The 57,671-nt window shown below is 48.1% G+C and carries 45 protein-coding genes and 1 pseudogene (2 of these 46 only partly in view); 18 read left to right on the top strand and 28 right to left on the bottom strand.

Annotated features, from left to right (window positions below; all coding sequences use genetic code 11):
* Positions 1–295: the end of a glycoside hydrolase family 88 protein gene (locus QFZ51_RS20630; protein WP_429048466.1), read on the top strand. 941 nt of this gene lie to the left of the window's left edge; the window shows 295 of its 1,236 coding nt (coding positions 942–1,236); its start codon lies off the left edge, out of view; the stop codon is at positions 293–295.
* A gap of 52 nt (positions 296–347) precedes the next feature.
* On the opposite strand, the gene QFZ51_RS20625 is transcribed toward QFZ51_RS20630, so the two are convergent.
* From QFZ51_RS20625 to QFZ51_RS20600, 6 genes are all read right to left on the bottom strand, one after another.
* Positions 348–650: a hypothetical protein gene (locus tag QFZ51_RS20625; protein WP_429048464.1), complete on the bottom strand. Its 303-nt coding sequence runs from the start codon at positions 648–650 to the stop codon at positions 348–350.
* Positions 651–968: 318 nt separating this feature from the next.
* The gene (locus tag QFZ51_RS20620) at positions 969–2,105 is read right to left on the bottom strand and encodes a redoxin domain-containing protein (RefSeq protein WP_429048463.1); all 1,137 of its coding nucleotides are present in this window, start codon (positions 2,103–2,105) and stop codon (positions 969–971) included.
* Between the two features lie 65 nt (positions 2,106–2,170).
* Positions 2,171–3,631: a RagB/SusD family nutrient uptake outer membrane protein gene (locus QFZ51_RS20615; RefSeq protein ID WP_429048462.1), complete on the bottom strand. Its 1,461-nt coding sequence runs from the start codon at positions 3,629–3,631 to the stop codon at positions 2,171–2,173.
* A gap of 10 nt (positions 3,632–3,641) precedes the next feature.
* Positions 3,642–7,025 carry a SusC/RagA family TonB-linked outer membrane protein gene (locus tag QFZ51_RS20610; RefSeq protein ID WP_429048461.1) on the bottom strand — a complete coding sequence of 1,128 codons (3,384 nt, stop codon included), beginning with the start codon at positions 7,023–7,025 and terminating at the stop codon, positions 3,642–3,644.
* A gap of 230 nt (positions 7,026–7,255) precedes the next feature.
* Positions 7,256–8,434, bottom strand: a complete 1,179-nt coding sequence (locus QFZ51_RS20605; RefSeq protein ID WP_429048460.1) for a FecR domain-containing protein — start codon at positions 8,432–8,434, stop codon at positions 7,256–7,258.
* Between the two features lie 40 nt (positions 8,435–8,474).
* Positions 8,475–9,029 (bottom strand): RNA polymerase sigma factor, encoded by a 555-nt coding sequence (locus tag QFZ51_RS20600; RefSeq protein WP_370910661.1) that lies wholly within the window; start codon positions 9,027–9,029, stop codon positions 8,475–8,477.
* Positions 9,030–9,249: 220 nt separating this feature from the next.
* Here QFZ51_RS20600 and QFZ51_RS20595 point away from each other — a divergent pair, with 220 nt between their 5' ends.
* Both QFZ51_RS20595 and QFZ51_RS20590 read left to right on the top strand, forming a co-directional pair.
* Positions 9,250–9,849, top strand: a complete 600-nt coding sequence (locus tag QFZ51_RS20595) for a sigma-70 family RNA polymerase sigma factor (RefSeq protein WP_429048459.1) — start codon at positions 9,250–9,252, stop codon at positions 9,847–9,849.
* A gap of 9 nt (positions 9,850–9,858) precedes the next feature.
* Positions 9,859–10,128: a hypothetical protein gene (locus QFZ51_RS20590; protein ID WP_429048457.1), complete on the top strand. Its 270-nt coding sequence runs from the start codon at positions 9,859–9,861 to the stop codon at positions 10,126–10,128.
* A 3-nt stretch (positions 10,129–10,131) separates the two neighbouring features.
* Here QFZ51_RS20590 and QFZ51_RS20585 read toward each other — a convergent pair whose 3' ends face one another.
* Positions 10,132–10,830, bottom strand: a complete 699-nt coding sequence (locus QFZ51_RS20585) for a peroxiredoxin-like family protein (RefSeq protein WP_429048456.1) — start codon at positions 10,828–10,830, stop codon at positions 10,132–10,134.
* Between the two features lie 129 nt (positions 10,831–10,959).
* Here QFZ51_RS20585 and QFZ51_RS20580 point away from each other — a divergent pair, with 129 nt between their 5' ends.
* The 9 genes from QFZ51_RS20580 to QFZ51_RS20540 all read left to right on the top strand — a co-directional run bounded on the left by QFZ51_RS20580 (position 10,960) and on the right by QFZ51_RS20540 (position 26,710).
* On the top strand, positions 10,960–12,267 hold the full coding sequence (locus QFZ51_RS20580; RefSeq protein WP_429048455.1) for a spondin domain-containing protein: 1,308 nt from the start codon (positions 10,960–10,962) through the stop codon (positions 12,265–12,267).
* 107 nt (positions 12,268–12,374) lie between these two features.
* Positions 12,375–13,172, top strand: a complete 798-nt coding sequence (locus QFZ51_RS20575; RefSeq protein WP_429048453.1) for an SDR family oxidoreductase — start codon at positions 12,375–12,377, stop codon at positions 13,170–13,172.
* A gap of 16 nt (positions 13,173–13,188) precedes the next feature.
* The gene (locus tag QFZ51_RS20570) at positions 13,189–14,109 is read left to right on the top strand and encodes a helix-turn-helix domain-containing protein (protein WP_429048451.1); all 921 of its coding nucleotides are present in this window, start codon (positions 13,189–13,191) and stop codon (positions 14,107–14,109) included.
* A gap of 122 nt (positions 14,110–14,231) precedes the next feature.
* Complete coding sequence (locus QFZ51_RS20565; RefSeq protein ID WP_429048450.1) at positions 14,232–14,825, top strand: RNA polymerase sigma factor; 594 nt, start codon at positions 14,232–14,234, stop codon at positions 14,823–14,825.
* A gap of 76 nt (positions 14,826–14,901) precedes the next feature.
* A complete protein-coding gene (locus tag QFZ51_RS20560) occupies positions 14,902–16,095 on the top strand; it encodes a FecR family protein (RefSeq protein ID WP_429048448.1) in 1,194 nt (397 codons plus the stop codon).
* A 173-nt stretch (positions 16,096–16,268) separates the two neighbouring features.
* Positions 16,269–19,601, top strand: a complete 3,333-nt coding sequence (locus tag QFZ51_RS20555; RefSeq protein WP_429048446.1) for a SusC/RagA family TonB-linked outer membrane protein — start codon at positions 16,269–16,271, stop codon at positions 19,599–19,601.
* Positions 19,602–19,612: 11 nt separating this feature from the next.
* Positions 19,613–21,001, top strand: a complete 1,389-nt coding sequence (locus tag QFZ51_RS20550; RefSeq protein ID WP_429048444.1) for a RagB/SusD family nutrient uptake outer membrane protein — start codon at positions 19,613–19,615, stop codon at positions 20,999–21,001.
* 18 nt (positions 21,002–21,019) lie between these two features.
* Entirely contained in the window at positions 21,020–23,173 is a 2,154-nt protein-coding gene (locus QFZ51_RS20545; protein WP_429048442.1) for a T9SS type A sorting domain-containing protein, read from the top strand.
* A 3-nt stretch (positions 23,174–23,176) separates the two neighbouring features.
* A complete protein-coding gene (locus QFZ51_RS20540; RefSeq protein ID WP_429048440.1) occupies positions 23,177–26,710 on the top strand; it encodes a hypothetical protein in 3,534 nt (1,177 codons plus the stop codon).
* Between the two features lie 20 nt (positions 26,711–26,730).
* Here the strand turns inward: QFZ51_RS20540 and QFZ51_RS20535 are convergent, their stop codons facing one another.
* The 5 genes from QFZ51_RS20535 to QFZ51_RS20515 all read right to left on the bottom strand — a co-directional run bounded on the left by QFZ51_RS20535 (position 26,731) and on the right by QFZ51_RS20515 (position 31,084).
* Positions 26,731–27,648 carry an AraC family transcriptional regulator gene (locus QFZ51_RS20535; protein WP_429048438.1) on the bottom strand — a complete coding sequence of 306 codons (918 nt, stop codon included), beginning with the start codon at positions 27,646–27,648 and terminating at the stop codon, positions 26,731–26,733.
* A gap of 82 nt (positions 27,649–27,730) precedes the next feature.
* Positions 27,731–28,633, bottom strand: coding sequence for an NAD(P)H-binding protein (locus tag QFZ51_RS20530; RefSeq protein WP_429048436.1), 903 nt, complete (start codon positions 28,631–28,633; stop codon positions 27,731–27,733).
* A 102-nt stretch (positions 28,634–28,735) separates the two neighbouring features.
* On the bottom strand, positions 28,736–29,290 hold the full coding sequence (locus QFZ51_RS20525) for a cysteine hydrolase family protein (RefSeq protein ID WP_429048434.1): 555 nt from the start codon (positions 29,288–29,290) through the stop codon (positions 28,736–28,738).
* Between the two features lie 70 nt (positions 29,291–29,360).
* Complete coding sequence (locus QFZ51_RS20520; RefSeq protein ID WP_429048432.1) at positions 29,361–29,945, bottom strand: Crp/Fnr family transcriptional regulator; 585 nt, start codon at positions 29,943–29,945, stop codon at positions 29,361–29,363.
* 17 nt (positions 29,946–29,962) lie between these two features.
* Entirely contained in the window at positions 29,963–31,084 is a 1,122-nt protein-coding gene (locus tag QFZ51_RS20515) for an acyltransferase family protein (RefSeq protein ID WP_429048430.1), read from the bottom strand.
* Positions 31,085–31,228: 144 nt separating this feature from the next.
* On the opposite strand from QFZ51_RS20515, the gene QFZ51_RS20510 reads away from it, so the two are divergent.
* Entirely contained in the window at positions 31,229–31,450 is a 222-nt protein-coding gene (locus QFZ51_RS20510; RefSeq protein ID WP_429048428.1) for a hypothetical protein, read from the top strand.
* Positions 31,451–31,535: 85 nt separating this feature from the next.
* Here QFZ51_RS20510 and QFZ51_RS20505 read toward each other — a convergent pair whose 3' ends face one another.
* From QFZ51_RS20505 to QFZ51_RS20480, 6 genes are all read right to left on the bottom strand, one after another.
* Positions 31,536–32,969, bottom strand: a complete 1,434-nt coding sequence (locus QFZ51_RS20505; RefSeq protein ID WP_429048426.1) for a TolC family protein — start codon at positions 32,967–32,969, stop codon at positions 31,536–31,538.
* Positions 32,962–33,819: an efflux RND transporter permease subunit gene (locus QFZ51_RS20500; RefSeq protein WP_429048425.1), complete on the bottom strand. Its 858-nt coding sequence runs from the start codon at positions 33,817–33,819 to the stop codon at positions 32,962–32,964. Before QFZ51_RS20500 ends, QFZ51_RS20505 begins: the two co-directional genes overlap by 8 nt.
* A gap of 40 nt (positions 33,820–33,859) precedes the next feature.
* Positions 33,860–36,130: an efflux RND transporter permease subunit gene (locus QFZ51_RS20495; protein WP_429048424.1), complete on the bottom strand. Its 2,271-nt coding sequence runs from the start codon at positions 36,128–36,130 to the stop codon at positions 33,860–33,862.
* Between the two features lie 22 nt (positions 36,131–36,152).
* Complete coding sequence (locus tag QFZ51_RS20490) at positions 36,153–37,235, bottom strand: efflux RND transporter periplasmic adaptor subunit (protein ID WP_429048423.1); 1,083 nt, start codon at positions 37,233–37,235, stop codon at positions 36,153–36,155.
* Positions 37,236–37,394: 159 nt separating this feature from the next.
* Complete coding sequence (locus QFZ51_RS20485) at positions 37,395–37,784, bottom strand: hypothetical protein (protein ID WP_429048421.1); 390 nt, start codon at positions 37,782–37,784, stop codon at positions 37,395–37,397.
* Positions 37,785–38,147: 363 nt separating this feature from the next.
* The gene (locus QFZ51_RS20480; RefSeq protein WP_429048419.1) at positions 38,148–38,516 is read right to left on the bottom strand and encodes a winged helix-turn-helix transcriptional regulator; all 369 of its coding nucleotides are present in this window, start codon (positions 38,514–38,516) and stop codon (positions 38,148–38,150) included.
* 137 nt (positions 38,517–38,653) lie between these two features.
* On the opposite strand from QFZ51_RS20480, the gene QFZ51_RS20475 reads away from it, so the two are divergent.
* Positions 38,654–39,406 carry an SDR family NAD(P)-dependent oxidoreductase gene (locus QFZ51_RS20475; protein WP_429048417.1) on the top strand — a complete coding sequence of 251 codons (753 nt, stop codon included), beginning with the start codon at positions 38,654–38,656 and terminating at the stop codon, positions 39,404–39,406.
* Between the two features lie 9 nt (positions 39,407–39,415).
* Here QFZ51_RS20475 and QFZ51_RS20470 read toward each other — a convergent pair whose 3' ends face one another.
* The gene (locus QFZ51_RS20470; protein WP_429048415.1) at positions 39,416–39,721 is read right to left on the bottom strand and encodes a hypothetical protein; all 306 of its coding nucleotides are present in this window, start codon (positions 39,719–39,721) and stop codon (positions 39,416–39,418) included.
* A gap of 155 nt (positions 39,722–39,876) precedes the next feature.
* Between QFZ51_RS20470 and QFZ51_RS20465 the strand changes: the two genes are divergently transcribed.
* The 4 genes and pseudogenes from QFZ51_RS20465 (at position 39,877) to QFZ51_RS20450 (ending at position 41,835) form a co-directional block, all read left to right on the top strand.
* Positions 39,877–40,308 (top strand): SRPBCC family protein, encoded by a 432-nt coding sequence (locus tag QFZ51_RS20465; protein ID WP_429048413.1) that lies wholly within the window; start codon positions 39,877–39,879, stop codon positions 40,306–40,308.
* A 254-nt stretch (positions 40,309–40,562) separates the two neighbouring features.
* Positions 40,563–40,880: pseudogene (locus QFZ51_RS20460) on the top strand (ArsR/SmtB family transcription factor); the annotation flags it as partial.
* Positions 40,881–41,384 (top strand): SRPBCC family protein, encoded by a 504-nt coding sequence (locus tag QFZ51_RS20455; protein ID WP_370910688.1) that lies wholly within the window; start codon positions 40,881–40,883, stop codon positions 41,382–41,384. It begins immediately after the preceding pseudogene.
* 73 nt (positions 41,385–41,457) lie between these two features.
* Positions 41,458–41,835 (top strand): DoxX family membrane protein, encoded by a 378-nt coding sequence (locus QFZ51_RS20450; RefSeq protein ID WP_370910689.1) that lies wholly within the window; start codon positions 41,458–41,460, stop codon positions 41,833–41,835.
* Positions 41,836–41,946: 111 nt separating this feature from the next.
* Here QFZ51_RS20450 and QFZ51_RS20445 read toward each other — a convergent pair whose 3' ends face one another.
* From QFZ51_RS20445 to QFZ51_RS20405, 9 genes are all read right to left on the bottom strand, one after another.
* Complete coding sequence (locus QFZ51_RS20445; protein WP_429048412.1) at positions 41,947–46,047, bottom strand: glycoside hydrolase family 2 TIM barrel-domain containing protein; 4,101 nt, start codon at positions 46,045–46,047, stop codon at positions 41,947–41,949.
* A 57-nt stretch (positions 46,048–46,104) separates the two neighbouring features.
* The gene (locus QFZ51_RS20440) at positions 46,105–47,235 is read right to left on the bottom strand and encodes a FecR family protein (protein ID WP_429048410.1); all 1,131 of its coding nucleotides are present in this window, start codon (positions 47,233–47,235) and stop codon (positions 46,105–46,107) included.
* Between the two features lie 41 nt (positions 47,236–47,276).
* The gene (locus QFZ51_RS20435) at positions 47,277–47,816 is read right to left on the bottom strand and encodes a sigma-70 family RNA polymerase sigma factor (protein ID WP_370910692.1); all 540 of its coding nucleotides are present in this window, start codon (positions 47,814–47,816) and stop codon (positions 47,277–47,279) included.
* Positions 47,817–47,928: 112 nt separating this feature from the next.
* Positions 47,929–49,191 carry an SGNH/GDSL hydrolase family protein gene (locus QFZ51_RS20430; protein WP_429048408.1) on the bottom strand — a complete coding sequence of 421 codons (1,263 nt, stop codon included), beginning with the start codon at positions 49,189–49,191 and terminating at the stop codon, positions 47,929–47,931.
* A gap of 10 nt (positions 49,192–49,201) precedes the next feature.
* Entirely contained in the window at positions 49,202–50,599 is a 1,398-nt protein-coding gene (locus QFZ51_RS20425) for an alpha-L-fucosidase (RefSeq protein ID WP_429048406.1), read from the bottom strand.
* A 153-nt stretch (positions 50,600–50,752) separates the two neighbouring features.
* Positions 50,753–52,987, bottom strand: a complete 2,235-nt coding sequence (locus QFZ51_RS20420; protein WP_429048405.1) for a glycosyl hydrolase family 28-related protein — start codon at positions 52,985–52,987, stop codon at positions 50,753–50,755.
* 20 nt (positions 52,988–53,007) lie between these two features.
* Positions 53,008–54,924: a beta-L-arabinofuranosidase domain-containing protein gene (locus QFZ51_RS20415; RefSeq protein WP_429048404.1), complete on the bottom strand. Its 1,917-nt coding sequence runs from the start codon at positions 54,922–54,924 to the stop codon at positions 53,008–53,010.
* A complete protein-coding gene (locus QFZ51_RS20410) occupies positions 54,921–56,795 on the bottom strand; it encodes a hypothetical protein (RefSeq protein WP_429048402.1) in 1,875 nt (624 codons plus the stop codon). Before QFZ51_RS20410 ends, QFZ51_RS20415 begins: the two co-directional genes overlap by 4 nt.
* A gap of 4 nt (positions 56,796–56,799) precedes the next feature.
* Positions 56,800–57,671: the end of a glycoside hydrolase family 2 protein gene (locus QFZ51_RS20405; RefSeq protein WP_429048400.1), read on the bottom strand. It continues 1,765 nt past the right edge of the window; the window shows 872 of its 2,637 coding nt (coding positions 1,766–2,637); the start codon falls outside the window, past its right edge — the gene reads right to left on this strand; the stop codon is at positions 56,800–56,802.

The raw sequence follows: 57,671 nt of genomic DNA, 5'->3' as shown, positions 1-57,671 counted from the left end.
GGTGAAAACAAAATACCGCGATGTGTCTGCCGCCGCTATTGTGGCATCAGCACTATTTGAGCTGAGTGGTTATGCCGGCAAGGGTAAGGGGGAGCAATACCGCCAGGCAGCGATCACCATACTGCATTCACTCGCAGGTACTGCGTACCGGGCACCGGAGGAAAAGAACGGCAATTTTATATTGATGCACAGCGTGGGAAGTATCCCGCATAATGCAGAAATTGATGTGCCGCTGGTGTACGCGGATTATTATTTTTTAGAAGCATTGCAACGGTATAATGCTTTACTGGATTAGTGCATAAAAAACGACAGGCACCTGGTTATCCGGATGCCTGTCGTTTTTAGTGTTATTGATTGCCCTCTTCTTTTTTACGGGGACCCTGGCTTTTTCTATATGCCTTCAGTTCATCTTTATCAAGGAAAGAATCTTTATTGGTGTCTATGGCGGCGAAATTTTCGCTTAACCTGGAAAGCCGCTTGTTGTCCTTTGCTGCTGAATCGACCTCAGCTTTGCTGAGTTTACCATCCCCATCGGTATCGATCTTTTTAAAGAATCCTTCACGATCCTGTTGCTGCGGTTGTTGTGCATAGGTTTTTACAGATGCCAGTGTTGCCATTAACAAACCTGCTACAAAAAAATGCTTCATCATAATTGTGCGTTTTTGAGTTTTTTAAAAGATTTAATTTTCTGGTGCATACTGAAAACATCCAGTAACCACAGTACGGGGTGGAAAGGAATTAGTTCAGCATATATCTAAGATAGCCGTGGAGTTGCGAAGTTTAAAGTACCCGGATGGTTACGCCGGGAATGGTTCAGTATGCCGGTAAGCTGTATAGCTTTACAGTATTGTATTTGGCGGTTTTTGCCCGAGATGGGGGCTTAACACTGTTTAACAGTGGTTAGTATTAATTAACGGTTATACCCGCGTGATCAGCCGTAAACTGGCCGATCACGCAGTATAAAAGTGTTACGGCATCAGTTCCTGTAGCTTTTCTATCAGGGCCTCGCCGCGCAGGTTTTTGGCGATGATACGTCCCTGCGGATCAAGGAGGAAGTTTTGCGGAATGGCGCTTACTTCATACAGTTTACCTGCTTCGTTTTTCCATCCTTTCAGATCGGATAACTGTTGCCAGGGCAGGTCGTCTTTCTTCACTGCACCAAGCCATGCGTCTTTGTTGGTATCCAGTGATACGCCAACGATCGTAAAGTTTTTCTGCTTGAATGCCAGGTATGCTTTCAGTACGTTGGGATTTTCTGCCCTGCAGGGCCCGCACCAGGATGCCCAGAAGTCGACCAGCGTATATTTTCCTTTGAAATCAGAAAGCTTAACCGGTTTACCGTTCACATCGTTCTGTGTGAAATCCGGCGCCAATACACCAATTGAAAGTCGTCCCAGATTATACAGCTTTTTCGCAAATTGTTTACCGGTTCCGGTGTTGCGCAATGCCGGGGAAAGTCTTTTGAAAAAAGGCGCAATACGCGGTACATCCACATCCTTGCCTGCTACCTCAATCAAGGTAGCGAGGCAGATGTATGATGCAGGATTTTGACGGATGAAAACATATTTCAAAGAGTCTGTTTCTTTTGAAACGATCTGGTATTGTTTCATCACCGTATCTATAAAGTGGGGATCTTTTTTTTGCTGTTGTGTTGCAGTGCGAAACATGGAGTCCACGGCTTTGCCCAGCTGTTCCCTGCGGAACAGCACCGTGTGTTTGTACCGCTTGTAATCATTGTTCACAGGACCTCCTGTAATTGCTGCATGGATTACAGAATCGGTGCCGGTAATTTGAATAGCCCCTTTTTCCAGGTAGCAATCATTAACATCAGCAGTCTTCTTCCATTTTGCGAAATCTTTTCCGGTATGATCAATGAGTACATGCACCATCGCAGGATCTTTCACCTGCCCGCTAAACCGGAAAGCACCTTTATTCAGCATCGCTGAGTCGAGGACCTGCTGGTTGCTCCAGCCGTAGTTTGTTATCAGGTAAGCCTTTGCAGAGGTGGTAAGCGCAGGTAGTTTGATGGTTAGCGTGTATTTGCCGGACTGGGCTGATACCCATCCCGGCGCCAGCATAGCTGCCAGTATAAAAATTTTCTTCATGAAAATTGATGTGTTGAGAACGGACAGGATGATTTGTTTCACCACCATCTTGTCCGTTAATCAGGTTATTGAAGATATCCCGGGTTGGGCGTTAAATTCGGATTTTGGAGGAGGTCAGCGGGCGGTATCGGCCAGTAAGACATATAGCTCATCCAGGTAGTGGGTTTGGTTGGCGCTACGGTGGCCATTACGGCATCGATGGCGCCGGTGCGTTTCAGATCGAAAAAACGATGGCCACATTCTGTAAACAGTTCGGTTTGCCTTTCTTTGGCAATAGCCTTGAGCAAACTGGCCTGTGTACCTGCCGGCAGCGCTCCGAGGCCCGCGCGTAAACGCACTACATTCAAATCTTCCATGGCATTACTTTTATTTTGCATGGCCCTGGCTTCCGCCCGGATCAGGTATTGCTCTGAAAGCCGCAGCAGTACCTGGTACTCCGCATTGGTGGACGCGGATTTATATTTGGCCGGGAAATAGTACACCGTTGTCGGGGCGGTAGAAGAGGCCGCCACTGTGGAGGTACGCACCCAGTTGGTGAAGCGTGCATCGCCGGGTTCAAAAGTGTCCTTCAAGAGGTTGCTCAGCTTAACGAATACACTGGAGGAAGCAGGACTTTGCGGCGGCACAATCGTTTCCGGCATACCATTGTTGTAGAAGGCATATTCATTGGTGAATTTCGGGCTGTTGGTCGCCAGTGCCCAGATGGTTTCCCTGCTGTTGGCAAGAAATACCTGGTTGATTGGCAGCATCGCATAATTGGTGTTGCTGATCAGTTCACCCGCCTGCGCTTCGGCATTGGCCCAGTCTTTTGCATAGAGGTACACCCTGGCCAGCATAGCGGTAGCCACGGCTTTGTTGGGGCGGAAACGGTTAGTGGTAGTAACCCCGTAACCATTTTTATACTCATTGTCTAAAAGGGATTGAGCCATTTTGAGATCGGCAATAATTTGCTGGTACACATCAGCTTCCGGGACGCGGAACAACCGGTTGTTTACCGTGTAATCGTTCGTCAGCGCCAGCGGTACCGGGCCATAAATATTGACCAGGTAATAATAAAAATAGGCGCGCAGGAAATAGCATTCACCCAGCCATTGATTTTTATAAACGAGGTTACCCTTGCTGGCGTTGATGCCCTGGATAGCCGTGTTAACGGTGAAAAGTTTTTTATACAGGTCGGTCCAGTTGCCGCTTTGCCCGCTTTGTATCGCGTTCTTGTAGAACACATCTGCAAAGTTACCGGTCAGCAAACTGCTGAGTTCATCGGTATACAAACCCATGGTATAGCCAATGTTGGCATTCGCGGAACCGGTAAAAGGACCGGTATTGTTCATGGTGAGGTAAATGCCGGTAACCACTGTTGATGCCATGTTATCGGTGGAATATACATCCACCGCAGCAATGGTATTGGCCGGCAGCTGGGTACCATCCAAATATTTTTCGCAGCTGGTTAGCGCGATGCTTAGCGAAGCGGTGATGGCCAGCAGGTGTTTCGAAAAACTATAATTGACAGGAAAGATCATCTTCATTTTCATTGCATTAAAGTGTAACATTAATTCCGGTTGTAAATACGCGCAGTGGCGGGATTACGCCTGCATTCAGGTTTTCCGGATCGAGGCCATCGAATTTGGAAATGGTAAGGAGGTTTTGTCCCTGCAGGTACACCGACAGATTTTTGAGATGCAGCATTTTGTTTACTTCCGGGCTGAAACTATAGCGAATGCTTACATTCTGTAGCCGTGCGTAAGTGGCGTCGCTGTAGCCGCCGGTACTGCTTTGCAGGAGGCCTTGCCGGAAGATGCTGGTGAACTGGGAGCTTAACTTTGGAATATCGGTTATGTCGCCAGGTTGTTGCCAGCGGCGCAACCAGATAGTAGAACCATTTAAGCCATAGAGCCCGAAAGGAAAGGCGGTTTGACCAAGAAAGTTTTGTCCTGTGCGGCTGGTGAAATTGAAGGTGAAGTCGAGTGTCAGCCCTTTATAGGTAAAGGAATTCTGCAGTCCGCCAAAGTATTTCGGCGCCAGGTCAACAAACTCGGTTTTATCGGCCTGTGTTAATCCTCCCGAGTAGTCAGCCACATTTCCTTTCGCATCGGTAAAACTGTAGTTACCGGTTTCCGGGTTTACCCCGTTGTATTTATAGAGTAGTTTACCGGTAACGGGTTTGTTCAGCACATAGTTGGCATTTTGAGTACTCGATGGTAATCTCAGCAGTTTGCTTTTGGGTATGGACATATTGAACCTTGTTGACCAGGTAAAATGCCTGTTCTTGATATTGGTGGAACTCAGGCTGATTTCCATACCACTGGTACGTATCAGCGCATCGGAGTTTAAGGTATAGCTGGGATAGCCGGTAACAGTTGATAAGGGCTGCCCCAGCAGCTGATTGCCGGCACGATTGGAGTAATAGCTAAAGTCGGTCATAATCCGGTCGTGAAAAAATCCCAGCTCCAGACCGGCTTCCGAGTTAAAATTACGTTCCCAGTTCAGCAGGGGATTGGGAAGCGAGTTGGGTGTTAATCCAACTTTTCCATCATACGATCCGCCGATGACGCTATATGTTTCCAGGTACCGGAAATCACCAATGGCATCGCCGCCTACCACGCCGCTGCTGATCCTTATCTTACCAAAGCTGAGCCACGGCAGGTGATCAGTGATCAGCTTTTCCTGGCTGAAAATCCAGGCCAGCGCTGCAGAACCAAAGTTCCCGATACGGCGGCCAGGGCCAAACTTGGTAGAACCATCGCGCCGTGTATTGATATCGATAATATATTTATCGTCCCATACAAATTTTATAATTCCATACATACCAATGGACCGGTACTCCGTAAGATTGTAATTAGTAGTTACCGTAGATCCCGCAGAAGGGTTATTCAGCAAGGCATCAGAAGGAAATCCGGTTCCGGTGATGTCGTCAAAATACGTTACCTGGTTGTTGACCTCGCCGCCCAGTTTAATGCTTAAATCACCTTTCTTACTGATTAAAGTATTGTATTCGCCATATGGTGAAATAGTGATGGAGCGCGTATTATACTGATGAAGTATGCCTACCGTTTGCGTAGGGGCCTGGGTGTTAGTGGGATTAAATACTGTTGTGGGATAGCCGATCAGTTCCTTTCCGTTAATGGTATTGTAGCCAAAAATACTGCGGAGGGTCACTTTTTTGACCGGCCGGTAAGTGAGCGTTGCATTGGCCAGGAGATTATTCGTTACGTTTTTATACAGCCTGTTAGCGTTGCTGGCGGTGCCGCTGCTGTTTAGGTCGCTTCCGATCGACGCCCAGTTGATACTCCCGTCTTCGTTATAAGCTGGTGGTGCATTGGGAGGAGTCAGCGCGCTGACTGAAAAATCGTAGGGCACCATATCATTTTTTGAAGAGAGATAAGTACCGCCTAGGGCTAAACTGAATTTATTGTTGGTACTGCCGGTGTTTAACGCAAACCGGAGAGAGCCATCCCTGTTTGATCCGCGGTGGCGTTGTATGTTACCCATATCACGGAGACTTCCGCTGATCAGGTACGTGGTGTTTTGTGCACCTCCGCTGTAAGAAAGATTCACATTAGAAGTTGCAGCCGATTTTCCCATGAATTCTTTCCGCCAGTTGGTGTATCGGTCGGCAGGCCAGACACCATTCAGATCATTATCGCCGGCCGGTATTTCCAGTTTATCATTTGCCAGCGCTTCGCGGCGGAGCATCAGGTATTGATCGGTATTGAGCAATGTGGGTGTTTGCCCGTTCACTGATACGCCGGTGTAGATATTGGCATTGAACGACTGTTGGGTAGACCTGGATTTCTTTGTGGTAATCAGGATCACACCATAGGCGCCGGAGGAACCGTAAATAGCAGTGGCGTCCACATCTTTGAGCACATCAATGCTTTCAATATCGTTTGGATTGATGTAATTCAGGCCACTGCCTCCCTGCAGAAAAGTTTGCGTGCCGTAGGAGGTATTATTGGAAAGAGGTAATGTGCCGCCCGGGTAACGTACACCGTCCACGATGATCATCGGTTGTGTGGCCCCGGTGGTGAGGTTGGCGGAGCCGCGCATCCTCACGGTAAATGCGCCCCCTGGCTGACCGGTTACCTGCTGGATAAATAATCCGGGCACCTTTCCCTGCAACGCTTCCAGCACATTATTTACGGGATTTTTTTCTATCTCTTTTGATGTAACCGTAGTAATGTTACCGGCATTAAATCTTTTGGTGGTTGTACCATAGGCCGTTATCTGCACTTCATCTATGGGTGAAGTGCTTAATGCCAGCTGGATAAGGAGCGCAGAAGGATTGCCCGAAACCAGTTTTGAAGCGCCGGCAGAAGTTCCTTCAACTCCGGAAGACTTGTGTTTGGCAGGCAGTTCAGATGACACTACCTGGAAATTACTACCGGTGAAACGCAGGAGGAGCGGAGCGAAGCCGACAGCAGATACTTTAATAACATCTCCCGTATTCGCATCAAAAGAAAAAGAGCCGTTGGCAACAGAAGTAGTTCCCTTATTGGTTCCTGTAATCACAATATTCACTCCCGCTAAAGGTTGTCCGTCGACGGAACGGATAAAACCTTTAACAGGAATGAATGTGGCAGCAGGGGGGGCGGAAGAAGAAGCCAGCTGGCCCGAAGGCGCAGCCGGAAGTTTTCGGGAAACAAGAATGGTCTTGCCTTCGATCACATATTCTAAAGGTTGGTTTTTAAAGACATCATTCAGCAGCTCCCGCAATGGCAGGTTATCAGCAGAAAGTGACACCGGTTTGGCATCGGCCAGCACGCCTTTCTGATTTAGCAGTACATAGCCCGTTTGCTTTTTAATAGCGGTGAACACCTGCTTCAACGTCAGGTTCCGGCCGGAGATGGTGACATGCTGCGCCATGCTGGCGGCGTGGGCATGAATAAAAGCAGCAGTTAATAAGAAGGTCGTTAATTTCATAGCCCTCAGGATTTTGGTTCTTTTTCTAAAGGGCTTGCTGAATCCTTCATTGACGGATTGCGCAATGCCCGGGTGCTGCCCCGCACGAACAGGAGGGCAATAGCATTTTTTTTGCATAGATTTGCAGCAGATTTGGTTGTTAATAAAAGTGGTTGGTAGACCGTTTTTTTGACTAATTAAATTCATCCACCGTCACAGTTAGCGCTGTGACGGTTTTTATAATAAAGGTATTATTGCACAATCAGCTTCCTGCCTTCCAGGCGGAAATGTATACCAGCTCTGCCAAGCATCACCAGCAGGCCGTTTAACGAAACGTCTTTGGTCATTTCCCCTTCAAACTCAATATCCGGAATGCCTTTTTCATACACGACTTCGATATCATACCATCGCTCCATCTGGCGCATGATTTCCGCGAAGCTCACCCCATCAAAATAGAAGATGCCATTTTTCCAGGCCATCACTTTATCGGTGTTGGCATTTTCAATCACCCGAATGCCCGTTTTCGCGGCGTTTCCGATTTGCGCCTGCTGGCCTGGCCGGAGCACTGCGTTGCCCGGTTGGCGCCCGTTGGCGAAGCCCGCCACACGTACCGATCCTTCCAGCAGGGTAGTGGCAATCGTTTGTTCATTTTCGTAAGCATTCACGTTAAAATGTGTGCCCAGCACTTCTATTTCCACTTTATTGTTCACGCTCACCCGGAAGGGCATGTCCGCATTTTTCGCTACTTCAAAATAGGCTTCGCCGGTAATTGCTACTTTTCTTTCTTCACCTGAAAACAGCGTAGGGTAGCGTATTGAACTGGCTGCATTCAGCCACACCTGCGTGCCATCCGGTAAAGTGACCCGGAATTGCCGGCCTTTTGGAGTAGACATCGTATTGAATACGATTTCCCCGTTGGACGCTCCTGCTGGATCGTAGGCCAGTTGCCCGTTTGCCAGTACCACCTGCGTGCCGTTCTGTTTCGCGATCACGCCGTTGTGGAGACTATCCAGCGTTACCCGGGAGCCATCGGCCAGGGTAAGGATGGCGCCCTCCCTGCCGGGGGCAATGTCTGTGGGCTTAGCAGCCATAGCAGCTGGCGGCGTATTTTTTTTATGGGCAAGCCAGAAATAGGCGCCTGCGGCCAGGACCAGCAGGATGATGGAAGCCGCTGCCCGACTCCGGCGAGGCAGGAAGTGAATGCGGCGCGCGGGCTTGTCGCTGTTTAAGGCCCGCTGCAATAAAGGCAACAGTGCCTCGTCCTGCGTGGCGTTCATATCCAGCTCGCCTGCCAGCTCATCAAAGGCTGCCTGTAATGCCTCCTGGTGATCAGGGGCCTGTAACAGCTGCTGAAACTCCACCTGCTCGGCGTCGCTCAGGCTTTTATCCAGGTATTGACCTGCCAGGTAATATATGCGTGTATTTTCCATGCGCTATATATAAGATGCGGGAAAGAAAGACTTGTCACTATCACTTTCTGAAAAAAAGTAAAAAAATAATAATGGCGGGCAAGCGGGCGGAGTCTGGCAGAAAACTGCGGATGGTTTGAAGGGCAGCGCTGATGGCATTGCGTACATATCCGTCTGAAAGGCCGAGATGAGCGGCGATTTCTTTTGTGCTCAGCCCTTTTTCCCGGCTCAGCTCATAAATGGTTCTGCGCTGTGGGGACATTACCTGGAGCGCGCGTTTCACCGCATATTGTATTTCTTTCACCGAAATGCTACTCAATGCGTGGTTGAAGCTGGCGTCTTCCTGGTGAAGGTCGCCCAGCTTGGTATTATACAAGGATGTTTTGCGGAGGTATTGCAAACATTCATGGATGGTGATTTTTCTCAGCCAGGGCCCCGGGAGCTGTACGTCTCTTAGCCGGTCCCTGTTCAGCCATATCTTAATAAAAACTTCCTGTAACACCTCCTGTTTGGCCGGCTCACTGTGGAGCATGCGTAAAGCGAGTAAAGCCAATGGTGTGGAGTAAAGGTTAAATAAAGCTGCAAAAGCAGTTTCGTCCCCCTCAGCAATGCGCAAAAGCAGCTCCTTTTCAGTATATGTTTGGTTAGACGACAATTATTTTTTAAGGCTGGATTATTTCGCAAACTAGGGCAAAAAATGATAAGAAAGTAATGGTTAGTGTAATTTATAGAGGAGGTTCTAAAATAAAAGAAAAAATCCTGTAAGGTTTTTCCGTCTTCTCCGACTAATACCCGCTACCGGGAAACCGGAAAAAAATATATTCGTAAATTCATATATGCAAAGAGATCAGAACAAAGGTATCATTGCCGGCGGCAACACACTCGATCCGCATTCGTGGGTGAATAAGTATGCGGATTACCTGTATACGTATGCCGTTACACGCATTAATGATGAAGAGCAAGCGAGAGACCTGGTACAGGAAACCTTCCTTGCTGCCCTGGAAAAGGTTGATACATTTGAAGGCAGAAGCACAGAGCGGACCTGGCTTACCGCCATTTTAAAATTCAAGGTGATAGATGTTTATCGCAAAAACTCCTCCGCCTTCGCCAAACGCGCTAACCTCAGCGATGCTGAACAGGAACACCAGGATTTTTTCGATGCCATCGACGGGCACTGGAATGATCAGCACCGGCCAAGAGAATTAGGGATTGAACGGCCTGATGCGCTGGAAAATAAAGAGTTTCAGCGGATACTGCAGCTATGCATGAAGAAGCTGCCGGTGTTATGGCTTTCGGTTTTTACGATGAAGCATATGGATGATGAATCTACCGAAACCATCTGCAATACCTTAAAAGTATCTGCATCAAATTTTTGGGTGATCATACACCGGGCAAAAGTAAATCTTCGCGCCTGTCTTCAAAAAAACTGGATTTAATCAACCGCTATGAATGAATTAAAAAAGATCGCCTATAACTGCCGGAAAGCCACTTTCCTGATTGAGAAGCAGCAGATAGGCCGCATTACGCTCCGTGAGAAACTGGAACTGAGAATCCACCTGGCAGGTTGTTCCATCTGCAAAACATTCCAGCAGCAAAGCATCATCATCAATCAAATGGTACACAATTTCTTCCATTCAGCTGGCCAGGCTGAACGGAAGCTGGATGATAAATTCAAACAGGAACTGCAAAAGAGCATAGATGATAAACTGAGATAGCATTTATATCTCCTCACGCAGGGCTCCGGCAGCCGCTTTTAACAAGGAAGCGCTTACCCGTTGGGTAATATCCGGGTTGATATATTCAAAAAGAATGGTGCCTTTCCTGCTGATAATAAAAACGGATGGTACCGGCAATAATTTGTTCACGTTTTTACCTCCGGAAGTTTCCCCCAAAAATGAATCATAGTCCCGGGGTCCTTTAAAAGCAATCCCGAATTTTTTGGCAGCGTCCAGGTCTGCATCTGATAAAAGCGTATAAGTCAGTTTTTGTTTGTTCAATGTTTTATTAAGATTTTCCGGGCTGTCCGTGCTGACAGCAATCACCTGGTACCCCATATTTACAAGGTCCTGCTCAATTTCCTGCAACCCCGACAGTTGTTTTGAGCAGTAGGGGCACCAACCCCCACGATAAAAAACGAGGATGGCCGGCTTTTCTGCCACCGACTTATTCAAGTCAAAACGTTTCCCTGAAGAGGTGGGCAGTTGCAGCATGGGTATGGGTTCGCCTATCAGCAGGGGACTGATGTCTTCCGGTTTTACAGGAACACCTGCCACCATTTCTACCGTGTCTTTTACAGTTGTGGTGCCCGCCATCGCAGTATCACCTGAATTTAAAAGACCCATCACGGCGAACACAACGCAGGCATTCTTCCAGCTGGCTACGCTGAAGTAGTTGTGTTTTTTAATGTTTGTTTTCATATGATCTGTAGATTTTTTGCTTTAGTCGTATGAACCCGCCGGTCCTTACAAAAAGAATTACTTTAAAAAGATAGAAAAGACTGTAAGGAATAAACCGGCTTTCCGACAAAGCAGGAAAGACCATACAACATGAAACACATAAAAAGAATTGCCCCCTGGGTGGCTGCTGCGCTGATACCCCTGGCATTGCCTGCCTGTAAGAAAGATCATTCAGATGGTCCGGATGGTGCGAGTGATAAAACAACCATCACCATTGAAAACGTTTTAGATTCCCGGCCCCTGGTAGAATCCGGCGCCTTCCAGGGAACCGGAACACCGGCGCTGATTTTACCGGGCCAATCCGCTGCCATCACATTTTCTGCCGCCAAAGGTGAGGCCATCACCTTTGCAACGATGTATGGCGCATCCAACGATTTGTTTTTTGCACCGGAAAATCCAGGGATACTGGTATATGACCAGGACGGAAAACCTATTGAAGGCGACGTTTCTTCACAGGTAAAACTATGGGATAATGGCACCCGTATAAACCAGGCGCCAGGTGCTGGTGTAGTCCATCCGGGAACTGCTGAAAATAAAAACATCTCGGAAGTCAGTGGTACCGATGCCCAGGGAAATACCTATCTCCCTGCTTCCAAACTGGTAAAAGCAACCCTGAAATATAACGGGAACTCAGAGTTTACCCTGACCCTCCGGAATACTTCGGCAGGAACGGCTAACGAAACGCCTTTAAGTCCTGGTGTATGGGCCATATCCTATATCGCAGGCGGCAATTTACTCAATCCGTCCCCGCTGTATGTTAAAGGAATGTCCTCTGCCAATGGTTTAACCTCCATCGCAGAAGCGGGGAATAACATGCCGCTGAAAACGTATATAAGCAGCATCACTGGTATATTTACACCGTTGTCTCCGGTGCTGGTAGTGGTGTATAACGGAATAGAAGATCCGTTGTTTAAAGTGGGAGAGAATGACCGGAACGAAGGATTGAAAGAACTGGCCCAGCAAGGGAATGCGAATATACTCGCCGCTTCATTAAAAACAAAAAGTGGCATTAAATCGGTGTATGTGCTTCCTGCGCCCAACACCACGGTATTACTTCCAAAGATAGGGGAGCAGGCCGGGGGAAATGTTTCCCAGGAAATTACCGTTACAAAAGGCGACAGAGTGGCAATAGCTACCATGTATGGGTTCTCTAACGACTGGTTCTTCGCCACCGGTGCAGATGGCATTGATCCCTTTAAAAAAGGCGATGCTTCCGCCGCTATTACCTTATATAACAATGGAACTGCGGTTGATCAGTTCCCGGGAGCAGGCGTAACACAGTTCAATTTAGCAGGAACGCCGCTCACAGAAAGCAAGCCAATTGCGGTGGTGCCCAATCCCAATCCATTTACCACCTTGCCAGGCATCCCGGAAATGATAAAGGTTACTTTTAAATAGTTGGCATAACGGCGCCCGTCATTTCGGCTACATCAAAACTCAATTTGGCAACATATAGCTTTCCATAGTATCAGACCTTTGAGATGTAAAATTAAATACATCGACAAATGAAAACGATCTTCATTACAGGAGCATCAACAGGTCTGGGCAAAGCAACTGCCAGGTTATTTCAAAGCAAGGGATGGCAGGTGATCGCCACCATGCGTAAGCCGGAAAACGAAACGGAGCTTTCACAATTGGAAAATGTGATCCTGCTGCCGCTCGACGTTACCAATACGGAACAAATCAACGATTGCGTAAAAAACGTTACCGCAAAATATGATGTGGATGTGGTACTCAATAACGCGGGATATGGACTGATGGGCGCGTTGGACGCATTGAGCGATGAGCAGATTGTAAAACAACTGAACACCAATTTACTCGGCGTTATAAGAGTTACAAAAGCATTTATTCCTTTTTTCAGGGAAAAGAAACAAGGCTTATTTATTACGATCACTTCCATCGGGGGCTTGGTGGGCTTCCCGCTGGGTTCCACCTATCATGCCACCAAATGGGCACTGGAAGGCTGGAGTGAATCTTTATCTTATGAACTGAGCCTGCATAATATCGGCATCAAAACCGTTGCACCGGGTGGTATTGTTACCGATTTTGCAGGCAGGTCGCTGGAAATGGGCAGTCACCCGGCTTACGAGGACATGATGCAGAAAGTGTTTGCGTTATTCGATCCTGAAGCTTTTTCAACAGCAGACGAAATAGCGGGATTAGTATATGAAGCGGCTACCGACGGGCAAAACAAAATTACCTATGTGGGTGGTGAGTATGCAAATGCGTTATACAACAGACGCCTGGAAATTGGTAAGGAAGCGGCCCGCATCGAGCTTGGTAAAAGTGTGTTAGGAAATTAAGTCTTAAATTTGGTAAATGAAGAAGTCAAATAATATCCCTGCAAAAATAGATTCCATTTCTGAACTTAGCAGATTATTGGGGGTACCAAAACCCGTGCATCCTTTGATTGGTTTTTTCGACAACACCAGTATCAAAGTTGATACCAGTCAGCTTCCGGAAGCTTTGTTGCTGAATTTTTACAAGATATCATATAAACTCAATCAGAAAGGCAAAATGGGATATGGGCAGGGATATTATGATTTCGATGAAGGCGGAATGGTGTTTACCGCTCCCAATCAACTGATCACCGTTCCGAATGAAGCGGTATATGAAGGGTTTTCATTGCTTTTTCATCCCGACTTTATCAGGAACTATCCCATTGGGCAAAAAATTAAACAGTACGGATTCTTTTCTTATGATACCAACGAGGCCCTGCATTTATCCGACAAAGAAAAACAGCAGATTTTTACTGTTGTCGAGAGTATAAAAGAAGAACTTAATAATGCCATAGATGCTTTTAGCCAGGACCTCATCGTGTCCTACATTGAGGTATTGCTTAACTATAGCAATCGTTTCTATAAACGGCAGTTTATTACCCGCAAATCTGTGAATCACGATCTGCTTACCGGCATAGAAGAGCTGCTCAATAGTTATTTTGATAAAGAAGAAGGATTGCAGAAAGGTCTTCCCTCGGTTGAGTTTTTAGCAGAGCGGCTAAACGTTTCACCACGATACCTGAGTGATATGCTACGTTCGCTCACCGGGCAAAATGCCCAGCAGCATATCCACGAAAAACTGATTGAAAAAGCAAAGGAATACCTGATGTCTACCCAACTATCGGTGGCTGAAATTGCTTACCAGCTGGGATTTGAGCATCCTCAGTCTTTTAACAAACTATTCAAGCGGAAAACGAATTTAACCCCGGTAGCGTTTAAGCAGTCATTTCAGGATAATTAAAACAGCGATCGCTTACCCTAAAGCCGCCACTTTTCAAAAGCCGGAAGTATTGTTTTGTAAATTAGAACAGGTTGTATTATTTTCATGCATCACTACCCGTTATAATTAACACGATACCATCCGTGATCCACGCTAATGAACAGGAATTGTTGCTCTCCGTTGCAAAAGGAGATGAGCGGAGCTTCCAGGTTCTCGTTAAACAATACTGGCCACAGGTATATGGCACGGCGTTACGCCTGACACGTTCTCCCGAACAGGCGAAAGACCTCTCACAGGATATCTTTCTCAAATTATGGAACAACCGGGCAAAGCTTCCCGGCGTGGAAAAAGTGGGTACGTTTATATATGTATGTGCCCGCAATCTTATCATGGACCACCTGGAGAAAAAGGTGCTGCATACTGATAATATTGAATTCCTGGCCGATCATCTTTCCGAAGCTCCCTTTAGCGACCCCCAGTCCGGTATGGAATACAAGGAGCTGGAAAAGATCCTGCTGCAGGCCATCGAACATCTCCCGGAGAAAGTAAAGACCGTGTTTGTGTTGCATCGTTTTAACGGGCTAAGTCATGTGCAGATCTCCCGGAAACTGAATATTTCTGTGGTAAGCTCACAAACCTATATTGTACGGGCGCTGCGCAGCATCCGGGAGTATTTAAGCCGGCATTCCGAAAGTGTTTTCGCCTTGTTGTTCCTGGCTTCCAATCATTTTTTATGAATTTTTCAGTTTTACTGTCTTACCCCTTCTTTGTTTCCCGTCCTTATAACGGGAGATATTAAATCTGTATCAGCATATGTCTGAAATTACTTTTGAAGATCTGTTTAAAAGATACATGAGCGGAACGCTGAACGCAGGAGAGATCCGGTTGTTCAGAAGCATGGCCCTGCAGCCGGAAAATAAGGCGTTGCTCTCCCAATTGTTGCAGGAGGCTTTTAATGATCCTGCTTATGCTGAAAGCGCAGATTTTGACGCCGGAGAAATGGCGCTGGAAGTGATGATGAAAGCGCGGCAAAGTGAAGCTATACCGGTTTTACATCGTACAAAACCATCCATTGTTGCACGCCCCTGGTTTAAATATGCCGCCGCAGCAGCTATCTTTTTATTACTGTTGGCTGTAAGTTGGGAGTGGAATAACCGTAAAAAAACAGGGACTGGTACTATAGCGCAGGCGTCGCAATCGCCGCGGGGAACAGCGCGGCCTATGCTGATCCTGGGAGATGGCACCCGCATAGCGCTCGACAGCGCCGCTAACGGCGCCATCGCTCAACAGGGCTCCGCACAGGTAATTAAGCTGGCCAACGGGCAGTTGGCCTATAAACAATTTTCACAGAAGAACACCGGCCTGGTATACAATACCATGCAAACACCCACCGGCTGCCTGTACCAGCTTATTTTACCCGACGGCTCACATGTCTGGCTCAATGCGGCTTCTTCTATCCGTTATCCCACCGCTTTCCCGGAGGATAAAAGAATGGTGGAAGTTTCGGGAGAAGCATACTTCGATATCGCCAAAGATGACAGGAAACCATTTATCGTAACCGCCAAAGGCATGGACGTGCAGGTATTGGGAACGTCGTTTAACGTAATGGCCTATGCCGATGAAGCTGCCGTGAAAACCACGCTGGTACAGGGAGCAGTAAAAATAAACGCGGACAGAATATTACATCCCGGTGAACAGGCGGTACTGCATCACGCTTCCGGTGAGCTGAGCGTGAACAAACCAGACATGGAAGAAATACTCGGTTGGAAAAACGGGGAGTTTTATTTCAGGAATACAGACATCAGCACCATCATGCGGCAGATAGCGCGATGGTATGATATAGAGATAAAGTATGAAGGGGATATGTCCGGCATTGAGCTCTCCGGCATCGTTTCCCGGACAGCAAAGATATCACAGTTACTAAAAGCACTTGAACTAACCAAAATCGTACGTTTTAAGACACAGGGAAGAACTATTACCGTGATGCCTTACCAGGAGGCCAATTAAATCACTCTTTTAAAACAGATATGTCATGACCTGATTGCTGCACGGATCATCCGTAGTAAGCACATCTGCTGAAAACCAATTGCCGGGGGCCCCCGGCGTGGTAAGCTATGTGCGTACCTGACTAAATTTCCACGTTTATGATTGCTAATGTTTAAAATCCACGACTGAAAAATATGATATTCCTTGCCACAGGCACTCTCCCGGCCGTAAAGAAATGGCCCGCCAAACCGCTATGGATCTTTATGACCATCCTGCTGCTGCATTTGAACGCTGCTGCACAACAGGTAACAATTTCCGTAAAAAATGTGCCACTGGAAAAAGTGCTGGTGCTGTTAAAGCAACAAACAGGCTATTCTTTTATCTGGCGCGATCAGCCAGCAGCATTTAACAACGTATCGCTCGAATGCAGGGACCAGCCCCTGGAACAGGTGTTGAAATCCTTCCTGGGTAAGCTCTCCCTCCAATATGAAATAACGGATAAGATAGTAGTGATCACTAAAAAAACAACCTCACTTCCTGCCGGAAAGGAGCCGGACCGGATCACGGTATCCGGGAACATATCAGACGAGAAAGGATCGCCGCTGCCAGGCGTGAGCATCCGGGTAAAAGGCACGTCGCTGGGTATTACTACCGACAGCCATGGTAGCTTCACCCTTGCCGTGCCAGATGATAACAGCATCCTGGTTTGTTCGTACGTAGGGTTTGAATCCAAAGAGGTAAATGTTAAGGGGCAGTCGCTCATCAACATTGTGCTGAAGCTGCAAAGCGCTTCGCTGAACGACCTGGTGGTAATTGGCTATGGCACCCAGCAAAAAAAGAACCTGACTTCTTCCGTGAGTTCCATCAAAGGCAGTGAGCTTACCGGCGTTGCAGTAACCAGCCTGGACGCCGCTTTGCAGGGAAAGGCAGCAGGCATACAGGTAGTGCAGAATTCCGGCGCTCCCGGCGATGAAACGTATATCCGTATCCGTGGTAACGGTTCTTTGTTTGGTGAAAACCGCCCGCTGTATGTGATAGATGGTGTGCCCATGAGCAATCTTCCTGCCGCCCAATACGGCGTTTCCGGTGATGGACAAAGGATCGCAACTACCAACAACATTAACCCCAACGATATACAGTCGGTGGAAATACTGAAGGATGCCGCCGCCACAGCTATCTATGGCTCCAGGGGCGCCAACGGCGTTATCCTCATCACCACCAAAAGAGGCGCGGAAGGTAAGTCGCGTTTTAATTTCAACATGTATACCGGCGTGGCAGACATCCCCAAACGTTTGCCGCTGCTGAACGGCGAACAGTTTGTAGAACTGTTCCGGGAATCGCGTGTTAATGCAGGACTACCGGTAGATTCTGCGGTAGTGAACACCGGCCGTAACACCGACTGGCAGGATGCCATTTTCAGATCGGCGCCGGTATCTAACTATAATTTATCTATCTCCGGGGGCACAGGAAAAACATCACACTATGTATCCCTTGGTTACCTGGATCAAACAGGTACTATTGTAGGTCTGCAACACTATAAACGTTTCAACGGCCGCGTGAACTTTGATTTTGCCGCTACCGACAAGTTAAAGATCGGTGTAAATTTAACAGGGGTAAGATCTACCAACAACCGCATGGACAACAGCTTCTCCGGACAATCAGTACTGGCGCTGGCATTGATAGAAAATCCCAACGATCCCATCTACAATCCTAACGGCACTTACTATGCCGATAAAAACCGCCGCTGGACAAACCCCGTGATGATCGCTAATAACCTGCGGTTCCAGTCGATCGTGAACAGCTATATCGGCAATGTATATGGCGAGTACACCATCCTCCCGGGACTGAAATTTAAAACCAGTTTTGGCTTCGATAACCAGCAGGTAACCGACGACCGGTACCAGTCGAAACTGGTGAACAACGGTTCTGCCGCGAGTGGCTTTGTGTCTGTATTCACACAGTTCTTATGGGTCAATGAAAATACATTATCCTACACGCCGGTGTTAAAAGGCAAACACAAATTAACGGCCTTACTTGGTCAAAGCGCGCAGGAAGCGAATGTGAGAAGGATCAGTGTTTCCGGCAATACCAATTCAACCGATATCATCGAGGCAGTCACCGGTTTTACGTCCCTTTCTGCGCCACTGGATTACCGCTCGCAATGGGGACTGGTATCTTATTTCGGCCGCCTCAGTTATAATTACGACGACCGGTATCTGCTGGAAGGAGTACTGCGCACGGATGGTTCTTCACGCTTCGGTGAAAATAAAAAATATGGATTCTTTCCCTCTGTGGCTGCCGGCTGGCGGGTAACCAATGAAGCCTTTATGAAACAGCAGCGTTTTATTAATGAGCTGAAGCTGCGTGTCAGCATTGGCGTTACGGGTAACAATGAAGGACTTGGAAGTGACTTTCCCGCACTCGCCACTTATTCCACCGGCTATAATTATGGTTCGGAAGCCGGTATTGCCGCTACATCTTTATCAAATGTGGATCTTAGCTGGGAGGCGACTACCGCCACCAACCTCGGGCTGGACCTGAGTTTCTGGGACAGCAGGATCAGTGTTACTGTAGATGCCTACCGCAAACTCACCAACCGTTTGATCTTTAAACTGGATCTTCCCTATACTTCCGGGTTTAACCGCACCAATGGCGCTAATATCGGGCAAATGGTAAATAAAGGATTGGAGATAGGCATCAATACAGACAATATCCGTGGCAAATTTACCTGGAGCACTAACTTTAACTTGTATTTCAACAGGAATAAAATTACCAGTCTGCCTGAAACAGTGGCTGGCGACCCTTCCAGCTCCGATTTTACAGAGAGCCTGCCCGGATCGTTTGGTACCAGTTTGCCCACCAGTATTTTTCGTGTAGGCCAGCCCGTTGGCTCTTTCTTTGGCTATCGTAGCAAAGGAGTAGATCCTAAAACCGGGAACATGATCTACGATGATATCAATGCCGACGGAAGGATAACGGCAGCCGACCGTGTGATCCTCGGCAACGCATTACCGGATTATACCGGTGGCCTTACCAATACTTTTGGTTACAAGGGAATTGACCTGAGCTTCTTCCTGTACTGGTCGTACGGCAATAGGGTATACAACCAAACGCGCAACATGCTGGAACGCATGAGCGGCTACAATAACGGCGACGTACGGACGCTGAACCGCTGGACGCCGGAAAACCCCAATACCGATGTGCCGAAGGCCGTGTTCAACGACCCTGCCACGCCCAATAGTTTAACCAACGGTGAAGTATCGCAGCGCTTCGTGGAAGACGGATCATTTATCAGGATGAAAAATATTACGCTGGGATATACTTTCCGGACAGAGCTGCTCAAAAAGATAAGGATCAGCAGCGCCCGGGTGTATGCCAGTGCGCAAAACCTCTTCCTGATCACCAGCTATTCCGGCCTGGATCCTGAGTCGCAGAACCAGTCGGTGAAGAACTCGCAGCTTGGTATCGACTGGGCCGTACAACCGCAGCCGCGCACCTTCCTGCTCGGATTAAATGTGAACTTTTAAAAGCAGCCACTATGAAAAAATTACGACTTATATATCTTCTCTTCGCATTTGCTTCCTGTACCAAAGTACTGGACCAGGTGCCGGAGTATACCATTGCAGATGAAAACTTCTGGCAAACTGCCAGCGATGCGGAAAGCGCGGCGGTAGGCATTTACCCGGCCATACAAAGTATGTCGATGCAGTTCCCGGTGGCTTTCGACGCCGCCTCGGACGCCACCACCGCTTTACTGATCAATTACAGTCCGTTCACCAATCACGGTATCCCGGTAGATAACGCCATTGTGGCAAGCTACTGGCAGAATAATTACACCGGTATTGGTCGCGCCAATGATTTGCTGAAACATGTGCCTGCCATGAAAGATAGCCTGTTTACAGGCGGGCGGAAGGAGCAGTTGCTGGGAGAAGCACATTTTCTGCGGGCGTATTTTTATTTCAACCTGGTAAAAGCTTATGGCGCTGTGCCAATGGTACTGGAGCCCTATACTTCTTTTAATGCGGATTTTACTATTGCACGGTCGCCTGTCGACAGTGTTTTTCAGCTGATCATTTCAGATTTGAAAGCAGCTGAAGCTGCTTTGCCTGCTACGTTTGCCGCGGCCGCATCTACCAGGGGACGGGCCAGTCAGGGTGCCGCCAAAGCCTTGCTGGCAAAGGCATACCTGAGCGTGAAAAATTATGACTCCGCGGCTGTCAAAGCGCTCGAAGTAATGAATAGCCCGGTATATACGCTGGTAAGCGGCGCTGCGGCCTACAGCAATATGTTCTCCACCGGCGGCAAAAACAGTACAGAAGCGATATTCGAAATACAGTTTGTAAGTTCTTCTTCACAGGCCAACGGCTTATTCAGTTTATATGTGCCGGTGAATGGCATTCCTGCGGGCATACAGCCCGGTAGTTACCAGATAACGCCTACGGCAAAGATCATTGGCGCTTATGAAACCGGCGATATCCGGAAGAATGCGGCGTTGGGCCTGACTACTTCCAGCCCTGCGGTGCCGTATGTAAATAAATATACCCGTTTAACCAGTGGTACAGAGCCGGATATTATTGCGTTGCGACTGGCCGATATCATCCTGGTCAGGGCAGAAGCGCTGAACAACCTGGGCAAAACGGCCGAAGCAACAGAGGCGCTGAACATCATCCGCCGCAGGGCTTTTGCAGAGCCATTAACCGCACCGGGTGCACACGACTTTCCCTATGGCGGGGAGACTAATCTTGCTCTCGCGATAGAAAACGAGCGGTTCAAAGAACTCGCTTTTGAAGGTCACCGGTTTTACGATTTGGTGCGTACCGGCAGGGCAGAAGCAGTATTGGGCATTAACGCGGAACAGGCATTGTGGCCTGTTCCGCTGAGGGAGATAGGCCGTAACCCGCGGCTGGTACAGAATCATGGCTACTAACATCTTAAATTTATAAAGATGAAAAGAATTATTTCCACGTTATGGCTGTTGTTAACAGCTGCCTTCTGCTATGCACAGTATACCACCACCTGGGTAGGCAATACTTTTTCCAATGTAACCACTTATGTAGGCAATTGCGCCCGTTCCATGTGGGTGTCGCCGGAAGGAGTGGTGTATACTGCCTCATTATGGGATGAAAAGGGACGCAATATCGGCATCTATCAGAATGGGGCTACCATTGGCGGTATGGGCGGCACTAAAGAATCACAGGGCAGCGCTATTGGTGGCAATGCCACTTATATCTTTACCGCACAACAGGCGCCCAACAGCGGTAAAATAGGACGTTACAATCGCAGCACTAAGCTGCGCGACCTGTTGTTTACTGCCAGCACAGGTACCGGTGATGCCGTTCGCAGTATAGCCGTTTCCGGTGGACGTGTATATGTCAGCGATTCCAGCGGCAACCGCGTGGCGGTATTTACCACCGGTGGCGTTTTAATAAGACAATGGGCCGTTACCTCGCCGGGGCCTATTGCGGTCGACAGTGCCGGCGCTGTTTGGGTGGTGCAGCTGGGTGGCGGTACCATACGCTGTTTCGACTCCACCGGTGTGGCAGGCACGGTGTTGAATGTTGGCGTCACTGCGCGTCCGTCTGCTCTATATGCGGATAGTGCCAGGGGACAATTACTGGTAGGCGATCAGGGACCGGATATGAATATCAAAATTTATACTAACCTAACGGGAACGCCCGTACTGAGTGGAACTTTTGGTGCGTTAGGCGGTTACCTCAATGAAACGGGCGGTATCCGCGGAGCTGTGGGCGACAAGCGTTTTACGCGGATAGTAGGCATTGGCCGCGATGTTTCCGGTAAGTTGTATGTGCTCAACAATCCCTGGGGAGGTACATGGGACCTGGGCAGGAACGGGGCTACTGATATTCATTGCTACAGCACGGCGGATTCACTGTTATGGACTTTACAGGCGCTGAACTTTGAAGGTTGTGCCGCCGCTGATGCCGGCACTGACGGCGAATTGCTTTACAGCGGCAATATCATTTACTCCTATACCGGTACAGATGGCGGCGCGTATGTGGCTAATACAGTGGATCCGTACCGCTATCCCTGGGATGCGCGGATACAGATGAGCGACCGTGGCAGGGGCGAACATTTTGGCCACCTGGCCAATGTAGGCGGCCACCGGATCCTGGTGGCCAACAACCAGAACGCAGACGTGTTTTACACATACTATTTCAATCCTGCTACAGATGGATACATCGCTATACCCGGCGATACCATCTCCAAGGTGAGGAATGGATTTTGTCTTGATTCTTTAGGTGATATCTGGATCTCCCAGGATAAAACAAATGCGATCCAGCATTACCCGTTAACGGGTTTTGCCAGCAACGGCAAGCCTATCTGGGGACCGGTGATATCCACACCTACACCTGCTACCATCGCCCGGTTAAACCAGCTGCAATACATCCCTGCCAGTGATGTGATGGTGCTGGCCGGCGGCAGCACCGACTGGACGCTGATCGGCAACCGCATAGAAGTATATCATGGATGGGTAGCCGGAAATCGTACGCCCGACACCGTTATTACGCTGAGCCGCGCCCAGGCTAAGTCAATGTCGGCCGCAGGAAATTATCTTTTTGTCGGCTACTATGCAATTCCCGATATCGATGTTTTTGATCTTACCACCGGCGCATTGGCGCTTACCATGAACAGCAGCAACCCCAACGTATATGTAGGCAACGATGTGGATTCACAATATGGTATCAAAGCCTATCACCGATCTACCGGCGAGTACATGATCACCAAAGATGATTACAACGCCAACAAGGTAGTGTTATATCTCTGGACGCCGCCGGCAACCATGGATAGCAGCAGCTCCCTGGCCACCGGTAAACTGGTAACACTGTCTTCGGGATTAAACGTATATCCTAACCCGGTAGTGAATGTTTTGAATGTAGACATCCGGCTAACAAAGCCCAAAACATGTATGGTCAGTATTTACGATCTCTCCGGAAAAATGGTGAAAACAATACCAGGAAAAAGTAGCGGACCGTGGAAGATAGATGTAAGCAGTTTACCGCAGAGTGCCTATATACTGGTGATTTCAGACGCCGGTACTGGTCAGATGATCGGTCAGCGTAAATTTATAAAGCAATAACAGATGAAATATATATGGATGCCGGTGCTGGTACTCATCAGCGCGGTGAGTGGCATGGCCCAGATGAAAGCACCGGAAGAATGGGTGAATTATGAAACGGTAATGGGCGTACGAAATAACCAACGGCATTATAACTATGATGTAATGCTGGTGAAGGCTTCCAGCACCACCAATGTGTTGTGGCCCGGAGAACAGCCTGCCTATACGATACAGGTGGTAAACCAGCTCAGCGAACCTATAACTGTAGAAGGAAAAATAGAATTGATCAGCTATGGGACCAAGGGCCGTCCGGGTGACATATGGCAGCCGGAGATGGTGAAATTTGCCATTGTCAGCACTACGCCGGTGAAGGTAAATATTTCCCCGAAGGGATATGTCAACATCGAGCATCTTCCGGTAATTCCCCTGCGTTTTGGTGGTTATGCGCTGGTGATGGATCTCGGCAAATATGGCCGAAGATTTATTACCAGCCTGGTACGCACCTTTGCCGCAAATCCGCAACGGATACAGTATCCAAAGCAATCGCTTGATGATATGGGCGCTGATTTCCTGCAGCGGGTGGGCGTGCAGGCCATTCGCATGGGGGTAGACTATACGCCCACTACCGCCAAAGACTATACGGCAAAAATGGAAGCGATTGACCGTAAATTAAAAGAGTACAGAGAGAAGAATATCACCGTGTTGCTGATGTTTGGAGCGGGATCGGCAGAGCAACCACTGGGCAGACCCCGTTCATTTCTTGACACTGCTGCTGTGATGAAAAAAACAAAACAGGACATGGTGTGGATGCCTTCGTCCGATAAGGATTTCCAGGAATTTGTACACCGGCTTTGCGTGCAATATGGCTGGCCTAAAGGACCGGTAACAGCTGTATCCCTGTGGAACGAACCCTGGGAAGGCTTGTCTATTTCCGGCTGGCAATCGGATATTCCGCGTTACCGGGAAATATATACGGTAATGGCCCAGGCCGTACTGGATGCCCGTAAAAGAGGAGCAGACGTGCTGGTAGGTGGTGGCGATTCTAATTCCAATGCCTGGGATAAACTTTTTGCAGATGGTAAAATGACGTTCCTGCCTATCTTCGATTTCTGCTCGATCCACTACCAGGGCCTGGAGTCGCCCGCTATTTATCCGGAATGGGTGAACCGTAAATCGCCGCACGGTCGTGTGAAGATCTGGGATACCGAAAGCTGGGTGGGCAATACCGATGATCGTATAGGCCTCACCGTAGCTACCAGCCGTTCTGCTGGCTACGACCGTTCTATGGGTATTTACGCAGGATATATGTATACCGGTGGCCGGGGCAGTGAACATTTCACCCGTAAAATTAATACGCCTGCCGGGGTAAAAGAAATTACGCGTATTCCCGATACCTGGTCGCAGGCCGCCGCGCTGGGCGCCGTGCAGCACCTGGTAGGAGAGCGGGATTTTAAGCAGCTGTTGTTTACCAAAGGACTGCCGTGGGTGATGGTGTTTGACGGGCTTAAAAAAAATCCCGACGATGGCACCGTAGTGATATGTGGCGATATAGGCGAGGCGTTTGGTCCGGAACGGGTGCTCTTCCGGGAAGTACGCGGACTGGCGCAAACCGCTGCTGCTGAAAAGTTTCGGGTATCCGGGAAGCCGGTTATCTATGAACCTTTAACGGGGGGGAAGATGATCCTGCCTGCTGCCTTTCAGTTATTCGATTTTTACGGTAACCCTATCTTACCGGCAGGTGGTAAACTAGAAATTCCGCTGAACAGCCAGGGATACTATCTCCGGACAAACGGATCTAAAGGCTCGTTTGCCGCTATGCTGGCGGCGCTGAAAACCGCGCGCATAGAAGGTTATGAGCCGGTGGAAATCATCGCAGAAGATATGACTGCACGTATTGAACAATCACCACTTATGCCGCTCCAGGTGACCAATATTCTGAACCGTCCGGTGCAGGGGCGTTTGCAAATAACTTTGGGAGATCTGGATATTGAAGCTCCCGCTACGGTGAAGCTGGCGCCGCATGAAACCATTACCATTCCTGTAAAGATCAAGGGGGGAAACACTTCCGTGAACAATACCTATCCGCTGTCGGTTCATTTTGATGCCGGTGCAGATGGCATGGCAGTGCATGATGAAGATATGCATGTGAACCTGATTTCACGGTTAAGCATACACGTTGATGGCCAGCTGGACGACTGGAAAACGGCATTGCCCCAAACGGTAAGCAGCCAGGGCGTTGCGGAGGTTAGTTTAACGGAAGCCGCCTGGTATCCTTTCAAGAATTTTGACACCCGTGCAAATGGCTATGCCAATGGCTATTTCGCATACGACGACCAATACTTTTATTTTGCCGCCAAAACAGCGGACAGCACGCCGCATCCGGGCACTTACCGTTTTGAACAGCGCCCGGACGATGAGTTCTTTTATCCCGATACCGCCTATGCCATGGATATGCAGGAGGCGCTGATCAGCAAAGAAGGCAATGCGCCTGCAGAAGGAGAAGCGGCATTGCAGCTCCCTGGCGGTGATGGCCATATCCTGCATTACCTGGAAAGCAGCGATAATACCAATTCATTCGGTGTAGACCTGCAATTGGATTCACTCACGCAGGTGGCATTGTACCTGCCTGCGTTGCGTGTGCCGGGCGTAGTACTGGAAGTATACAGTAACGGCAGCCGTTTGTTGCAACGCAACATCAACAACCTCTGGAATGGCGCCTGGGAGGTATTGCAGCTTTCCGGAAAAGTGAGGATTGTATTGCATAGCAACGGCTGGTGGTATACACCCAAACTGGCAGCGTTGTTATTCGATGCACCTACTGCTGCTGCCGGTTTTTTTGTAAAAGAAGATTTCGATACCCGTGGCAACTGGAGAAACGTATATGGCAAGGCAGGGTATTATATAGTAGGTGTGCCGCCGCAATTGCCGGCTGGTGTTGTGTTATCGCTGGTGAATAAAGAAGTGAAGTTTCCACTGATTTGGCCTTCGGGAGTGCGGCATTATACCTACCGTAAAAACCCGGTAACACCGGATAATTCCGGCCTGGGATATGCTTACGATAATGTGTTGCTGGCATTTAATGTACTGCCTGAAGGAAAAGACGGGATGCTGGCTTATCCACCAGGTACCATGCCGCGTTACACCGGGTATAAATGTACTGATTACGAATATGCGCTCAACCAGGTGTCGCCGGAATATGGCGGTGGCACTGAAATATGGCGGTTGCTGGCGCCGGGCTTGAACCGTAAGCACTTTTTTCCGCGACAGCCACGGTCGGAAGGGGAAGGACCGGTAAGAAATGGGAAGCTAGCGGTGCGCAGAGAGGGCAATACGCTGATCACAGAGTGTGCTATTCCATGGTCGGAGTTGCCGGAAGTAAAGGCGGCCATTGACAAAAGACAGGCAATTAAGCTATCATTCAGGGTAAACGATAACGGCGCGCCCGGCAGCTGCATGGAGCTGGCAAAGGAGAGGAGCGTATCAAAATTGAATGCGAGGGCGTTTCATCCCGATTGGAAAGCACATTGGGCCAATGAAGTAAAGTTCCGCGCGGAGTGATAGCAACGGGAGGAATTCCATTAGCCGAATGACTGCCTGAACTCCAAAGGTGAAAGATTGGTTTTGCTTTTAAACAATTTGCTGAATGATTGCGAATGTTCAAAGCCTAATTCATAAGCAATCTCGCTTACTGATAAATCGGTAGTGGATAATTTCTCTTTGGCTTTTTCAATCAGCTTTTCATGAATGTGTTGCTGTGCCGTTTGCCCTGTCAGTACCTTTAATAAACTGCTTAAATATTTAGGTGACACGTTTAATGTACCGGCTATATATTGAACAGTAGGTAACCCTTTTTCCATCAGGTTATCACTGCTGAAATAATCTGTCAGCAATTCTTCCAAACGGTTTAGAATTTTGTGATTGGTAATTTTTCTTGTAATGAACTGGCGATGATAGAACCTTTCAGCGTAGTTGAATAACGTTTCTATTTGCGGGATAATGATTTGCTGGCTGAAATTATCAATATTGGAATGATATTCCTGCTGAATGTTTTGAAAGATGTTATTGATAACTATTTCTTCTTTTTCGGAAAGCAGCAACGCTTCGTTTACAGAATAATCAAAATATTCATATTGCTTAATGGTTTTGGCCAAAGGAGTATTCCATAAGAAATCGGGGTGGATCAGCAGCATCCAACCTGAGCGTTTTGCCGTTAGGTTCGGATTAACTTCAAGCCTGAAAACCTGGTTGGGTGAAATAAAAAACATGACACCTTCATCGAAATCATATTCCTGTTGTCCATACACTACCTTGCCGCTCAAGCCCCGTTTTACAGAGATAGAGTAGAAGTCGCAAATCCAGTTTATCCCGCTGTTTTCTGGATGCGGCATCGTAGCATAATCTATCACACTGATTAGCGGGTGCTCAGGTTTTGGCAAATTCCGGAGTTGATGAAATTCGCTGATTGTTTTAATCCGGTATGTTTTTGTACCTGCCATAATATATTAAACCATTAAGGAACCAGGATTTCCTTAATTCCTTAATGGTTTTATTTTTTAATAATTAAAGATAGTCATTTTGCTATTGATTATAAACCGCCGCAAACTCCTTTACAAAATCAGTAAGTTTAACTTTTCCCAGTACTGGTTTATTCCGGTAATAGTCTTCATACAGCATACCTCTACCCATACCGGCCTGCATTTCTACAAATCCTTTCGCAATTTGCGGGTTCATTCCTGCCGACAGCCAACTGCCCAGCAACTGTTCATCAGGGATGACCAGCCATTTCAGATCAGGCTTCCCGATTGCCTGACCAAGAAAATAAGCAGCTTCATCCGGCGAAAATTCGTCGCTTGCGATATAACGGATTTGCCTCCCTTCAAAAGGTTGCTCCATTTCTTCAGCAATAACATCTGCGATGTCTAAAGGTGAAACCCAGGGTTCTTTGTTGGCGCCTCCGTAATTTTGTATGATAGCGCCTTGTGTTTTTATGGTGCGTACAAACGAAAACATATTGGTGTAAAAGCCAACAGGGCGCATAAATTTAATAGAAACATCATCCGGCAGTTGCTTTAATATGTTTTCTACATTGTGATGAAAGATAAGTATGCCGTTGTCTTTGTCCATATGCGCGCCAACACTGCTGAGATGCACCACACGCTTTACGCCCGATTGCAGGATAGCTTGTTTATAATTATGGCCAATCTGGTTAATGGTAGCGATGAAGTCAACGTCCTGATCAAAGAAGCCGCCGGCAGCGTCGAGTGTTTCCATAACATACACGATATCTGCTCCCTTGAAAGCGACTGACAGAAAATCAGCGTCTTTTATGCTGCCGATAGCCGCTTTTGCACCTAATGCCTCAATGTCTTTTTGTCTTTCGGCATTGCTGCTGATAACAGTAACCATATGTCCTTTTTGCACTAAATCCTGTGCGAGCGGTTTTCCAATGTTCCCTAACGAACCTGTAAGTACGATGTTCATATAATTGTTTTGTTGTTGATGCAAAGGTCCGCAGCAATCACAAAACAGATGTAGCCAAAGTACTCATTGTTGTAGTCAAAAGGATGGAATCAGGGAGATGTACTACAGCTCCATGAACTCCGCCGCTGTAATTACATTTGCATAGAGGCCATTAAGGGCGGTCATTCCGGCGAGGTAAGCACTGTTTATTGCTTCGGCCTTTATTGTTTTACCATACAGCTCACGGTTCCGGGTAGCACAGGCATCACCGATAACAATACAGGTGAAACCGAGGTCCATTGCTGCCCGTACGGTGGCATCCACGCACACATCCGTCATCATGCCACAAATAACGAGACTGGTAATACCGTTTTGCTGCAGATATGCCAGCAGTGCTGTTTCCCGGAAGCTATTCGGATAGTTTTTGATGATTACCTTTTCATCCGGGTCGGGACTTACACAGTGATGTATGTCAGCGCCGTTGGTGTTGGGAAGGAAAAAAACTGCGCCTTCGTTAGTGGCCAAGTGTTGTATATGAACAACCGGCATATGCTGTTTTCTTGCAGTTTGTAATACCAGCTGTGCCTGTTTGCCAGCTTCCGCAGCATTTACCAAGGCATGTTTTCCGCCATCAAAATAATCATTCTGTACATCAATAATCAATAGTGCTTTTTTCATATCCTTGTTTTTAGGCCATAAAAGTAGCGGGCTTCTATTTCCTGGAATTTGAACTAGTTCAAAAAATGCACTATTTGCCGGACAGCTTCTTCCTGATTTTACTTAAAAATTCGTGTGATATACCGAGATAGGCGGCCAGCTGTTGCTGGTTGAGGCGTTGTTCGAGGTCCGGGTATTTTTCTATAAATTCCAGGTAACGCTTATCGGCAGTTTTGCCTAATGAAGAAATGACCCTGCGTTGAAAGGTAACCAGTGATTTCTGGTTCATGATCCGGAACATCTTTTCTACTTTGGGGAGCGTTTCGTACAGGAAGTCTTTATCCGGCTTATTGATGAGGAGTACTTCACTGTCTTCCAATGCCTCAATATTCAGGATAGAGGGCTTCTGGTTAATAAAACTGTCTATATCTGTTGCCCACCAGCCTTCTACCGCGAAGTACAGGATCTGGGCATCGCCTTTTTCGTCAGAATAATAAATACGGAAACAGCCTTTGGTTACAAAAGCCTCATATTTGCAGGTGTCGTTTTCCCGCAGAAGAAATGCTTTTTTCTTTATCTTCCTGTGATGAAAATTAACAGTAAACTGATCAAATTCCGCGTCTGTAATCTGGATGTACTGTTCGATATTCTTTCTAAGCAGTTCAAGGTCGGTCATAAAATATCTGTTGTGCATCAGCTTTTTGAAGCGGCTAAACTTTCAACGGGTAAACGCTTTTCTTTTATATTTTTATTGCCTTTCGTCAGCCAATTCCTTACCGGCTCATCATAAAACCGCAGCACCAGGTAGGCCAGCAAAACGGATCCCGCAAATACAGCGGTGGCCACCAGGTATATTTCTACCTGACCCGGCTTTTTTGCATTGAGATAATTACCAAAGATCCATACCGCCCATATATGCGTCATGTACAAAGGATAAGACAAGCGGCCGGTAAAGGTGCAGAAACTGCGTATCCAGCCATGCGCCGCGGCGCCGGCGCCCAGCGATAAAAGTAACGGAAATGCAAACATCACCAGTATCATCTCGGTAATCCAGTCGTTGGTACGGTGAGGCGACATAAATATGCCAATCAGCAAACCGCCCAACAGCAGAAAGTTCAGCCGGTTCCTGACGATCAGGTTAAAGCGATATACCGTAAGCCCGGCCAGGAAAGAGAAGGATACCCGTGCAAAACCATCCGCAAAAGTAGGTGCATCCCAACCGGTAATGATCCAGCCCCGGTACCTGGCTACCGCTGCAATCCATATGGCTGACAAGCCCAGTAAAACCAACAGCCAGCGCTTAGCAACGCGTAACAATACCAGCCCGTAAACGATGTTGATGATATACTCCATCAACAGCGACCACGCCGGGGTATTGTATGGAAATAACCCATTGCCTCTTCCCGGGAACCAGGGAAAAGGTAACATCAGCAACGAACATACGAAAGCAAGGACTATTTTGCCTATGCCCGCTTCTGCAACGGAAGCCGCACCGATATAGGGATCGAAGATAAAGCCAAGCAAACCAATTACGCTGCCCCATATCACCATAGGATGCAGGCGTATCAGGCGGTTACGGAAAAAAGTCCGCAGGCCGAGTTGCGGCGCCCGTTCATCGTAGGCATAACCGATCACAAAACCTGATAAGCAAAAGAAAAAATCCACCGCCAGGTAACCATGGCCAATCGGACTTTTGGTATAATCGGGAACCATGAATTCATACAGGTGGAATACCACAATGGAAAGAGCCGCCAGTCCTCTCAAACCATCCAGTACCTCAAAATGTTGCTTTGATTTTAGCAGGCTGCTGTCCATAACGATTGAATATAGTATGATTAAAATAGCTTACCATACCATCAAAGAAAAGCTTTTGATAAAATACAGTTAGTTTTGGTGAAGAAGGTATTATGAAGGGATATTATTAGCAACTTTTTTGTATTTTGTATCAAAAATATCAATATGGCTTTCCTTTTTAAATGTGCCCAGGAACAGACCTATCAGTTTGTTAATCTTGATAATGTTACGCATATTATGGTAGATGCAGATAGCAACGGGATACAGTTCTTCCTTGCTCCGGCAGGACCTTCACAACAGAGTATTTATTGGAGTTATACAGCTCCGGAACCGTTTAACTACGACTTGAAACGGCTGGCGTCATTGGATGTCATGTTGCCCAGGTAAACTATCAACAGAAATGACATGAAAAATTCTTTATAACATAAAAAAGCCGGCTATCACAGCCGGCTTTTTTATGCAGAATACTATTTTATTTCCAGCCACCTCCAAGATCCCTGTAAACATTAATCACAGCATTCAACTGTTGTTTTTTTGTTTCTATCAGGTCGAGTTTGGATTCCAAAGCATCCCGTTGTGTCATCAGCACTTCCAGGTAATCGGCCCTGGCCGACTTGAACAGGTCGTTGGAAATATCGATGGAACGGGTGAGGGCATCCACTTGTTTCGATTTCAGATCATAGCTCTTTTCCAGGTTACTGATGCTGGAAAGCTGATTGGAAACTTCGAAGTATGCATTTAAAATGGTGCGCTCATAATTATATATGGCCTGCAATTGCCGTGCATTGGCGTTACTGAATTCGGCTTTAATGGCATTCCGGTTGATAAGCGGCCCTGCCAGGTCTCCTGCAAGAGAGTACAATAAAGACTCCGGCATCTTGAACAGGTAAGACGGCTTAAATGCCTGGAATCCTGCTCCTGCAGAAATGCCCAGGGAAGGATAGAATTCTGCCCGCGCAATTTTCACATCCAGTTTAGCAGCAGCCAATTCCAATTCTGCTTTCTTAATGTCCGGCCGGTTAGCCAATAATTGTGAAGGAATACCGGAACTTACCGCCGGAGGCACCGCGCTCAGGAAGTTACCCTTGTCCCGGGTAATCTCCTGCGGATAGCGTCCCAGCAGGAAGTTGATCTTGTTTTCTGTTTCTTTTATATTTTGAAGAATGTCGAATTCCAGGCTTTGCGACTTCAGTACTTCGGCCTGAAATTTCTGCACGGCCAGCTCCGTAACCCTGGTGGCTTCTTTCTGCACTTTTACAATCTCAAGGGCATTTTTTTGCAGCTCAATGTTTTGTTTAACAATCAGGAGCTGGTTGTCGAGAGCCAGGAGTTCATAGTAAGAATTAGCTACTTCCGCAACGAGGTTTGTCAGTACAAAGTTTTTACCTTCCACGGTGGATAAATACCTGGTTACTGCCGCCTTTTTGGCGTTATGCAGTTTTTTCCAGATATCCACTTCCCAGTTGGCATAAGCGCCGATAGACAAATCCGTTAACGGATCGGGCATTTCTTTACCGGGAGTGATTTCCGTAGAGGCATCACCGGCGCCCTGGCTGGTATATCTTCCTACTTTTTCCACGCCAACACCCGCTCTGGCAGTCACTGTTGGCAGTAACGCGCCCTGCCTGAACCGGATATCATTCCTGGCTATTTCAACTTCCTGCAGGGTGACCATCAACTCCTGGTTGTTTTTCAGTGCGGTGTCTACCAGGTCCGCGAGGTTTTTATCGGTGAAAAAGTTTCTCCATTCAATTGCTGCCGTATTTGTCGTATCCCCGTTGCCGTTATAAGACCCGGGAACGGACCTGTTCTCAGCCGAGGGCAGGCTGGCCGGCACCCTGCAACTGGCGATGGCCAGGCAAATACCAGTCAGGCCAACGCCGCTATGTATCCTGAATTTATACATTGTTATCAATTTCTTCTGTTAAAGGATTTTCTTCTTCGTCTTTCACAAGCGCATGTCCTTCTGCAAGTCTGCCGAAGATGTAGTACAGTCCGGGTATGATCAGCACGCCGAAAACAGTTCCGAAAAGCATACCTCCGGCAGCGGCGGTACCAATGGTACGGTTACCAACCCTGCCTGGGCCGGAGGCCAGTACCAGCGGGATCAGCCCTGCAATAAACGCGAAGGAGGTCATGAGAATAGGCCGGAACCTTACCTTTGATCCTTCCATGGCCGCTTTCAACACAGTTTCCCCCGCACGGTGTTTCTGCACCGCAAACTCCACGATCAGCACCGCATTTTTACCCAGCAAACCGATGAGCATCACCATGGCTACCTGCGCATAAATGTTATTCTCCAGTCCCAGGCATTTCAATAAAAAGAATGCGCCGAAGATACCGGGAGGTAAGGAGAGAATTACTGCCAGCGGCAGGATAAAGCTCTCGTATTGTGCAGCCAGGATCAGGTATACGAAACCAAGACAGATCAGGAATATATAGATGGCCTGGTTGCCCTGGGCCACCTCGTCTTTTGAAATACCGGCCCAGTCGATGCCAAACCCTCTCGGGAGGCTCTTTTGCGCCACTTCATTGATTACCTTGATGGCCTCGCCGCTGCTATACCCCGGTGCGGCGGCGCCGCTGATTTCCGAGGCGTTGTACATATTGTGCCGGGTGATCTCTGATAAGCCATACACCTTTTCCATTTTCATGAAATCCGAAAACGGCACCATCTCATCACGGTCGTTCTTTACGTAAAGCTTCAGGATATCGTCGGGTAATGCCCTGTACTGTGGCGATGCCTGTACGATCACTTTATACTGGCGATCGAATTTGATAAAGCTGATTTCGTAGTTACTCCCCCACCAGGGTGGACAGCGTATTCATGGCATTGTCGATGCTGACGCCTTTTTGCTGCGCGATATCATTATCAATTCTCAGCATATACTGCGGGAAGCTGGCGCTGTAGAAGCTGAATACAGACGATAGTTCCGGGCGTTTGCCCAGTTCTTTCACAAAGTCGCGGCTCACTGTTTCCATCTTCTTATAATCACCTGATCCGGCTTTATCCAGCAAACGTAATTCGAAGCCACCGGCGGCTCCGTAGCCCGGCACAGCAGGCGGCTGGAAAAATTCGATAGTAGCGCCGGTGATGTCTTTGGATTTTTCTTCCAGTTCACTGATGATTTCCTGGACAGAATGTTTCCTGTCTTCCCAGCTCTTCAGGTTAATGAGGCAAGTGCCCGAATTGGAACCCGTTCCTTCGGTAAGAATTTCATAACCTGCGAGGGAAGAAACGGATTGTACACCTTCCACGCCTTCAGCAATTTTCTGCAGCTTTTCAGCTATCTGGTTGGTTCTTTCCAGGGATGATCCGGGTGGCGTTTGTATGATGGCATAGAACATTCCCTGATCTTCGTTGGGAATAAAGCCCGAAGGAACCGTTTTATTCATGATCCATATTCCGGCACAGAAAGCCACCAGTATACCAAAGGTGAGCGCCCGCCTGTTAACGATGACACCCAGTATTTTCTGATACTTTCCGGAGGTGCGGTTGAATGAATTATTAAAGCCGTCCAGGAATTTGCTGAGCGCATTTTTCTTTTTGGCTTCTCCATGTGTATTCTTCAGGATCATGGCGCAAAGCGCTGGTGTAAGCGTAAGCGCTACCACCCCCGACAGGATAATGGCGGTGGCCATGGTGATGGAAAACTGCCGGTAGAAGATACCTACCGGGCCCGACATGAATGCAACCGGGATAAACACTGCTGCCATCAGAAACGTGATAGCCACGATAGCGCCGGCGATTTCATGCATGGCTTTTTTGGTGGCCTTCAGCGGTGAGAGGTGTTCTTCTTCCATTTTTGCATGCACCGCTTCAATTACCACGATCGCATCATCTACTACCACGCCGATGGCCAGCACCAGCGCAAACAGCGTGATGAGGTTGAGCGTGATACCCAAAAACTGCATGAATACAAATGTTCCGATGAGCGACACCGGTACGGCCATAGCAGGAATGAGGGTCGAGCGCCAGTCACCCAGAAACAGGAATACCACCAAACCTACCAGCACAAAGGCCTCCAGCAGAGTATGGATTACCTTTTCAATGGAGGCGTCGAGGAATTTGGATACATCATAGCTGATTTCATAATCCATTCCTTTGGGAAACGAATTGGCTTTGATCTCCGCCATTTTGGCCTTTACATCCCTGATCACCTGGCTGGCATTACTTCCGTACGATTGCTTGAGCACAATGGCGGCCGAAGGTTTGCCGTTCAGGTTGGAGTAGATATCGTACATAGAGCTGCCAAACTCCACGTCGGCTACGTCTTTCAGCCGCAGTATTTCGCCGTTCGGGCTGGACCGGAGGATTACATTTTCATATCCTTCCTTATTCGTAAACCTTCCGGGGTATTTCAGCACATATTCAAAGGTCTGGGATCTTTTCCCGGAGCTTTCGCCGGTTTTACCCGGAGATGCTTCCAGGCTTTGTTCACCCAGCGCCTTCATTACTTCGTCGGCGGAAATTTTGTAAGCCAGCATGCGGTCTGGTTTCAGCCAGATCCTCATGGCATATTCCCGGTTACCGAGAATGTCAGCGAAGCCAACACCATCTACTCTTTTTAATTCCGGTAAGATGTTGATATCAGCGAAATTGAAAAGGAATTTCTGGTCCGTTTGCGGATCATCACTGTAAAGGTTGATGTACATGAGCATGTTGGATTCCTCACGGGTGATCTTTACACCTTCACGTACGACCAGTGGCGGCAGTTTGTTCACTACGGATGCCACGCGGTTTTGAACATTCAACGATGCCTGGTTTGGATCGGTACCCAGGTTGAATACTACCTGGATAGAAGCCTCTCCATCATTACCCGCATCGGAGGCAATGTATTTCATTCCCGGAACGCCGTTGATGGCCCTTTCCAGCGGAATGATCACTGATTTGATCATCAATTCACCGTTCGCTCCCGGGTATTCCGCGGTTACATTCACCTTTGGCGGCGATATGGAAGGGAACTGGGTTACCGGTAGCTGAGATATGGCTAAAGCGCCGAGGAAAACGATAATGAGCGATATTACTATGGACAGAACCGGTCGCTGTATAAACTTATTAAGCATTGATCTACACTATTAGATTGAACTATTCCGCTTTTAATCGCAGATGGGAAATAACTTCCTCGGGTTTCCGGTATTCATAGGTGATCTTATCATCATCTTTTACTTTCTGAACACCTTCGAGCAGTATCTTATCAGTTTCTGAAATGCCGTTTTCAACTACGTACATGTCGGGCATCTGCCCACGGATGGCAATGTTCCTGGATTTTACCATGTTGTTTTTGTCAACCACAAAAACATATAATTTATCCTGGATTTCGTAAGTTGCCTTTTGCGGTATGACCAATGCATTTTTAAGCGGAATGGTCATGAGCACTTTGCCTGTTTCTCCATTCCTTAAAAGCTTGTCAGGATTTGGGAATCTTGCCCTGAAGGCAATATTTCCGGTTTCATTGTTAAACTCGCTTTCAATGGTTTCCACATCTCCTTTATATTGGAGGGGCTGGTTATTGGCCAGGAGCAGGCTTACTTTGTTGCTTCCGCGGCCTTTTGCATTGGTGGCATAGTCGAGGTATTCCGGCTCAGATACATTGAAATAGGCGAACATCTGGCTGTTGTCTGAAAGGCTGGTCAGCAGACCACCTTCATCGATAACACTTCCCAGCTTGAATGGAATACGGTCAATGGTGCCGTCGAACGGCGCCCTGATTTCTGTGAACGAGAGGTGGAGTTTCGCCAGTGCCATTTCGGCCTTTGCCTGGTCAAGTTTGGCCTGCGCCATGGCCTGCTCATTTTTTGACACCACATTTTTGTCGACCAGGGTTTTGGTATTCTGCAGTTCTATCTCTGCTGCTTTGGCTTCTGCCTCTGCTTTCTGGAGTTCCGCCTCATAAACTTTCGGCATGATTCTGAACAGCAGCTGACCTGCTTTTACAAACTGGCCCTCATCTACATAGATGTTCTGGAGATACCCCCGTTCCTGGACCCTGATCTCGATGTTCCTGACAGATTTTATCTGCGAAACATATTCGTTGGTAAATGAAGTGTCGATTCTTACCGGGCTGGTAACGGTAAACTTGCCCGCCTCTTCTTTTACTTCTTTTTTTGATTTACAGCTTGTATGGCATAACATGACAAACAAGCCCGTAAACATGACAATTCTACTCATAATATTAAATGGATATTAAGCGATGGGATGCTTGTAAGGCAGGGATGCCTATGGACGCAAAAGGATCAGTCGCCGGAGCAGGAGCCCGGAGGAGTAAAATTAATATACATCCGCCAGGCATGAATAATCACACCTCCGGTAACTGATGTATACTATTGATCAGATTCTTAAAACGCTTTGCGTAATGTATCTATTGGAAAGATGCCCCAGATAAGGTGCGGGGGCTTTAAAGCATTTATGGAGATAACTTAAAACGTCGAGGTCGGGGAGGGTCAGGTAATACCTGGCCAGCAGTTTATATTTTCTGGCCAGAAAATTATTCGCATCTTCCTCTTCAATGTCATCACTTATCAGGCATTCTTCTTCAGTATCTAAATTGCTGACAACAGAATTATCCTGGTTGGTGTCGGTAAATTTAATCCGGTGTTTGTGTTCAACATTCCTGGCGAAAGAGTTGGAAATATCGTTATGATGGGTAGCTGTAAAAGCATAGCCTTCCCCCCGGAGCAGGAGGAAACACAGATATGCGAAAAATATAGCTACTCTCATTTGGGGGCCAAAAGTAATAAAACTTTGAGAGCAAACGAAAAAATCATGGGGTTTAGCTTGTGAAGAAACTGTTATTTTTCGTTTGAGGTGTTTTTATCAAATATGATAATTATATAAATATATTTACCGAAGCGCCGGGAAGCCGTTGGTGGGCGGCATCTTAATCGATGCCCAGGTCACTTGTAAAAGATTTATCAGGAGTTATCTCATAGTAGTCAAGGCCTGTTTTGGCAACGGTAATACCCATTACGATAACATATACTTCATATTTACTTTTGATCTCATTTTTATCAATCAGCGTTTTAAAATTGCGGGCGCATATGGCGGTTGTGAATTGGTCGATGGTAATAGGGGTCCAGTTAATTACACAATTTCTTTCTTCGTTAAATCCCGGTGTTTGCCTCCCCAGGCACTTAGCTGTTTAAAGATAGGACCGAACTCCAATGCCATTTCAGTGAGTTCATATTCCACCCGTGGAGGCACTTCCGCGTATACAGTTCGTTTAACCAGCCCGTCCTGTTCCATTGCCCGTAACTGCAGGGTTAACATGCGTTCTGTAATGTAGTAGAACTCGTGTTTCAATTCACTGAACCGCATTTTTTTCTCCGCTAATTTATCCAGGATAAGAATTTTCCACCTGCCGCCGATTTTATTCACAGCATAGGTAAGATCACATTCCACAATGATGTTTTCATTGCGGCTATAAGTTGAGTTTTTCTTTCTGGTTGCCATTACTTACACGTTTGTTAGTACCGTACAATTGGTTGTATAGCCTGTAAATTTAGATGCTACCCGCTACTTTTACAAAGAAATTTTCAGCCTTTGTCTTTGGGTATGAAAATGAGTTTTACAAAGATTAATCTAAAAATATGGATCTGTATTTAAGCGGGAAAACCGCAGTAGTAACGGGCGCCAGCCAGGGAATTGGCCGGGCAATTGCAAAAGAACTGGCTATTGAAGGAGTGAAGGTCCTGGCCGTTGGAAGAAACGAAGCGTTACTGGATAGCTTTAAAGCGGAAGTGGCAGGGGCAGGTGGCATGGAGCCGGTTATTTTTAGCCAGGACCTGGTTGCGCCGGACGGGCCGCAAAAGATTGCCGCCGCGGCGTTGTCCATTTTGGGGCACGTGGATATTCTTATTAACAATGCGGGCCGTAGCCGGCCGGTGGATGTTGTTGGGCCGGAGGAGCCGTGGGTGGAGTCAATGACACTGGACTTCGACCGCCAGCGGCAATTAACGCAACAGCTGTTGCCCCATTTTATAGCACGCAAGCAGGGGGCCATCCTGAACCTGATCAGCACGTATGAATTACGCACCATCAATGTGTCGGCGATAGCCAAAGCTGCGGTGGTAGCATGGTCCAAACAACTTTCAGGGCAACTGGGAAAATATGGCATCCGGGTTAACTGCCTGCAGCCAGGCTTAATAGATACAGAAAATATACGGCCCTACTTTCCGGGCGAGGAACGCCGGAAATTTGCTGAGCGCGAAATCCCGCTGGGTGATTTTGGCACACCACAGGACATGGCCAACATGGCTGTTTTCCTGGTGTCGCCCCGTGCAGGGTATGTTACTGGTGCTGTTGCCACTGTTGATGGAGGAATGCGTTATCACGCGTTCTGATCAATGGCCTTATGCTACATCAGGGGTTGGCGGATCCGGAGGGTAATGGATGGTGGTGAAGCTTATGATCTCGACAGTTACGTTGCCGATAAAATCCGGGTATTGTGAGCGAAGTAATGGAAACAGTTCTTCGGGCGCTTCATCACTCACATAGTAAGCATTAAACTGCTCTACAGACAAATTTAACCGGTCAGCGATCTGGGAGTGGGTTACTATGGCACCTTTCTCGTTTGCCTTCTTTTTTAAGAATTGTATAGTTCCCCGGAACGTTTCCTTCCGGCTGCTGGATTCTTCAGAGCATTCATCTTCCATCATCAGGGATAATTGTTGATAAACTTAAAGCTATTAAATTTTCTATACCCTCACAATTTTTTAATAGCTGCGTTTAAAGTTTAGCTAAATTCATAGGATGAAAAATCAGTCCTTGCTGAGAAAAATACTTTGGGCCACGGAATAATAAAGTTCAAAGAATGGAAAAAATGATAGACAGAAAAGTAATAATCAATGCTCCTGTTGCGGAGGTATGGAAAACAATTACAGATGTTAGACGAATGACACAATGGATGGGAGGTGCAGAGCTGAATCTCAGTGTTGCCACTACCTGGGAAGTAGGATCGCCATTAGTCGTCAGCGGCTTTCATCATGCAAGGTTTGAGAACAAAGGAACAGTGCTGGAATATTCACCAGGACATGCAGTCAGTTATGACTTTTTAAGTTCATTGTCCCGGTTGCCCGATAGCCGGGAGAATTATACAGTTATCCGGTTTGCACTGGCGCCGGAGGATGGGCATACTTTGTTGTCGCTGACACTCACTAATTTCCCCACGAAGACTATATACCAGCATTTGAATTTCTATTGGAATGGTACGCTGGGAATTCTGAAAAGAATGATTGAAGGTTAAAAAGCAAGTAAAATATGGTGGGTCGGTTCCCAATTGCAGTACTAAGCTGGTCGTCAGACCGGCTTTTTTTATTCGATGAAATTTGCATTATATAGATTAAATCTGCTGATAATCAATTTATTGGAAGTGGTATTTACTTTTTTATCTGATACCTGTTCTCTTTTCTCGCCAAAAAAAGTTTCCCAAATATTTTGCGCAACCGATTAGTTGCTTATATTTGCAACTGATCGGTTGCATGAATAAATTACGGAGAAATGAGAAGAGATGTTTTTCAGGCTATTGCCGACCCGACCAGACGGGCCATTATATTGCTTATTGCGGTTCAGGCATTGACACCCAACGCCATAGCTGAACATTTTGAAATAAGCCGGCAGGCGGTTTCGAAACACCTGCGCATCCTGACGGAATGTGAACTGGTGAAACAGGAACAATCCGGCCGGGAAATTTTCTACCAGCTAAATGGTAATAAAATGCAGGAAATTGACAAATGGCTCGGGCAATTCAGGGAATTATGGGAGGGGAGATTTAATGAACTAGACCAAGTATTGTTAACTATAAAAAAACAAAAAGAAATGAGTAAGAACTTATCATTTGATTTTTCTGTAAACAAGGAGAACAACACCATCACCGTTAAACGGGAATTTGCCGCGGAACTTCCTTTGGTTTGGGACGCTTATACGAAAAGTGAAATCCTTGACCTCTGGTGGGCGCCAAAACCATGGAAAGCCAGAACAAAAACAATGGACTTCAGAGAAGGCGGACATTGGCATTATGCCATGGTGGGCCCGGAAGGCGAGGAACATTGGGCATTAGCCACCTACAAAAACATCCAGGTCCAGAAAAAATTTACGGGGCTTGATGCTTTTGCAGATGCAGCAGGAAATATCAATAAAGAGATGCCGCAATCGGAATGGAACGTCACCTTTGTTGACAAAGGAGCCGTAACACTGGTGCAATTGCACATCTCTTATGCCGATCTTGCTCAACTGGAAGCAACCATCCAAATGGGCTTCAAAGAAGGTCTGGGAATGGCTATGGAAGGATTGGACGAACTGTTGCCATCATTAAAAAAATAGAATTTCTCCACAACTCATATTGCGGATATACAGCAGATAAAAATGAAATGTATATTTACGGAAAATAAAAACTATGAAAAACAAAATCCTATTTGTCGTAAGTCTTCTTTTCGGACTTATGTTTATTAACGCGGGACTGAACAAATTCTTTAACTACATGCCGGTACCCAAAGACATGCCTGAGAGCATGATGAAGTTAATGGGCGCCTTTATGCAGATAAGCTGGTTAATGCCGCTTGTTGGAGCAGCTGAAGTGATAGGCGGTGCGCTTTTCATTCCTAATAAAACCAGGGCACTTGGCGCAATAGTTATTCTCCCGGTAATGGTAGGAATTGTTTTAACAAATATCTTATATGCTCCTTCAGGGCTGCCTATCGCACTTGTGATGCTGGCAATTAATATCTGGGTAATCATTGAAAACCGGAAGAAGTATTTGCCAATGGTAAGCTAAGTAGTGCATTGAGATCATTTAAAAAGCCTCCAGGTTATAGGACCTGGAGGCTTTTTGTTTCTTAAACCGGAAGCAGGGTTAACGCTGAACGTTATACCGGCAAAAAAGATGCTACCAGTACACAAACTGGTAAGGATCAAAGAAACGATATCCTACCGGGTAAAAACTGTCTCCTTCCGTTGCATTGGTTTGCGCCTCGCCGGCTTCCGGATACGCCATATTGGCCCAGAAACCAAACCCGCCTTTGCCGGAGGCAACTTTGATAGTGAGAATATTTTCACCTGCGGAAAGAGAAACCGGGAGGATAAATTCGTTTTCCCTTTTCTGGTGGTTAGCGTCTACACGCAGGATGGATTTGCCATTCAGCCATACTTCCATCCAGTAGTCCACGCCCATACGAAGAATGGCTTTTTGTGCCACTGGACTGTTCATACTTTTGGTTACATACGCTACCGCATTATCGTCTTTGCCGCCGAAGACTTTACTGAGGTCTACAAAGCCATGCTGACCGGCATTCACCGTTTGCCGCCAATCCAGCACTTTGCCCTCTGCTGTTTTATAAGTAAGGTTCGGATTCTCCGCGCCGGCAATAGCATCCTGCTGCCCCGGAAGAGTAGTCGCCAATATCTTCACGCCGCTGGATGTATTGGCAGTATAAGGTCCCAGCACTTTCCAGGAGCTGAGTGTTTGGAAAGAAAGCGGGCGGTTTACCTTACAGAGCCTGCGGGCAGTTGCAGGGGAAGGAGCAGCGCCAATATTGGTGAGCAATTGTGCTGTCAACTGATGCATGCGGATCACACTTAACCGGACGGCTTCCTGTTTCTCAGGAGCATTTGCATAACGTTGCGCCAGTTGATCCGGGGTTATTTGCAGATAGATGCTTTTACCCTTACCGGTGTTTATTACTGAAAGAAGCCCGTCACATAATGAGGATGAAGTAAACGCGGTTACCTGTATGGTATCCCGCCACCGTAACAGGTTAGGGCCGATGGCTCTGAATAGCTGCCCGGCTTTTCCAGGCTGTGCATGTACGATAGTTTTAGCGATCGTATTTAATCCCTGCTGTGATAAAAATGATGGCTGCTGTGGAAGATAAAATGCAATGCCACCGGCGGCAACAAATGCCTTGACCTGTGGCGGTATGGTCGTTTTGCCTGCACCAAATACCCATATGGCATTGCCGGCGCCGGGGCCTTCCCGCAGGGCGATGCCCGCATCGGTGAGCAGTTTCCTGCCGGTGCTGTCGCCGCTATAATATACCTCGCGTAAACCGGGAAGCGACGGCGCCTGCGACGTAAACAGGTTTTTTGCCAGCAGTGTGGCTGCGGGATCAGTGCCAACGCGGCCGGTAAGATCGAGTGAACAAAAAGTTACTTTGCCTTTGCCATACCGCCATTCCAGCAACGGCGTGTACGCCATATCAAATTCAGTTTGCAGGATAGGCGTGAAGCCCGCCACTTCAGGGGTTTTCAGTACTACGGAAGCAACCGCATGGCGATTGGTCCACTTTGGCGCATGCTGCGTGTCGTAGCTTTTTGCCTGCCTGCCTTCGGGTAAGAGGTCGGGACTGCCCCGCCAGTTGATCATATCTGCCGGCTGCAATCCCGCCAGGAGCGCACTTTTCCGGTCACGGATAAAAGTATAACGCGGCATGGTTTCTATCGTTTCAAAACCCATACCTTCCCATACGGCAGGTGACTGTTCCAGTATAATCACACGCAAACCGCGCGCAATATCTTTTTCATTATACGGCAGCGTGTCCCCCGGCTGCAGGGCCTCGCGGCCTATCACCAGTATGGCATCAGAGGAGATACGGCGACCTTTCTCCCATGCAGAATATTGTATGCCCAATTGCTTCAGTGAAGCTGCCGATTTCCCCGCAGGATCATAAAGCAACACCGGTGCTTTCACCACAGCAGGTGCGGGCCGCGGGAAAACAGTGAGGGCAAACGTATCGTTAGGCACCCCGGCAACGGCAAGCACCAGTTGCATGTCCGCCCGGACAGTTACGGCCGGCGCTTTCAGCAAAAGCGGAAACTGCTTTATTTCGCCGCCATTTACTGTCAATGATACAGATCCCTGCTGAAACACTTTATCGCCTTGTTTAAGTATCCATTTTGCTTCCGGCGCTATTTTATGAGGACCATCCCATACCACGGCCACCGTTTTTTCGAAAGTTTCTCCGCTAAAGAAGGTATGCGTTTTATCGGTATGCACTGGCGAACCGGCGAGGTAAACCAGCAATGGTTGATTGGCCTGTTTGAAAATATCGAAGCGTGGGTTGGCCCACAAAGGTTTGCCGGTAAGTGGAGCGGTGAGTGATTTGTAACGTTGTGTGAAGCTTTTCAGTTTTTCCCCGTTGGGGTTGCCATAGCCTTCCAGCAGCCAGTACAACCAGCCTCCGTTAACGCCCCACGTGCGCCATGCACGGTTGGTGTTGCGCGTAAATAATTCCTGGAAGCGCCAGAAACCGGGATACTGTTGAAAGTCCATTTGTTCCCAGGTAGCGCTGCTGGCAGCATTGCTTTTTTCTATCGTTTGCCGCAGCCCTTTTTTTCCCTCAGTGGCATAGGCGGCATCACCGAGGTACATGGATAAATATTCCGTGAGCAGGAACTGCTTTCCCTTCCAGAAGTTATTCCAGTAAGGAGGTCCGAATTCAACGGCGGAATAAGGCATATTACCTTCCCTGGCCCAGGCCATCGGCCATTCTTCCCTTTCCTGCAGGGGTACAAAATTCAGGTACACGTTGGCGGACGACATGTCGCCTACGCTGCCATCGGCATGCGCAAACACCAGCCGCGTGGGATCTTCCTTTTTCACGATGCTGGACGCCAGGTCTATCACCTTGCCTTGCGTGGAATAAACGGAATCGCGTTTCCCCATCCTGGCCGGATCAATATTTGATTTTGGATTGGCGCTGTTCATAGCTATCACCCAGGCGAGAATACTGGGATGATTGCGGTAATGACGGGTAAAATAGGCGGCTTCTTTTTGATAGTCGTTCTGCAACTCCGGATCATGCAGCAGTTTATCACGCAGCACGGAAACAGAAGGGCCTGGCACGGTACAGCCCATGCCCGTACGGTCCATTTCATCGAGCATGTCTTCATGGAGAAGCGGCGTTTCTGCATCGTTCAGCCACCACAGTTTATGATGCGGCTGGAACTGGCCAACGTTGTAGCCAATCAGCCGGTAAAGCGACAAACCATATTGATTGGCGCCATACACATCTGTAACCCGCCAGCGAGAGAGGTGACCGTTCATAAACAGCTGGTTGCCGGCAGTCCATATTTCCCTGAAACCGAAGGTCACTTCCGGGTAACGGCAAAGCGTTTTACCGCCCTGCATCAATGCCACTTTTGCCTTGTAGAGGTAAGGACTATCCAGTTCCCAGCACACCGGGTTTTGCCATGAAGCCGTTATACGGTATACGTGTTTCCCATTTGCCAGCTGCATTGTTTTATTGGAAAGAGTAAGTGCCCGTTTACTATGCTGATCAATGATCTCCGCCTCCAAGTCGTAGGCGCCGCTTACATTTTTGGCATCCACCTCTACTTCAAGCGTCAGCATTTTATTCCTGAAAGAAGTAATACAGAATACATCGGTGATGGCCTGCTGTGCCCTGGCAATAATTGTAACAGGCGCCGTGATGCCCATTGGCCAATCCGCCATGGGAATGATGTTTCCCGCACCGTGCCTCGACACATAACGAAGCGGATCTTCTGTAAAGCCCCGGGAGATGCCGTTATAATCCCTGGTAACAAAAACACGGAGCGTGTTGGGTTGTCCGTAATGCAGGAATGGACCCAGGTTTACTTCACCACCGGGCCGGAGCACTTCTCCTACACGCTGCTGGCCAACAAATACAACAGCGTCGCCCTCTATCCGCCGGAAGTCGGCGATCACATTTTTGGGCTGCCAGTCAGCCGGGATGTTTACCTGCTGCTCATACCACAAACTGTTTACCTTATCCCGCGGCGTGTCGGCCCAGGCGCTGTTTTTACCGGAGGTGATCCTTCTCCAGTCGGTGGCGGCAACAGTGCCCCATTTGCTGCTATCGGGAGCAATATTCTGCGATTGTGCGGGCTGTACCTTCCAGGAACCGCTCAGTCGAAGCGTGTCCTGCGCATGTCCTGCAAGGGTGACCAGGAGGGCGGTAAAAGAAGCAATGATACGGTTGTTCAAAATAGTAAAACTTAAGTGCTGCATATACAACGCATCTTTAGGACTTAAATTCTACGGATATGGGTGAACGGTAAAAATGAATTATTTCAGGTGCAGCACGTTACCCTTGTAATAGTACTGAACACCAGAGGAAATAGCGATATTAGTGAGAAACACATCCAATGGCTTACGCTTGTCGATAGCGCCGGACAGCGTTTCGTTGGCCAGTGCCGGATTGTCGAATATAACAGGCACCTCAAACCAGCGCGAGATGATCACGGCAATACTGCTTAGTTTTTCATCACGGAAGTGGGTGGTGCCGTCCATCCACGACAGGGTATTGTAGGTATCAAAAGAGGTGGTAACAAATTTTCCGTCTTCATATACCGACTGATAACCGGGAGATAATTTTACTTTGATATCTTCGCTGCTGCTGACTACCGCCCCATCAACAAGAGACGTGGTAACCTTTGCAGGCTCATAGGCATGGATGTTGAAAGAGGTACCCAAGACTTCCACCCTTGTTTCACCGGCATGCACAATAAAAGGTTGCTGCTCATTTTTTGCTACTTTAAAATAGGCTTCGCCAGACAGGTATACCTCCCGGTTACCGCTCTTGAAAGCATAGGGAAAGCGGAGGCTGGACTGTGAGTTTAACCAGACTTCTGTTCCGTCTTTCAAAACTATTTTATAATCCAGTTTTCCCGGTACCATTAGCGTGGCCCATTCATCTGCTGCATTTTCCGGCGCAGTATAAGTAAGACGGTTGCCGCTGGTAACCAGTTTCATAGCACCCGCCGTAATGGTGTTGCCGGCGGAAGCAGACAACGGGATATCTTTCCCGTCCGACAAGCGGAGCAGCAGCGTGTTTTTAGCGAGTGGCAAAGTTGGTGGCCCGGAAGAAATATTTCTACCGGAAAAATACCAGGCCCCGCCAGCAGCTATAATAAGCAATATAACGGCTGCGGCTACACGCCATTTCCGTAGCAGGAATATGTTGGAGTGCGGCTGCAGTTGAGGTTGTATGTTGTTCCAGCCCCGGGTTTCATCGATACCGGCCATGAAGCGCCGGCTTTTATCATTGTCCAGTTCCTCCCGGATGTTATTCCACATATCGGCTACCGCCGCATCATTTTCAATGGCAGCGGTCACCAGCCGGTCGTCTTCTTCGCTGATAGACCCGGTTACTTTTTCAAAAAGTAATGCTCTTATATGTTCTCTGTTTACTTCCATCTGTAACTTAAAGACGATTTTTGCGCAAAAACGGGTGATCGTTATTTGTAGCCCGCAAACTTTTTTTGTAAGATTTTTAGTGCCAGCTTAAGATGCGTTTTAACAGAGTTAATGGTGATACCCATTTCTTCTGCCGCTTCTTTATACTTTTTATCTTCCAGGTAAACCAGGCTGAAAGCCCGTAAGCGCTGGTTAGGAAGCTCATTGAGGAGAAGGTCCATCTGTTGTGCAGTCTCTTTATTCTCTACAATATTTTCATTGATCTTATCTTCCAGTGTATTGGCATACGCATGAAATCTCTTATGCTCATTTTTTCCCTTCTCAATAAAACTGAGGCATTTATTACGGATAGCAGTGTGGAGGTACGACTTTACGGAGTAGGTAATGTTAAGATACAGTTGTTTATCCCATATTTCGATGAAAAGGGATTGTACCTGATCTTCCGCTTCTGTTTCATCCTTTAACAGGTAGTAAGCGTCAACATTCAGTGATTTGTAGTATTTCTTAAATAATTGTTCATACGCTTTTATATCACCCTGCCGGAGTTGATGCAATAAAAGCCCGTCGTCGTTATTATCCATGAAGAGATACTTATTAACGTGGTAAAAATCTCTATAACGTGTACTTAAAGTTAATATCTCTTTGTTAAGTTTCCCTCATTTATTTTTTATTTCCGGATGCCGGAGCGCTTCATTATTGCTGCTGGTTGGTGATACTGCCCAATAGCAGCAGCCAGCCTGCGTAACAGGCATTTTCATTATATTTTTCCAGGTCGCCGGGCTGGTTATCACCTGTTTTCAGGATGGCCATTTTATCTAACTTTTTACCGGATACTTCCAGGTTGATGGTGTGCGGTCCTGCTTCGAGCAGCGGCAGGAAAAAGTAATGCGTGCGATAGTACACGGCGTGACGGTCGAAGCGGGGATACTGTTTGGCGGCTTGTCCGTCTATCGTTACCTCATATTCACCGCATCCGGGGCCCACCAGGTCGTACAAACCTGCCAGGCGCCCGTTGAAATTTATCTGCAGTGATGACCCGGGGTATGTCGATTTAACAAGCAATGGAAAGCGTTGGCGGAATTGAACCGCCACGGTGTCGTTACTGTTGGAAAGATCAGACCACTGCCCGGTCCGGGGCAGGTCTTTCACAGCCACCAGCTGTGCATCTTCCCAGTTATCTTTGGTATAGGGAGCAATAAGCGTGTGTTTCAGCGGATGGTCGTTGGTTCTCAGCTGCTGCATGGCGCGCACCAGCGCTTCAGTGTACAGGCGGTGACCTGTTGTAGTGTTGGGATGGACGTTGTCTCCGGAAAAAACGAGTTTGTCCGGGTACTGATCCGGTTTCCCCTGGAACACCAGTTTGCCTTCTTTCAACAGTGCTAATGCCTGCATCCCAAGTTGTACGGAAGGAATGCCGTAGTGCTGTGCAATATGTTCCATGGCGAGCATGGTGGGCCATAGCTGTCCCTGTTGCAGCACCGGCAGCATATTCCCCGACATAGTGTATACAAAGCAAATGTCTGTCGACGGATTGGCTTTCCATATCTGCCGCACAATACCTTCCATTGTTTGGTGTACATACGGGCCGCCATCATTTACCGCAAATTCCACAAACACAAGATCCGGTTGCTGTGCCAGCACATCGCGGCGTAGCCGGAAAACGCCGAGGTCGGAGCCGGTTCCGCCTACACCGGCGTTGATCTGTTTTATTTGTGCCTGCGGGTATTGTTGCTGAAACCATTTCACCGATTGATCGCGCCAGCCGCCGGAGGCGGCGGTAATGCTGCCGCCAAAATAGGCAATGGTAAGCGGACCGCCGGATTTCAATTTCGCAAAGAAGTTGGGTAAGCCCCGGCGGAGGCGGTATTCCTGCATGGCGTTAAGCGAATCCGTTTGTGCATGCAGTGATAGTGATAATAAAAAGAGAAGCACTACACCTGTCAATCTTATCGGCATATCTATATCGTTAACTCATTTTAAATACCCACACGGCTTCCCCGGCCAGCTGCTTACGCACGGCCTCTGGAATGCTGATGGTGATGGAATCGCCCGTTTGCTTCCATGTCAGTTTTTTTTCCGTACCCAGCAGGGTGATACCGGTTTTACGGCTCACCTCTTTCAAAGGTGCACTGATAGTGGCCGGTAGTATATTTTCTTTTTCCGCCGGGAGATAAGAAAGATAACAGGCTTTTTCACTTTTTGTAAAAGCCCATTTATCCTGGCGGTAAGGAGCAACAGGTTTGGTATTGTAAATAGACTCACTGTTTATTTTCATCCATTTGCCGATATCGGCCAGCCGCTGATAGGCTTCTGTGTGCCAGTCGCCATCAGGACCCGGCCCGATGTTGAGCAGCAGGTTACCGTTTTTAGCAACAATGTCCACCAGCATTTGTATCAGCTGCCGCGATGGTTTGTAATTTTCCTTTACAATGTACGACCAGGACCGGCCCAGTGTCATACAGGTTTCCCACGGAACAGGGATGTAGTGGTCCGGGACTTTTTGTTCCGGAGTCAGGTAGTTTACATATTCCGCTGCGCCGTGGCGGTCTACTACAATCAGGCCGGGCTGGTGTTTGCGCGCCATTGTTACAATGGGAGCCATGTTCATGCCCGCCCAGCTGCCATCCAGCCAGAGGAGATCTAATGCGCCGTAGTTGGTCATCAGCTCCTCGATCTGGTTGTATGTGAAATCGCAGAACCGTTGCCACCGCTCCGGATATTGTTTTTTATCGTAACTCTGGTGGCGGTCTTTAGGCGGAAAATACGACCACCAGTAATCTTCCGAGTGCCAGTCGGGTTTTGAAAAGTAAGCGCCTGCCATAAAATCTTTTTTACGGAAGGCATTAAAAATTTCCAGGGAAATATTGCTGCGCGGATTGGATGAAAAAGGTGTTTTGGCGCTGGTAATTTTATAGTCGGTGTACCTGGTGTCGAACATGCAAAACCCATCGTGATGCTTGGTTGTAAACACTACATAGCGCATACCGGCTGCTTTTGCGGCGTCAGCCCATTTATCAGGATTAAAGTGCACGGGGTTGAAAGTGGTTTGCAGGTTTTCATACGCCTGTTTATACTGAAACCAGTTTGCTGCGTAGGGGCCTGTACGTTTGGTAAAGGGATAGTCTTCCGGTGAAAGCGACCATGATTCCACGATACCCCACTGGCTGTAGGTACCCCAATGCATAAACAGGCCAAACTTCAGGTCCTGCCAATGTGATAATTTAGCTTTCACCCGGTCGTCTGTTGGCGCGGCATAGGTTTTCTCAGGGTCGTATGCCTGTGTACCCTGACTGCTGGCCGATAAATGACTGCTGCACCAAAACATGACTAACAGCGTATTCCGGATAATTGATTGCTTCCCCATTTGTATTCTTTTTTCCTGCACGCTGGTATATAAATGTTATAGACAGATTCTTTCTTAAAACGGGTGAACGCCCGGAAAATTATCCACCACAGGCAGGGCCCGCCTGTGGTGAATGGTTTAACGGATACTATGACCACCAGGGTGGTGAATGGTTTAATAGGTGATGGTATATGGTATGGTAATACTATTGCCTGCACCTGGTTTGAGAAACAGGTTAATAGTAAAACCACTGGTGGTTCTGTTACTGATATAAGGAGTATTGATGAGCAGCAGCGGCATACCGGCTGTTACCGCGGGCAGGCCCAGGGAGATAATTGCGGTGCCGGGCAGTAAAAAGTTAGGAACGCTGACCAGCGTAACATCGCTGCTCTGGAAGCTGGATGAATTTACATCTGCAGAAGTAGCCGTATCACTGATGGTAACGCTGCCGCAAAAGGTGGTAGCTTTTTCCACGCGCACCGATCTTACGGCAATGTTGTCCCATAGCGGCTGACTGGCACTGTCCCGGAACCAGGCGGAGAAGTCTGCCACCGGCATCGTGGAGGGAATGGCGAAGCCGGTCACCACGTACTGTTTATCTTCGTTGAGCGGGATGTTATTGAAATCCCATCTTCCTAGTAAGTTAGTGCCACCACTGGAAGAACACTGCATGCTGAACCTGCCCGCGGAAGCGCCTGCTGCCAGCCGGCGTAATGTAACTGTTGCTTTCATGGGCGTGTTATAAGGCGGGGCGTTGTCGTATCGCAGTTTTATGCACGACTGGTTATCGCTGATACTACCCGGATCCACTGTTGCCTTAAAAAATCCCCAGGCCGCACCGAACCGCTCCGTAGAGCCGTTGGCGTTAATGAACTGGTTATCTTTCACGCCCCTGGCATCGCCCACAATGTATACGTCGTTGTTGGTTTCGCGATAGCGTTTTAAAGGAAACGGACCGGTGTTTTCTTTTACAAAACTCCATATCACCGTTCCGTCAGTAATACCGGCGCCGGTTCCGGTTGGGCCTCCCGCGGCATCAGAGATACCTGTGGTGGTTACGATATAAACATACAACCCGTTTTGTACGGTTTGCCCCATAACATAGGCTGTAGCGGGCTTCCATCCGGCATACTCCGTATAATACGCCGTAGCGTAGTCGTTGCCTTGCACATCCAGTCGCTGGAAGTCGGTGCCGGAGGTGGCAAGTCCCGTGTTGCCGGCATTTGTGATCACGATCGGGTTATCTTTAAAAGACACACCCCTGGCCACAATCCGGGTAAACATGCCTGCTTCCGCAAGGATGCCGTATTGGGCCCTGCCGTTGTTGGCGCCGGTAGCAGCAGCGGTATTAAATACAGCGCCTCTTTCCAGCAGGAGGTCCGACCGGAAGGGCGACTGGGTACCATCTTTATGCAACCATATCAATGCTTTGGCGGCTGCGCCGGTGCTGCTGCCGTTGTTCACCTCCATCGCAGTGTCGCGGATAATCAGCCCGCCATCCGTATCAATCATCACGCTGTTGGCATCGGGTGAAATGATGAGCGGTTCGGATGTTTCTATTAAGTTTCTGCCGCCTATATAGGAGCCTGTTCTGCCGGCCCTGGTTTGCCGGGTGTAAATGGCCGCCACAGGCGGATTGCCATTGTTGTAAATACCCTGTTGCGTGGTTACATTGATGATGCGGTTCATGAAACACCCGATAAGCTTTATACCTATCCTGCCACCGCGGAGCAGGCACCTGTCGATGGTGCCGAGGTACACTGGCTCCCACCACACGCATGTTTGTGCAGGATCTGCAATTTCTTTTAACCGTATGTCTACATTTTGCAAAGTGGGGCGGTAGCAGTTGGAATAGTTGGTACTGTAATACCGGATGCCGGTAAGGGCTTCGCCGCAATTGAGCGTAAGATTCCTGATAGTGGGACCGGTAGCGCCGATGATGGCGTCGAAGCTAAGACAATGAATGTTACCGGTGGCGGTGGTAAAGTCAAGAATGGTAGGCGTAGGAGAATCTACAATGCCATAGTCGCCTTGTTCGCCGGTATAGGTTTGTCCTGTTTTAAGATTGATCTGCGCGGTTATTTTATAATTTCCTTTTGGAAAATAAATGATCCTGCCCGTGGCGGCGGTATCAATACATTTCTGAATGGCGGCGGTATCATCCGTGGAGGCGTTGCCTTTTGCGCCAAACCATTTTACATTAAAGAGATTGGTGTCTGCCCGCAGCCATCTGCCAGCGCCGGCAACAACGATGATGGTGCCCCGGTTATCACCGGTGGTGTTGGCAGGTTGCCAGTAAAAGTCTCCGCCGCCGCCATCGCCGGGCGCATAATAGCCGAGCAGATTGCAATGTTCATTGGCGGTGGTACCCGCTGTGGTTTCTAAAACAGAGATGTTTGTGATAGTCATAGTTACAAGGGTTTAATGTATTAAGGGATCACCGGGAATACCGTCATGCGTAGCCTGGTAATACCATAGGGCACCAGGGTGATGGTATCGGTAGTTGTTTCATAGTGGAAAGAACCGGGTTTGGGTAATGGGGGCGTGTAGCGGTTTTCTGATAAATGCCAGTCGTTAATTTTCCTGGCCGGTACCTTAATGGTAACAGCGGCGGCGTCAAAGGGATAAGTATTGTCCTGTTTTTCTGTTACCAGCCATTGTCCGGGGCGTGCCAGCAGTGCGTAGTTCCAGTCACCCGCAGGACGGATGTCCAGCGCCGGGAAACCAGGATCTGCAGATTTTTTGCCGCCAAGGTTAGCGTAAGTGGCGGTATCTGTGGTTACTTTTTCGGGAATGGGATAAGCGTACAACAACGGGCCGCGTTCCACGGTAACGCCCCACTGGGCCCATTGTACCAGTTGCGGCGCCATAGGGAATTGTATGCTGATCCGGTCGTTGTTATGAAATTTCCGGTGCAGGGTTACAAAGGTGCCGGGCTTTAACGCGCCGTTGTATCGTTTTCCGTTGATGCTTACCATCGCTGATTGACACCAGCCAGGTATGCGGAAGGTAAAAGGCATAGTGATGTCCTGTTGCATCCGGAAGGTGAACTGCAACTGGTCAGAGAAAGGATATTGCGTGTTTTCGGTAATGCTGAGTTGCTGCCCTTTGTAGCGGAGCGTTTCAACAGAAGGCCCGTAAAGTGCTGCCACCGGGGCTCCTGTGGTATCACGCATCCACATCCGCGCGGCGTAGTTGGGCATAAAGCGATGTACGTTGCCGGCGCAGCATTCTGTTTCATGACAGGGCCAGTAAGCCATCCAGGTAGAGCCATGCGCAAATTTATTGTGGTTGGACTGCCCCGTAGCGATCACCTGGTTAACGCTGGAGAAGTACTGAAGATTTTTAAAATCTTTGGATACCGCACCTGGACCTGCATTGAAGATGGCCTTCTCCAGTTTATCGGCCCAGCGGCCGTCGCCGGTGGCCATCAGCAGGTAACCCACTGCCCAGGTATAGTCGGTGATATCGCAGGTTTCGTGGCTCTGTAACGGATCTTTCCCTGCCAGGAATTCGTTGGAGCTGGGGATGCCATCGGGTAACATATGATCGCGATCCAGTTTGTACATGGCATTCAGCGCTGCATCGAGATATACTTTTTTACCGGTGTAAGTATACAGGATGGCGGGCAGCTTAGCCATTTCCATATAGGTAACGCCATGCAGCACCAGCGTATCCGGCGAAGAAGCCGTTTGCATGTTCAGCTCAAAACCGCCTTTGGCATAAGCCGCTTCCGCAAGCGCCAGCAGTCGGGAATCATTTGTTTTGCCATACGTCCACAACATGCCTTCAATGTTTACAATGGCACGTTTGGCATTGCCAATTTCTTCGGGCGTATAGCTCAGGTAATGTTTATGCAGGGCGGCAATGATCCGCTGATCGCCGGTAGCTGCGTATTCGGCCTGTAACACCCGGAAATATACAGCGATAGGCCATTGGCTGGTGAACATCTCCGGACCCAGGCGGCCATTGGATTGTACGTGTGCCAGCGTGTAGTTAATACCGGCGCGGGCTTTATTCACCAGCGCTGTATCACGCAGTAAATAACCCAGCCGGAGTATACCATCGCTGTAGTAGGCAGTTTGTTCGTATCGCCACCAGTTGGCGCCGTGTTGTTCGCCTACCCGTTCTATAACGCCTGCCCACAGGGAGGAATTGAAGGGATACGATAATACTTCCGGATGCCCGGTAAGACCGCTCCGCTGCCGGAGCAGGAATTCTTTCAGCCATCCCTGCGGGCTAACATCAGTGATGGCCTGTTCCCTGAATATATCGAACCTGGCTTGCGCCATTGCGGGCATCACAAAATAGAGGGCAGCGCTGATCAGTAAGCATGCTTTTTTCATGTGTGTGGTCTTACGGAAATTTTTATATCGATATTATTCGTTTCAAAGAGTAACGGAACGGCTTCGAGCCCGGGTACAAAATTGAAAGCGCGGTCTGTTAATGCGCGGGTTGTTTTTATGGGCGCACTGGCGGTTATCTCCACAATACTACCCGCTTTGCGTATTTCCAGCTTATTTTCTGAAAGAAGTGTGACGGGTTCGCCGTGCGTACTGATAACAGGCAAACTATAAACGGCCTTTTCATTTTTCGCAGTAGCGTGAATATGAAACACATCTTTCTCAAAAAGATAACTGATCGTACATTCCGGTGAAGCAGCCGGTAACTGGTTTTCATCTACCAGTAATGAACGGGTGTTGAAGGTTATCTGCCCGGTGTTTTCATGATATTCAACAGCGGCCTTCAGATCATTGGTGTGCCGGTACAGCTGTTCGCCGGCCATTATGGTAAAGCCAGGCGTAAAGCAAGCAGGCAACGGATCATTATCCCGCTGCATGTTGAAGCTCTCCACCATTTGATACCGGTTCATACTGGCCACAAGCAGGGGACCGGTATCCTCATGCCAGAGCATAGACAAAGCACCGCCGCTGGCATGACCGCCCTTCATAGAATATTCCTGGTCGTACCCCGTAATGGTGCCACGCCATTTATGCGTGGAGATCAGCCAGGTATTGATTTCAGGAAATGACTTCACCCCGTATATACGTTCCCGTGGGAGCGGGGCTGTAGTGCTTTTTATTGAAGACGCCTGGATCAAAACGGTGGTCAATGCTTTACTGTGCGCCAGCGAATGACTTACGCAAGGCAATACCCCGTGTTGTACATAATGCGGCCCGCCATGCAATAATTTATTGTGCGTGCATTGCGCCAGCAGCCGGGTGTTTTGCAGGGCTGCTTTGTAAAATGCAGGGTCGCTGCCGGCCATCAGGGCATAGGCAGGCTGACAGCCATCGCTGGTTCTGCTGCCCCAATAGGTCCATTTAAAGTTCCTGGTTCCCCAGCTGTTGTCCCAGGCGCCGTCGGGCAGCATAAATTCCAGGTGTGCTTTTAAGGAGCGTGTCAACTGATCCAGCAGGGCGGTGTCATTCACCAATTTTGCATACAGCACAAAAGAGGGAAGCGACTCTTCCACGTTATAACCAAGGTCCACCGAATAACAGCCTTTTGCACTTTTCTCGGGCACCGGTTTTCCTTCCCCGTATATCAGGCCATTGGCAGTAAAGTAGGCGAGGCAATCCTTTGCCAGGCTTTTGCCCTTGGTAATAAAATGAGGTTGTTGGAGATAGGTACCTATCAGGCACAAAGCATAACTGCCGGCGATAGGGTAGTTGATATTACCGGTGTTCACAGTAAAGTTTTTATAGAGATAGTCACCTGCTTTTTGTAACCTGTTTTTCCATTGCTGTGCTGTGGGTTTGTTCAGTAAATGTTCAAAATGAATCAGCGCTTCCGCAAGACTGGTAGCGCCAAACACCGTAATGCCTTTCCAGTCGCTTACATTTACTTCGTTTACCCACGCGCCATCGGGCGTGCTTACCATATGTTCCATCCAGTTGTACAAACGGATAGCTGCATCTACATACTGTTGTTCTTTTCTTTTACTGGCAAGATATAATAACGGGAAGATGGCGTCACCGCAGCGGCCGTGTATGGTGGCGCAGGCGGGGCACAGAATGCCGCCATGCAATCCTTTTGCCTGCGGTTGATTTACCTGTAGCGCCAGTAAACTTTCACCCCATTGTTGCAGGAGCTGTTCACTCAGGGTTGCCAGTTCATCTTTATAAACACCCGCCCATGCAGTGATAGGCGGTAATAACAAACCTGTACTGCCAAACGTGGTTATTTTCAGGAATTCCCGTCTTGATGTAAACATGCTTTTATTTTTTGGGTGCGGTACTGTCGGGCCGCGGCAAATGGGTAATGGGCCAATGGTTCACCTGCGCGTTTTCATTCAGCGCAATGGCTGCATCGGGACTGTTGCTTTCTTTTATATTTACATTAAAGCCATCCACCAGTATCATTGGCTTGCTGCCCTGAAGGGCGGCCTCACTGGCTTCTACGGTAATTGTTTTTGTTTCATTGGGGCACAGGGAAACATAATTATCTGAATAAAAAACAGGCAACACCCTGTCGCCACCTTGCCGGTGAAGTTGCAGGTGCGTCATTACCGCGATATGAGCAGATGGATTATGCAGGCTTACATCCAGCAAACAGTTACCATGCACGCTGCGGCGTTTAACCGTTGCCGTGAGCGTAACCACTGGTATCTTTTCCAGGCCCGCCAGCTGGTCTGATCCCAACGGAAGCGTGTTCCAGTAGAAGTTATCGGAAAGCAGCGCGCCGTTGGCATCATGTAAAGTCAGTTTTACAAAGTGAACGGGCGACAAATCAGCGGGCCATTGCACCTGCCCGAGATCCGTTGCTACGGTGGGAAGGGCCGTAACATTATAATCCTGTTGCAGCACCGGCTTACCGTCTGCATTGAACAGGCTGAGATGTGCACGCGCATTTTTCAGCGCAGCCGGTCCGTTATTGATCACCTGTATATTTCCTTCTTTTTCGTTCAGTTGAATATGTACCGGTTCACAGGCCTTTTGAACGGCAAACAGCGCTGAATTAGGCTCCAGGTCGTGATGATAAAGCTGCCATACAAAACTGGGCTGCGCAGGATTGCTCATCCAGGTGATAACACCAGTAGCAGGGTTAAACATTTTTGCATTGCGGCCCTCATACATAGCGCGGAACGATT

The organism is Chitinophaga sp. W3I9 (genome assembly GCF_050434025.1).
Classification (GTDB): Bacteria; Bacteroidota; Bacteroidia; order Chitinophagales; family Chitinophagaceae; genus Chitinophaga.
Note: the sequence above shows the minus strand (reverse complement) of the source record. Positions and strands in the feature narration are given on the sequence as shown.

Coding starts and splice junctions, on each gene's coding strand:
- QFZ51_RS20625 (WP_429048464.1), bottom strand. CDS start 650: ATGATGAAGCATTTTTTTGTAGCAGGTTTGTTAATGGCAACACTGGCA.
- QFZ51_RS20620 (WP_429048463.1), bottom strand. CDS start 2,105: ATGAAGAAAATTTTTATACTGGCAGCTATGCTGGCGCCGGGATGGGTA.
- QFZ51_RS20615 (WP_429048462.1), bottom strand. CDS start 3,631: ATGAAGATGATCTTTCCTGTCAATTATAGTTTTTCGAAACACCTGCTG.
- QFZ51_RS20610 (WP_429048461.1), bottom strand. CDS start 7,025: ATGAAATTAACGACCTTCTTATTAACTGCTGCTTTTATTCATGCCCAC.
- QFZ51_RS20605 (WP_429048460.1), bottom strand. CDS start 8,434: ATGGAAAATACACGCATATATTACCTGGCAGGTCAATACCTGGATAAA.
- QFZ51_RS20595 (WP_429048459.1), top strand. CDS start 9,250: ATGCAAAGAGATCAGAACAAAGGTATCATTGCCGGCGGCAACACACTC.
- QFZ51_RS20590 (WP_429048457.1), top strand. CDS start 9,859: ATGAATGAATTAAAAAAGATCGCCTATAACTGCCGGAAAGCCACTTTC.
- QFZ51_RS20585 (WP_429048456.1), bottom strand. CDS start 10,830: ATGAAAACAAACATTAAAAAACACAACTACTTCAGCGTAGCCAGCTGG.
- QFZ51_RS20580 (WP_429048455.1), top strand. CDS start 10,960: ATGAAACACATAAAAAGAATTGCCCCCTGGGTGGCTGCTGCGCTGATA.
- QFZ51_RS20575 (WP_429048453.1), top strand. CDS start 12,375: ATGAAAACGATCTTCATTACAGGAGCATCAACAGGTCTGGGCAAAGCA.
- QFZ51_RS20570 (WP_429048451.1), top strand. CDS start 13,189: ATGAAGAAGTCAAATAATATCCCTGCAAAAATAGATTCCATTTCTGAA.
- QFZ51_RS20560 (WP_429048448.1), top strand. CDS start 14,902: ATGTCTGAAATTACTTTTGAAGATCTGTTTAAAAGATACATGAGCGGA.
- QFZ51_RS20555 (WP_429048446.1), top strand. CDS start 16,269: ATGATATTCCTTGCCACAGGCACTCTCCCGGCCGTAAAGAAATGGCCC.
- QFZ51_RS20550 (WP_429048444.1), top strand. CDS start 19,613: ATGAAAAAATTACGACTTATATATCTTCTCTTCGCATTTGCTTCCTGT.
- QFZ51_RS20545 (WP_429048442.1), top strand. CDS start 21,020: ATGAAAAGAATTATTTCCACGTTATGGCTGTTGTTAACAGCTGCCTTC.
- QFZ51_RS20540 (WP_429048440.1), top strand. CDS start 23,177: ATGAAATATATATGGATGCCGGTGCTGGTACTCATCAGCGCGGTGAGT.
- QFZ51_RS20535 (WP_429048438.1), bottom strand. CDS start 27,648: ATGGCAGGTACAAAAACATACCGGATTAAAACAATCAGCGAATTTCAT.
- QFZ51_RS20530 (WP_429048436.1), bottom strand. CDS start 28,633: ATGAACATCGTACTTACAGGTTCGTTAGGGAACATTGGAAAACCGCTC.
- QFZ51_RS20525 (WP_429048434.1), bottom strand. CDS start 29,290: ATGAAAAAAGCACTATTGATTATTGATGTACAGAATGATTATTTTGAT.
- QFZ51_RS20520 (WP_429048432.1), bottom strand. CDS start 29,945: ATGACCGACCTTGAACTGCTTAGAAAGAATATCGAACAGTACATCCAG.
- QFZ51_RS20515 (WP_429048430.1), bottom strand. CDS start 31,084: ATGGACAGCAGCCTGCTAAAATCAAAGCAACATTTTGAGGTACTGGAT.
- QFZ51_RS20510 (WP_429048428.1), top strand. CDS start 31,229: ATGGCTTTCCTTTTTAAATGTGCCCAGGAACAGACCTATCAGTTTGTT.
- QFZ51_RS20505 (WP_429048426.1), bottom strand. CDS start 32,969: ATGTATAAATTCAGGATACATAGCGGCGTTGGCCTGACTGGTATTTGC.
- QFZ51_RS20495 (WP_429048424.1), bottom strand. CDS start 36,130: ATGCTTAATAAGTTTATACAGCGACCGGTTCTGTCCATAGTAATATCG.
- QFZ51_RS20490 (WP_429048423.1), bottom strand. CDS start 37,235: ATGAGTAGAATTGTCATGTTTACGGGCTTGTTTGTCATGTTATGCCAT.
- QFZ51_RS20485 (WP_429048421.1), bottom strand. CDS start 37,784: ATGAGAGTAGCTATATTTTTCGCATATCTGTGTTTCCTCCTGCTCCGG.
- QFZ51_RS20480 (WP_429048419.1), bottom strand. CDS start 38,516: ATGGCAACCAGAAAGAAAAACTCAACTTATAGCCGCAATGAAAACATC.
- QFZ51_RS20475 (WP_429048417.1), top strand. CDS start 38,654: ATGGATCTGTATTTAAGCGGGAAAACCGCAGTAGTAACGGGCGCCAGC.
- QFZ51_RS20470 (WP_429048415.1), bottom strand. CDS start 39,721: ATGATGGAAGATGAATGCTCTGAAGAATCCAGCAGCCGGAAGGAAACG.
- QFZ51_RS20465 (WP_429048413.1), top strand. CDS start 39,877: ATGGAAAAAATGATAGACAGAAAAGTAATAATCAATGCTCCTGTTGCG.
- QFZ51_RS20455 (WP_370910688.1), top strand. CDS start 40,881: ATGAGTAAGAACTTATCATTTGATTTTTCTGTAAACAAGGAGAACAAC.
- QFZ51_RS20450 (WP_370910689.1), top strand. CDS start 41,458: ATGAAAAACAAAATCCTATTTGTCGTAAGTCTTCTTTTCGGACTTATG.
- QFZ51_RS20445 (WP_429048412.1), bottom strand. CDS start 46,047: ATGCAGCACTTAAGTTTTACTATTTTGAACAACCGTATCATTGCTTCT.
- QFZ51_RS20440 (WP_429048410.1), bottom strand. CDS start 47,235: ATGGAAGTAAACAGAGAACATATAAGAGCATTACTTTTTGAAAAAGTA.
- QFZ51_RS20435 (WP_370910692.1), bottom strand. CDS start 47,816: ATGGATAATAACGACGACGGGCTTTTATTGCATCAACTCCGGCAGGGT.
- QFZ51_RS20430 (WP_429048408.1), bottom strand. CDS start 49,191: ATGCCGATAAGATTGACAGGTGTAGTGCTTCTCTTTTTATTATCACTA.
- QFZ51_RS20425 (WP_429048406.1), bottom strand. CDS start 50,599: ATGGGGAAGCAATCAATTATCCGGAATACGCTGTTAGTCATGTTTTGG.
- QFZ51_RS20420 (WP_429048405.1), bottom strand. CDS start 52,987: ATGACTATCACAAACATCTCTGTTTTAGAAACCACAGCGGGTACCACC.
- QFZ51_RS20415 (WP_429048404.1), bottom strand. CDS start 54,924: ATGAAAAAAGCATGCTTACTGATCAGCGCTGCCCTCTATTTTGTGATG.
- QFZ51_RS20410 (WP_429048402.1), bottom strand. CDS start 56,795: ATGTTTACATCAAGACGGGAATTCCTGAAAATAACCACGTTTGGCAGT.